Raw genomic sequence first — 56,673 nt, forward strand, 5'->3', positions numbered from 1 at the left:
AATGTAGTAATTACGTGTGATATTCCTTACTCAGATTATGGGGGCTGCCGCCCCCAGACCCCCGCTTCGGCCTGAACGGCCTCGTCCTCAAACGCCGGACGGGCTGGAAGAGGTCCCGTCGGCCGTTCTGTCTCGAACGCCGGACGGGCCGGAAGACGTCCCGTCGGCTGTTCTGTCTCGGACGCCGGACGGGCTGGAAGGCAGCCTCCGTCAGGGGTTCTGCCCCAGCAACCCCCGCAGCTCCTTCGGCAGAAGTGTCGTGCAGGACTGCTTCGCCTCGTTGGTGAGGGCGTCGTTCGTGCAGGTGTAGTAGTCGCTGTAGACCAGCTGGGCCGCGAAGGTCGTGGCGACCAGGGCGATGGCGAGGGAGGCCGTGACCAGGCCGCTCACCGCCGCTGTTGTCTGGGGACGGGAGGGCTGGTCATGGGCGGGGGCGGAGGTGGCGTCGGGGGTGCGGGGCTTGGCGCGCAGGGCGCTCACGCCCCAGTAGACCGCCAGGGCGCCCAGCAGCAGCGCCACGTACGGCCAGCTGAACAGGGCGAAGAAGAAGGCCCACATGCCGCAGAGCAGGGAGTAGCGGGCGCGCCGCTGGACGGGGTCGGTGGGGTCCCAGCGCATTCCGGAACCGGAGGGCGGGCCGCTCGGGCCCTCGGGGCCGGGCGGCGGGCCGCCGGGGCGCTCGCCGAAGCCGCCGGGGGAACGGCCGGGCTGGCGGTCGCTCCACTGGTTGCCCCACGGGGAGCTGTCGTCGCCGTCCGAGCCGTCCTCGCCCTTCGCCGGGCGGCGCGGCTGCCAGGGGCGGTCGGGCGTGCCCTCCGGCGGCGGGGCGAACGGGTTGTCGTCCTGGGGGGAGTGTGCGGAGCCGTCCCGGGCACCCTCGTTCTTCTGGTCCGCGTTCTTCTGGTCCGAAGGCGCGTCGGGCGGTGAGGCCGGGCGCTCACGCAGCAGCGCGGCGCCGCGCTCCTCTCCCTGGGCCGGGAGCGGGGGGAGCGTAAGGAGTCGCAGACTGCGGTCCGACATCAAGAGAGCGTCTTCCCCTTGGTGAACGTGGCTTCGTGAACTTCGGCAACTTCGTGAACTTGGCGAACTCGGTGGATACGGCTGGTTCTGCATGAGCTGTCACCCCGTGAACGCACCGCACGACAAGCACGTTCCCGAACCAGCCCCTCCCAGACGCTACCTTCCGGCCACGCCCCCGTCCCGAGGGGGCCGCCCCGTGTGCCGGTATCGTTGCTGACGGTCGGCCGCTTCGTAGACTTCCCCGTATCCCGGGGCGCAATGCATTCGTACGAATGTACAAGAACAGGTGTACGGGCCGTCCGCTCGAAGAACGCTCCCCCGAGAAAGGGCCCCACCGTGGCCGCCAAGCCCGTGGTCAAGCGCCTCGTCGTGCTGGTCTCCGGATCCGGCACCAATCTGCAGGCGCTTCTCGACGAGATCGCGAGCACCGGAGTAGAGGCCTACGGTGCCGAGATCGTGGCCGTCGGCGCGGACCGGGAGGGCATCGAAGGGCTCGCACGCGCGGAGCGTGCCGGGCTGCCGACCTTCGTCCGCAAGGTCAAGGACTACGAGACGCGTGAGGAGTGGGACGCGGCCCTCGCCGAGGCCGTGTCGGCCCACGAGCCCGACCTCGTCGTCTCCGCCGGGTTCATGAAGATCGTGGGGAAGGAGTTCCTCGCGCGCTTCGGCGGACGGTTCGTGAACACCCACCCCGCACTCCTGCCCAGTTTTCCGGGAGCCCACGGTGTGCGCGACGCGCTCGCGTACGGCGCCAAGGTCACCGGCTGCACCGTCCACTTCGTCGACGACGGCGTCGACACCGGACCGATCATCGCTCAGGGCGTGGTGGAGGTCCGGGACGAGGACGACGAGAGCGCTCTGCACGAGCGCATCAAGGAAGTCGAGCGAAGGCTGCTCGTCGAGGTCGTGGGGCGGATCGCCCGCAACGGCCATCGCATTGAGGGACGAAAGGTAGTTATCCAGTGACCGCCGACAGCACTGTCACGGCCGAGAGCGGCAAGCGGGCCATCCGTCGTGCGCTCGTCAGTGTCTACGACAAGACGGGTCTGGAGGAGCTCGCGCGCGGGCTGCACGAGGCCGGCGTCGAGCTCGTCTCCACCGGCTCCACGGCCGCGAGGATCGCCGCGTCCGGCGTCCCCGTCACCAAGGTCGAGGAGCTCACCGGCTTCCCCGAGTGCCTGGACGGCCGCGTCAAGACCCTGCACCCCAAGGTGCACGCGGGCATCCTCGCCGACCTGCGGCTGGAGAGCCACCGCGAGCAGCTCGCCGAGCTGGGCGTGGAGCCGTTCGACCTGGTCGTCGTCAACCTGTATCCCTTCCGCGAGACCGTCGCCTCCGGCGCGACCCCGGACGAGTGCGTGGAGCAGATCGACATCGGCGGTCCGTCGATGGTGCGCGCCGCCGCCAAGAACCACCCGTCGGTCTCGGTGGTCACCAGCCCGGCCCGGTACGCGGACGTCCTGACGGCCGTCAAGGACGGCGGCTTCGACCTCGCCGCCCGCAAGCGGCTCGCGGCGGAGGCTTTCCGGCACACCGCCGAGTACGACATCGCGGTCGCGAGCTGGTTCGCGAGCGCCTACGCGCCCGTCGACGACTCCCAGTTCCCCGACTTCGTCGCTGCCGCCCTGCAGCGCAAGAGCACCCTCCGCTACGGCGAGAACCCGCACCAGCCCGCCGCGCTCTACGTCGACGGCACCGGTGTCGGTCTCGCGGAGGCCGAGCAGCTGCACGGCAAGGAGATGTCGTACAACAACTACACGGACACGGACACCGCCCGCCGTGCCGCCTACGATCACGACGAGCCGGCCGTGGCGATCATCAAGCACGCCAACCCGTGCGGTATCGCGGTCGGTTCGGACGTGGCGGAGGCGCACCGCAAGGCACACGCGTGTGACCCGCTGTCGGCGTTCGGTGGTGTGATCGCCGTCAACCGTCCGGTGTCGAAGGAGCTGGCGGAGCAGGTCGCCGAGATCTTCACCGAGGTCATCGTCGCGCCGGACTACGAGGACGGCGCCCTCGAGGCCCTCACCAAGAAGAAGAACATCCGGGTGCTCAAGGCCCCGGCCGCGCCCTCCCACCCGGCCGAGGTCAAGCCCATCGACGGCGGCGCCCTCCTCCAGGTGACGGACCGCCTCCAGGCGGACGGCGACGACCCCGCCAACTGGACCCTGGCGACCGGCGAGGCGCTGTCGCCCGCCGAACTCGCCGAGCTGGCCTTCGCCTGGAAGGCCTGCCGCGCCGTGAAGTCCAACGCCATCCTCCTCGCCAAGGACGGCGCCTCGGTCGGCGTCGGCATGGGCCAGGTCAACCGCGTCGACTCCGCGAAGCTGGCGGTCGAGCGGGCCGGCGAGGAGCGGGCCCGCGGCTCCTACGCCGCCTCGGACGCGTTCTTCCCCTTCCCCGACGGCCTGGAGATCCTCACCGAGGCCGGCGTCAAGGCCGTGGTCCAGCCGGGCGGCTCGGTCCGCGACGAGCTCGTTGTCGAGGCCGCGAAGAAGGCGGGCGTGACGATGTACTTCACGGGGACGCGGCACTTCTTCCACTGACCCCCGCACACCCGAGAGGCGGCGCTACGTGGAACTGCGCAGCGCCGCCCAGGTGTTGGGGCCCACCTGGCCGTCGACCTCCAGCCCCTTGTCGCTCTGGAACGTCCGCACCGCCGCGTCGGTGTCCTTGCCGAACTGGCCGTCCACGCCCGAACTGCCGACGCTGTAGCCGCGCTTGGTGAGCATGCACTGCACCTGGACGACGCGTTGGTTCTTGTCACCGAGCTGGGTGAGTTCGGTGCCCGAGTAGTACGTGCACTGGGTGAGCCACGGCGGTTGGGCCGGTGTGGGCGTCGTCTTCGTCGGGGTGGGGCTCGGAGTGCTCTGGCCCGGTGCCTTGGTCGTGGGCGTGGTGGCGGGGCGCGTGGTGTGCGTGCCGCCGACGCCCTGGTCGTCGCCGGTCGCCGTGCCGACCATGGCCGTCGTCCCGCCCTTGGGCGACGGTGAGTTGGATGCCGAGGTGGTGGGCGACGGCGCATCGCCGGAGCCGTCCGCGCCGCTCGCGACCGTCGCCGTGGGGGAAGCGGATCCGGCGGTGGACGCCGTGGAGTCCGGGCGGGTGAGCAGGAAAGCGGTCAGCGCCACGACGGCCACGGCGAGCCCCGCGACCAGGGCGACGTACAACTTCCTGCCGTTCCCGGCCGGTTCGGGAGCCGGTGGCTGCGCCGGAACCGGTATCGGCGGGCCGAAGCCGGGGGCGGGAGAGGGGAACGTCACCCGCACCGTGGGAGTGGGCGCAACGGGTGCGGGCGCCGTCGGCTGCTGTGCGCAGACGCGGAGCAGGGCGTCGTGCGCGTGGCGCCGGGACAGGAGCTGGGAGTTCAGCGGCTCCTGCCATGCCGTCGCAGGGGGATGTGCCGCCGCCCTGTCGACCAGGTCCTGCGGAGTCGGCCGCGCGGCGGGATCCTTGGCGAGGCAGCTCCTCAGGAGCGCGGCGAGTGCCGGGTCGGCCGCCTCCACCTCGCCGATGATCTCGGCGCTGGGCTCCTCGGACGCGACGCGGTGCAGTACGTCCATGCCGGTGCCGTCGCCGAAGGGCGCGTGGCCCGTGATCGCGTGGGCCAGGGTGCTGGCGAACGAGAACACGTCCGAGGCGGTGTCGCAGCGGCCCTCCCTGAGGTACTCCGGCGACATGAAGGCGGGAGTGCCGACCCGGTGCCCGGTGCTGGTGAGCGCGCTCGCGTCGGCCGCCTGCGCGATACCGAAGTCGATGACGTGCACGCCCTGTGCGGTCAGGATGACGTTCGACGGCTTGAAGTCCCGGTGCACGATCCCGGAGTCGGCGAGCGCGGTCAGCGCCCGCCCGAGGCCGTCCACCAGCCGCCATGCCCCGGCCGGCTCCAGTACGCCGCACTCCTTGACGGCGTCCGACAGGTTGAGGCCGGGCAGGTACTCCGTGGCCATCCACAGCAGGTCGGCCTCGGGCTCGAAGCCGGTGCCCCACAACTCCGGTGTGTACGGCGCCCCGATCCGGGCGTGCACGGTGGCCTCCCGGTCGAAGCGCCGCCGGAAGTCGGCGTCCTCGGCGTACTCGGGCCTGATGACCTTCACCGCGGCGAGCCCGGGTTGCCCGTCGGCCAGGCGGGCGAGATACACCTTGCCCATGCCGCCGCTGCCGAGCAGCCCGAGCGGTAGGTAGGGGCCGATGAGCGTCGGATCGGTGGACCTGAGCGCAGTCGCTCCGGTCTGCCGCAGCGCGACTTCGCCGGACGCCGGAGGCTCCGGCGGTCCTGGTCGCTGGTCCGCCATGCCTTCCCCCGAGTCGCGCGGTACCTCAAGTGCCGTTTCCAGGCGCGAGGTTAGCAGGGGTCACACCCGCACCGGCCGTACTCCGGGAAGTACCGCCGGCGCCTCCGGCGTACAGGGCCGCGGTCTCCGGCCCTCCCCCGAGGGGACCGGAGACCGCGGTGGTGTGGGCGTCAGCAGGTGGGGAGGCCCGGGATGGGCTCGTAGTTGCCGCCGCCCGAGATCTTCGTCGCCGGGAACCAGCCCCAGGCGTGGTGCTCGCTGCCGGTGTCGCCCTGGGTGTAGAGCCACCAGTCGTTGCGGGCGCTGCCCACGGGCGGGTTGGGGTAGCTCGGGTCCTTCGTCTGGCAGACGAACCAGTTGTCGCCGGCGTACAGCTCGCCGATCTTGTTGCGGTACCAGATGATGTCGCCGCTCTGGTAGGCGTGGCAGTAGTGGGCGGTGTAGGTGCGACCGTCCGGGTCGGTCTTCGTGCCGGCGTTCCCCCAGCAGCCGGACGCGGCGGACGCGCTCGCGGGTGTCAGGGTGACGGCTCCCGCCGCCAGTACCGCTGCCGCGCCGAACGTGGCCAGGATGCGCTTCATGGTCGGTGTCCCTCCGGTTGTGCCACCCCCGTTGGTGGACACGAACACCGTGCCCCGGGCCGAGCGCGGGGGGTACCTCGGAACTCTGAGGGTCACTTCCTGCCCGGAGGCGCGTACTCCTTGAGGTAGTGGGCGACACGGGCGGCGTAGGCGCGGTTCTTCGGGGGAACGCCGCCCGTGGCGTTCACCTTCTTGTACGACGTCCGGTACGACGCGGCGATCAGCACGCGGCGGTCGCCCTTCAGGGAGGTCTTCAGGCCCTGGTCGATGAAACAGAGGTAGCGGCCCATCGCCGGGATGGACTGGCCGGGGGTGAGCGGTGGGGTGGGGGTCGCGGAGGCCGGGGCGCCGTCGGCGCGGATCCACCAGCGCAGGACGCCCGGGGTCCAGCGGGCGATGCCGTACTCGCCGCCGCCGGGGACGGACGGGTCCGAGAGATTCGGGTCGAAGTCGCTCTCCGACTTCAGCATCGCCGCGATGAGGGCGGGGGTGACCTCGGGCTTGGAGCATGCGTGGGCCGAGTCGACGATCAGGCGGCGGTACCGGGTGGGGATGCCTCTGTCCGTGCGGAGTTCGGCGGCGCCGTAGGTCGCGGACGGGGTCGGGGCGTTCTTGGCATCGTTGCCATCGGGCCCCGCCCAGTGGCTGATGGCGTAGCCCGCAGTCGCCATCGCCGCTGTCGCCAGCGCCGCGCCCACCGCCACCACCGCCCGGCGCCGGCGCGGCGGTCGGGGCGAGCGGCCCGTGCCCGCCGCCTGCTCCACGCGCCGCAGCAGCGCGTCCGTGGCGATGCGGTCGGCGTGCGTACGGGACAGACAGTCGCGGACGATCTCCCGCCAGGCGTCCGGGAGTTCGGGGGACAGGCGCAGTTCGTCGGTGCCGCGGGCGTAGGCGGCGGCCGCGTCGCGGCGGGCCGTCGGGGTGCCGCCGGGGAGGGGGAAGGAGTCGGTCAGGATCAGGTGTGCGAGGACGCCGAAGGCCCAGACGTCCGCCGACGGGCGGATGCGGCGGCCCCGTTCACCGATCTCCGACCACAACAACTCCGGTGGGGTGTAGTCGGGCGTCGAGAACGCCGGCGTGTACGCGTGGGTGCCTTCCAGTTCCGCCGCCATGTTGAAGTCGGCCAGGCGTGCCGAACCGTCCTTCATCAGCAGGACGTTGGCCGGTTTGAGGTCGCCGTGCACCCAGCCCGCGTGATGCAGCTGGGCCAGGCCCTCGCAGATCTGGGCGAGGAGGGTGGGACCGGCGGGTGGGCGGGGGGTCGCGGACAGCAGCGCGTACAGGGAGCGTTCCGCCTTCTCCAGTACGAGGACCGTGGCGCCGTCCAGGGGCGGGTGGGCCGGGTCGTCGACCGTCAGGGTCTCGTACATGCGGATCAGGCGGGGCCGCTTCAGCCGGCGGTGCAACTCGATCTCGCGGTCGATGAGTTCACGCAGATGGGTCAGCTGGCGCGGGGTGCCCGTGCCGGTCGGCAGGAACTTCAGGGCGGCGGTGGGCGGGAGGTCCTCGCCCGGGACGTCGGCGGTGCGGCGGCCCTCGTAGACGCTTCCGAACGCGCCCGTGGCGATCGGTTCCCGCACCTCCCAGACGCCGACCCGGTAGCCCTTGGGCACCTGGACGGCGTACGGCTCGGTCACGGGGCCCTGAGGACGACCAGGTCGTCCTCGCGTACGAGGTCGAAGCGCAGGGCCAGCGACACCAGGGACTCCTTCTTGCCGTTGAGGCGCGGGCCCGGGTCGGCCTCCTCCGGGCCGGGCTTCAGACGCAGCTTGACGGCGAGGTAGTCGATGTTCCACTGCACCGAAGTGCGCGAGGCGGCGGGCCAGTTGGGGCGCAGACGTGCCACGACCTGGTCGACGGTGGGCAGCGGGGCATGCGGTTCGCCGCGCAGGCGCGGTTCGCACAGGGCCGCAAGGACAGCGAAGTAGCGCTTGGTGCGGTCGACCGAGAAGGCGGGGGCCGTGGTGCCACCGGTGAGGCCGGACTCGGCGCTCAGGTAGTCGTGGCGGGGGGCCCAGACCTCGATGGGGAGCAGGTCTCCCGCCGCCGGCAGCACGATCCTGGAGAACTCGAAGGGGACCGGGGCGTCCAGGCGGCCCGGTCCGACCTTGATGTGCTCGCCGGCGCCCTCCGGGTTCTCGACGACGTACGTCTGCTCCCGGCTGAGGTTGCTGAGTATCCAGAACGCGCCCTGCGCCGTGATCTCACCGGCTCTGCGGGACACGCCCTCGTGCGCGATCGCCAGGTCGACGGTGGGCGCGGAGCGTCCGAAGGTGAGGCGTTCGCCGGGGGCGAGGCGGAACCGGGTGCGGTCCCGCTCGTCCTCCGGGCTCGGCGGAGGTACCACGATGATGCTGTACAAGGTGCGTCTCCCCGTGCCTGACAGCTACCCACGTCAGACTAGGGCGACGCACCAGGGCCGTGTCCCCCTCGGACGGGTGAGACACGGCCCTTGGCATTTATTGGCGCGAACTTTTCAGTGGGTGCAGGCCGGTCAGTTCGAGATGACCATCGTGCTCGCGGCCTTGTCGTGCCAGCCCTGCTGGCGGCCCGACTTGTCCCAGAAGGGGGACAGGTAGACCAGGAGCGCGCCGATGCCGCAGAACAGGGCGCCGACCTGGACGATGATCCAGCGGATGAACGCCGAGCCCAGGCCGGGCTTCTGGCCGGTGTCCGCCTTCACCACGCGGATGCCGACGGCCATCTTGCCCAGGGTCGCGCCGACCAGACCGACCATCAGCCACTCGTAGAGGAGGCTGAGCAGCGCCAGGGCGCCGAACACCGCGCCGAACTTGGCCGCGAAGTCCGAGCCCGCGTTGTTGACGCAGGTGGTGTAGTCGGCGGAGTTCGGGTCGCAGTCGTTGATCGAGTTGGCGGCACCCGCGATGCCGGCGAAGGTGAGGACGAAGTAGACCGCGCTGAGTATCAGCCCGTCGATCACGCGGGCGCCGAAGCGGCGGCCCATCGAGGCGATGTTCGGCACCGGGCCGCCGGGGTAGCCGCCGCCCTGCGCGTAGCCGGGCTGCTGGGGGTAACCGGGCTGCTGCGGGTAGCCCGGCTGCTGGGGATAGCCGTATCCCTGCTGCGGCGGGACGCCCTGCGGGGGCTGCTGCGGGTAGCCGTAACCCGGCTGTCCCGGCTGACCGGCGGGCTGCTGCGGGTAGCCGTAGCCCTGCTGAGGATTCTGCGGCGGCTGCTGGCCGTAGGGATTGTTGGGCGAGCCGAAACTCATGGCCGGTATTCCTCCGTTGCACATGCGGGGACGAAGCGGATTGCGCGGAGGAATCACACGATGTGAGCGGTTTGCCCCCCGAACACGAACCGCGATACTGCGCCGTTCATCGTTCTTCACCCCTAAGCGGCTTGTCCAGTGGCAATTCGCATGTGTTGTGCAAGTGCAATGTGGCTGATCATGGACGTGTGCGACGGGTGGTACGGCGCGCGGTACCCGGATTGGAACCGGGGGGTGGTCATCCGCGAGGATGGGGTCATGACCGCCCAGATTCTCGATGGCAAGGCCACCGCAGCCGCGATCAAGTCCGATCTGACCGCCCGCGTGGCGGCGCTGAAGGAGAAGGGCGTCACGCCCGGCCTCGGCACGATCCTGGTCGGGGACGACCCCGGCAGCCAGAAGTACGTCGCCGGCAAGCACCGCGACTGCGCGGAGGTCGGCATCGCCTCCATCCAGCGCGAACTGCCGGACACGGCGACGCAGGAGGAGATCGAGGCGGTCGTACGGGAGCTCAACGAGGACCCGGCGTGCACGGGCTACATCGTCCAACTGCCTCTTCCCAAGGGCATCGACGAGAACCGCATCCTGGAGCTGATGGACCCGGACAAGGACGCGGACGGGCTCCACCCGATGAACCTCGGGCGCCTGGTCCTGAACGAGCCGGCCCCGCTGCCCTGCACCCCGAACGGCGTCCTCACCCTCCTCCGCCGCTACGGCGTCGAGATCAAGGGTGCGGAGGTCGTGGTCGTCGGCCGCGGGGTGACGATCGGCCGCCCGATGCCCCTGCTGCTGACGCGCCGCAGCGAGAACGCGACGGTGACCCAGTGCCACACGGGCACCCGCGACCTGTCGTCCCACCTGAAGAAGGCGGACATCATCGTCGCCGCCGCCGGCTCCGCCCACCTGATCCGGCCCGAGGACGTCAAGCCCGGCGCCGCCGTCCTCGACGTCGGTGTCTCCCGCAGCGCCGAGGGCAAGATCGTGGGCGACGTCCACCCCGGCGTCGCCGAGGTGGCCGGCTGGATCTCCCCGAACCCGGGCGGCGTCGGCCCGATGACCCGCGCCCAGCTGCTCGTCAACGTGGTCGAGGCGGCGGAGCGCAGTGTCGGCTGAGGCGAGGGATTCCGAGCGGACGGCACAGGGCTCCCAGAGGGGGGCCGAGGCCGGGCACGCGGCTGGGACAGCCGGGCGCGACCCACAGAGCCCCGAGCACCAGGCCGAGGCCGCGGGGCGCGGGGCGCAGAATCCCGGGCGCCGGGCCGAGGCTGCGGGGAGTGGGGCGGCGCCGGGTTCCGGGCGTGAGGCCGAGGCCGCCGGACGGGACGCGAAGACCGTCGGCCGTCGGGCGCAGGGCTCCGAGGCCGAGGCCGCCGGGCGCGGGGCGCAGAATGCCGGGTGCCGGGCCGAGGTCGCGGGGAGTGGGGCGGCGCCGGGTTCCGGGCGTGAGGCCGAGGCCGCCGGACGGGACGCGAGGACCGTCGGCCGTCGGGCGCAGGGCTCCGAGGCCGAGGCCGCCGGGCGCGACCCGCAGAACCGCGAGCACCAGGCCGAAGCCGGGCGTGCGGGGAAGGGAGCGGAGCGTGAGGTGCACGGCGTTCAGCGTGAGGCGCAGGTCTCCGGCCGTGAGGTGAACGGCGTCCGGCGCGACAAGGAGCATCCCGAGCGCGAGGCGCAGGCCCCTGGGCGCGATGTGAACGGCGTCCAGCGTGAGGTGGCGGACCCCGGGCACGACGTCAATGGCGTCCGACGTGAGGCGCAGGTCGCCGAGCGTGGCGTGGATGGTGTTCAGCGTGAGGTGGCGGACCCGGGGCGTGACGTGCTCGACCCCGAGGTGCAGGCCGAGCAGACGGTGCGGGATGCGATCAGTGTGCCGGATGCGCGGGGGGTGCCGCGGCGGGCGACTCGGCGGTTTCCGTTGTTCACGCGGGACACCGCGCGTCCGGAGGGCGGCGGCCGGGCCGCGCCCGGGGACGCGCCGGCGCCCGCCCGGCAGTGGCCGATCCTCGCCGTGCTCGCCCTGGTCGCGCTCGGCCTGCTGCTGACCGCGCTGGACGCCTTCCGGATCGGCACCCTGCTGATCGGGGTCGCCCTGGTGGCCGGTGCGGTCATGCGCTGGGTGCTGCCGGACGTCGGCATGCTCGCCGTACGCTCCCGGTTCACGGACATCGTCACGTACGGCGGACTCGGTCTGGCGATTGTGCTGCTGGCGATGATGGTGCAGCCCCATCCCTGGCTGCAGATCCCGTTCCTGAAGGACACGCTGCACTTCACGGTGAGCAGTAGTTAGCGCCCGTACGGAACCTCGCGCGACGACGGTCCGTCCTCTCCCCCGAGCAAGGACGGACCGTCGCCGCAACAACCTTCCTGCACGGTGAAGTGGCTGTTCAACGGCTGTCAGAGCGCTGTGGCACGGAGGTGACCGTTCCGCAACGCGGGAACCATCGGCCGGTCGGCATCGTCACCAGATCGGACCGGGCGAACGCTGGAGGTGTGCGATGGGCGGCTGGCAGCCGCTGCCGGACGATCTGCCGTCGGAGGTGCGGCACTTCGTGGAGCAGCTGCGGCTCCTCAAGGACCGGACGGGGCTCAGCCTCGTCGCGCTCGGCGCCCGCACCGCGTACAGCAAGTCCTCCTGGCACCGCTATCTCAACGCCACCCAGCCCCCGCCCCGGCAGGCCGTCGCCGCCCTGTGCCGCATCGCCGGAGTCGACGGCCCGGAGGCCGAACGCTTCGCGGTGCGCTGGGAGCTGGCCGTCCAGGCCTGGCCCCGCCCGGCCAGACCGGCGGGGAGCGGGGAGGGCGGGGAGGGGGAGTACGAGGACGATCCGACCCTGCCCTGGTGGGACACCCCGGAAGAGAAGAGCGACGACCGCCGGCCGGGCGGACGGCTGCTGCTCTATGCCGTACTGCTGCTCCTGCTGATGCTCCTGATCACGGTCGTCGCCGCCGTCGTGCTCGGGTGAGGTGCCCTTGGGTGGGGTGGATACGTCCGTGACGGGTGGGGTTGTCCATGTGTGTCTCCCGTGGTGATGTATCGACAAGTTAGCGAACTTGACACGGGGTTGTTCGATCTCGGGGTTAGCGTGAGCGGGTCCGACCGGGGCGGTGGGGAGGGGGCTCTCGGTGGGACACTGGATGCACCCGTGCGCCCCCACCCCGGGAACTGAGATCCTGAATGGGCGCATCCCAGTGGGTAGCCAGAAGGGGCTCGGCTCGGGGCTCCACGCTCTGCGCACGGGAGAGCAAACAGCACCAACCGGGGGGAAGAGGGGGAAGCAATGCCTCGTTGGAGGGCCTTGCCGGACGAACTCGATCCGCAGATCAGGGAGTTCGCGAGCCAGCTGCGGCGGCTCGTGGACCGCAGCGGTCTGAGCATCGCGTCGGTGGCCGACCGCACGGGCTACAGCAAGACGTCCTGGGAGCGGTATCTGAACGGCCGGCTGCTCGCGCCCAAGGGTGCGATCGTCGCGCTGGCCGAGGTCACGGGAACCAGCCCGATCCATCTGACGACCATGTGGGAGCTGGCCGAACGGGCCTGGAGCCGTTCGGAGATGCGCCACGACATGACCATGGAGGCCATCCGGATCTCCCAGGCGCGGGCCGCGCTCGGGGAGTTCGGGGCGGCCCCCGCCGGTGCCAACGCCAAGGCGGCCAAGACGGCCCGCAAGTCCGGCAGCGCGACGGTGACGCCGGGGATCGCGGGACCTGCGGGAGTGGCGCCGACGGTGCCGGCCCAGCCGACCTCGTCGGGCGGCAGAGAAGCGCCGGACGTACTGCAGTCGCCGGGCACCCGGGAGCCGGAGAGTCCGCCGAAGGGCTCCGGTTCCTCGGGGAGCTCGTCCGGCGCCAACTCCTGGGGGCTGGTCGGCTATCAGGGGCCTTCGCGCGACGGGCGTCCGCCCGTGGTCGGGACTCCGGCACCAGGAGGAGCGCAGCCGTCGGGGCCCGCGTCCGAGGGTCCCGGCTGGACCCCGCAGACGCCGAGCCCGTACGGCGAACCCCCGCAGGGTCCCCGGCCGCCGGACAAGGCCGGCAACGGCAGGCGGCGGCTGACCATGTTCCTCGCGGGCGTCGTCGGCGTACTCGTCGTCATAGCGGCCGTGTTCTTCCTGACCGACAACGGCGGCAAGAAGAACGCGGACGCGAAGGCCTCACCCTCGCCCTCGGTCAGCTCCGTCGCCCTCCCTGCCGGTGTGAAGTGCACGGGCGCCACCTGCACCGGCAAGGACGCGGAGGCCATGGGCTGCACCAAGGACACCGCGTCCGTGACCACCGCCAAGACCGCCGTCGTCGGCACGGTCACCGTCGAGGTCCGCTACAGCAAGATCTGCGGTGCCGCGTGGGGCCGTGTCACCGCGGCGGCTCAGGGTGACGCCGTACAGGTCACCGCCGGCAAGGCCAAGGAGAACGACAGCATCACCCAGGCCGGCGACACCATCGCCTACACGCCGATGGTCGCCGTCAAGGACGCGGGCGAGGCGAAGGCCTGCGCGACGCTGGCGACCGGTGTGAAGGGCTGCACCCAGTAAGGGGAGAAGGGGGCGGCCGCCCGTCCGGGAGAGGTGGAACGAGGCGGCCGCCATGGGGGGTACCGACTGTGCCGGACTCCCGTGGGGGTACGGTTCGCGTGCCCGAGATGGGGGCGGCTAATCCTGCCGCCCCGCATTTCTTCCGCACCGCTTCATTCTGTGGGGTGGGCCACACGGACCCGGCGGTCCGAGATCCCGGATGCGCGATAGCCTGACCGGTGGATCTCTCTTGATACCAAGAGATCGATCATTTGTACGTCCCACCCGGACGACACCACCGCCAGCTGTCCTACGGAGAACGCCATGACCCGCACTCCCGTGAACGTCACCGTCACCGGCGCGGCCGGCCAGATCGGTTACGCCCTCCTCTTCCGCATCGCCTCCGGCCAGCTGCTCGGCGCGGACGTGCCGGTCAAGCTGCGCCTCCTGGAGATCACCCCGGCGCTCAAGGCCGCCGAGGGCACGGCGATGGAGCTCGACGACTGCGCCTTCCCGCTCCTGCAGGGCATCGACATCACGGACGACCCGAACGTCGCCTTCGACGGCACCAACGTCGCCCTCCTCGTGGGCGCCCGCCCCCGCACCAAGGGCATGGAGCGCGGCGACCTGCTCTCCGCCAACGGCGGCATCTTCAAGCCCCAGGGCAAGGCCATCAACGACAACGCCGCGGACGACATCAAGGTCCTCGTCGTCGGCAACCCGGCCAACACCAACGCGCTCATCGCGCAGGCCGCCGCGCCGGACGTACCGGCCGAGCGCTTCACCGCGATGACCCGCCTGGACCACAACCGCGCGCTGACCCAGCTCGCGAAGAAGACGGGCACCACGGTCGCCGACATCAAGCGCCTGACCATCTGGGGCAACCACTCCGCCACCCAGTACCCCGACATCTTCCACGCCACGGTCGCCGGCAAGAACGCCGCCGAGACCGTGAACGACGAGAAGTGGCTGGCCGAGGACTTCATCCCGACCGTCGCCAAGCGCGGCGCCGCGATCATCGAGGCCCGTGGCGCGTCCTCCGCCGCCTCCGCCGCGAACGCCGCCATCGACCACGTGTACACGTGGGTCAACGGCACGGCGGACGGCGACTGGACCTCCATGGGCATCCCGTCGGACGGTTCCTACGGCGTCCCGGAGGGCCTGATCTCCTCCTTCCCGGTCACCACCAAGGACGGCGTCTACGAGATCGTCCAGGGCCTGGACATCAACGAGTTCTCCCGCGCCCGCATCGACGCGTCGGTGAAGGAGCTGGAGGAGGAGCGCGAGGCGGTCCGTTCCCTGGGCCTCATCTGACGCTTCCAGGTTTCGTCACGAGCCTGCACGGGCCCTGTTCCGGTTTCCGCCGGAACGGGGCCCGCGCCCGTTTTCGCCGCTACCGTCGGAAGCGATGCCCACCAGGGGTGATTTCGGGGGGTTCGCGATGAGCGGATGGGACGAGTACGACGCGGCTCCGGGCTCCGACCCGGACCGCGAACCGAGCGAGGAGAGAGGCCGGGCCGCGTGGTCCGACGGAGGCGGCGGTACGACACCGCCGTGGGCGTCGGCTCAGACGCAGACGGGTGGAGGCGGGCCGGGGGTGTGGCCGCCGGCCGACGTCGGCGGCGGTACGCCATCCGCTCCGGCCGGCGGAAGCACACCCCCGCCCTGGGCCTCGGCGCCGACGCAGACCGGCGGCACGCTGCCCCCGGCGTGGGTGCCGCCCCCGCCGGGTTCGGGACACGCTCCCGCGCCGGGTCCCGTGCCCTCCGGTTACCCGTTCCCGCCCGGCCCCGCGTACACCCCGCACGCCACACCGCCGTACACCACCCCGGCCTACGCGCCGCCGGCCCCACGGCGCCGAGTCGGCCGGCTGCTCGCCGCGGCCGCGCTCACCGTCGTGGTCGGTGTGGGCGCCGGTGCCGGGACCTGGTACCTCGTCCGGGACCACGGCGCGGGAACCGGAGCCGGTCCCGTGACCAGTGCCGGCAGTGTCGCCGTCTCCGCTTCGACGGCGCCGAGTTCGCCCGCGTCGAGCACCCCGTCGGACACGGCCACCGCGACCCCGTCGGCCTCGCTCCTCAACTCCCCCTCGGCCGGCTACCGCCGCACCGCGGACCCCATCGGCTACTCGATCGACGTCCCGCAGGGCTGGTCCCGCCGCGAGGAGCAGGGCAAGCTCGCGCCGGTCGTCTACTACGACGCCCCCTCGGACGGCCGCCAGCTGCAGATCTTCGAGGTCACCGAGTCCACGCCGTACGACTCCCTGACCCTCGCCGAGACCGACCCCGGCTACGGCTTCGCCCAGCAGCCCGGCTTCCAGGTCGTCGAGCGGGACCACGGCGACACCTGGGCCGAGCTGTCGTACCGCTACGACGACATGAAGAAGGGCACCCGGCAGGTCATCGACCACCGCTTCGAGGCCGCCGACGGCACGCTCTACGCGATCCGCTCCAGCGGACCCGCGAGCCTCGACCCCGAGCAGGTGCGGGCGCCGCTGCGGATGGCGGTGCGGTACTTCTGCCCGACGGGCACCGAGTGCACATGAGGTCTGTCCGGGCTATTCGAGCCCCTTCTTGCCGGGCGCCCAGAAGGGTTTCGTCAGCACCGACCGACGGTCCCAGCCGAACTCGCCGACCAGCACCTGCCGTACCCGCTGTACGGTACGGGCCTCTCCGGCGACGTAGGCGATCCCACCGGGGGCGGGAGCCAGCTTCCGTACGGCGTCGGGGAGTGAACCTCCGCCCCTGGTCGCCCAGTTGAGGTGATCGGTGTGGGGCAGCGGCAGTCGGTCCGCCGCCGTCTCCGTCTCCACGCAGCCGGAGATCCCCGCCCCCTGAGGCAGCGCCGCCAGCATCGCCCCGAAGGCGACCGATGCCGTCTCCTCGCCCACGAAGACGTGGTGGGACGCCTCGGGGCGGAGCGTGAACGACCCCTCCGGCCTGCCCAGTCGGACCCGCTCGCCCACCCCGACCTCGCGCCCCCAGCGGGCCCCCGGTCCCGCCCCGGCGTGGTCCAGCACGCACAACTCGACGGCGCCGGAGGGGTCGTAGCGCCAGACGGAGTACGTGCGACGGGTCAGCCCGCCGCCGACCAGGACCCGCACCTGCTGTCCGGGCCGGACGGAGAGTCCGGCGAGCTGGTCGCCCTCGACGCGCAGGCGGCGCATCCGGGCGGTGATCGGTTCGGCCTCGGTGAGCGTGCCCTGGAGCATCAGCAGGTCGAGGACCGGGTTCAGGAGGGCGGGCACGGGGGCTCCTCAACTTGACGGTAGGGGAGGGAAGTTGAGCCTCAGGGGCGGGATGAACGCGATAGTACGTGTTCCTGGGAGCTTGCGATAGTGCGCGAGGGGACGGCTGACCTGCAGGTCGGCGTCCTGGACGCATCGGCCGCGCTGGGGCTGGTGACGTCTGATGTGCCGCTTCAACTCCCGCCGTTGCGGGTCGTGTACAGCCCCGCGCCCCTTCAGGGCGTTGCAGGCAAGCTCTTCTCGAACCAGTGGCTGGCGTATATGTGGTCCACGTACGGCGGGATTTCCTTGTAGCCGGAGGCTCGGTACATCGCCTGGGCCGCGGTGAGGGTGGCGTGGGTGTCCAGGCGTACGACCGCGAGGCCGCGTTCTACGGCCTCGGTCTCCAGGGCCGTGAGGATGCGGCGGGCCAGGCCCAGGCGGCGGGCCTCCGGGTGTACCCAGACGTGCTTGATCTCGCCCACGGCCGGCGCCAGTGTGCGCAGTGCTCCGCAGCCGACGGCGTGGCCCTCCTCGTAGGCGACGAAGAACGCGCCCGCCCGTCCGGACACCTCCTCCGGGCCGACCAGGTCGGACGGGTCGAAGCCCTCGGGGAAGCGGGCGTCGATGTCGGTGGCGTAGGCGTCCAGGCAGGCGCGGGCGTCCGGGGAGGCGCCGTCGACCAGGGTGACGGTGATGGCGGCGAGGCGGAGCAGACGCTGGGAGGTGGCCATCGCGTCGATGAGCCGGCCACGCTGGTCCCGGGTGAGGGTGTCCAGGAGGCCGGCCGCGAGGGCGTTGGCCCGGCGGTTCTGCTCCTTGACCTCGACGCGGCCCGCGGCCGTGGGCTCGATCATGCGCAGCCGGCTGTCGTCCGGGTGGACGCTGAGTCGGACCATGCCCTGGGCCTGCAGCGCCTTGGCCATCCGGCTCAGATACCCCGCGTCCAGACCGAGCCGGCTCCTGAGCTCCCGCAGCGAGACCCCGCCCGGGCTCTCGGCGATCTCGAACAGCAGCCGGGCTTCGCCGAGGGGGCGGTCCTGGCCGAGGTAGTGGTCGTCCAGAGCGCCGATACGGCGCGTGAAGTAGCGGTTGAAGCGGCGGAGGGCGGCGACGTGCTCCGCCGACACCGGGTCCGTCCCCGTCCGCTCTGCGTGCGTCATTCTTTGACTTTAGTCAAAGGTTCCGTACGGGTCCACCGCTGGTCCATCACTCGGCATTCCGCTTTCGCTTTCGCCAACTCACCGGCCCCTCTATGCTGATGGTTTGTCAACTGGATGTCTGACAACGCTTTTCACACGCATCGGGGGATTCGCGTGAGCACCGCATACGTGCCACAGCAACCACAGCCGACGACGCCCGCAGGGGCCCCGCCGGCCCCGCCCACTCCACCGCACGCCAGCGAGGCGAGCCGGCTGCTGTGCGCGGGCACCTACCTGGATTCCGGTTACCGCGAGCGCGTCATCGAGGAGCTGCACCTCAACGAGCAGCGGATCGTGGCGCCCTCGCTCGGCTTCGACGCCGCCCGCGTCCTGGCCCACGCCCTGCGCGCCCGACGCCTGGAACTGCTCTGGGCCGGGGCGATCATCGGCCTGTGGGTCGTCGGCACGGCCCTGAGCGCAGGCCTGCTGCTCTTCTTCCTGTGGCCGAGTGTGCTTCTCGCTCTCGCGCCGTGGATCAGGGGGCGCGGGGAACAGCCGCCGCTGTACCGCCGTATCGCCGCGTTCTTCGTTCGCTGGTGGGGCCGGGTGTTCTTCGCGCTGGTGCTGGTGCTCGTCGTCCTCGCCGCGTTCGGCGGCGGCTCGGACGACGGCACCTCCTACGGTTCGTACGGTTCGTACGGCTCCGACTACGGCCACTCGGACTCGCCGAGCTTCACCGATGTGTTCTCGCCCAGCAGCATCGCCGACGTGATCAGGCCATGGCAGGCCTGGCTCACGCTCGGCGTCCTCGCGCTGCTCGGCTGGTGCGTGTACGCCCAGCGCAACCAGTTCAGCCGGGCGCTGGCCGCCGAGCTCTCCCCGCAACGGTTCCCGGACGCCGCGAGCGACCCGGCGGAGCAGGCCGAGAACGCACGCTTCCAGCGGCTCAAGCAGCGCATCCGGCTGGAGCAGCACGCGCCGCTGATCATGTACAACGAGGCGGACCCGTTCTGCGGGGCCGGGGCGGCGTACAACACCTGGGTGCTGGCGGTGGAGCTGAGGCCGGACGAGCCGGCGAAGCAGCGGCCGATCAGCAACCGCACGGTGCTGGAGAAGATCCGCCCGCTGCTGGAACAGCTCCGGGTGCCCGCCGAGTACGCGGGCCCGGGCGTGCGCGACCGGCTGCGCTGGCTGGAGATCGACGAGTGCGTGTTCCTGCCGGCCGAGGGGCTGCTCACCCGGGACCAGGCGCCCTACACCCCGCAGGCCTTCGAGGACCATCGCTCCCGGGCGGTGGAGGAGGGGGCCGAGAAGCGTCGGCACTTCCTGCGCATCCGGGTCGGCGGCTGGGAGGAGGAGCTCGTCGTCACGGTCTTCGTGCGCATCCACACGCAGGGCCGGATGCTGATGCTGGAGATCGCGCCGCATGTGCTGACGCCGGTGCGGGCGGACTTCAAGGACGCCGACCGTACGGCGCACCGGTTCCGGCACAACAACGCGCTCGGCAAGGCGGCGGGGGCGCTGGTGCTGGTGCCGGGGTCGGCGGGCCGGTCGCTGGCCCAGCTGGGCCGGGGTGTCGTGTACGTCTGGCGGCTGCTGACCGGCGGGTACGCGGGCGCGCTGCCGGACGGACCGTCCTTGTCCGTGCGGGAGTTGGGCTCGATGCCGAGGGGCTCGCAGTTCCAGGAGATGGACGTGGTGCGCTACTTGAGGAGCGTGCAGGACCGGGTGGCGAACGGCGTACGGGCCGCGCTCGCCGAATGCGGCTACGAGACCGGTGAGTTCGTGCAGAAGGTCGTGAACATCAGCAACGGCGACGTGAACATCAACCGGATCGACGGCAACGCCACCGTCGCGTTCGGCAACGCCGCGTCCGCCTCCTCCACCCATGTCTCGGGCGGCGCGGCGCCGCAGAAGGGAGCCGACAGCAATGGCCAGTGAGGAACCGAGGGTCAACATCGGCAACATCTCGGGCAACAGCACGGTCGCCTTCGGCAGCCAGGCCCATGCCGAGAGCCATCACGTCCACCAGGGCGAGGGCACGCCCCCGCCGCTGGACGAGGCCATGGAGCAACTGCTGTCGGCGGTACGGGAGTTGCGGGCCGACCTGGACCAACGGGTGCGCGCCAGCGACCAGACGGCCGCCCTGGACGAGGCGCTGGCCCAGACGGAGGAGGAGATCACCACCACGGGCCAGGCGGGACCGACGCGCCGGGAACGTCTGCGGGAGCTGCTGTCGGACTCGCAGGCGCTGGTGACGTTTCTGGCTTCGGCGGGTGCGTTGGCCGGGTTGTTGGGGATGTGAGAGGGGCGCGATGAGCGGGGGACAGAGGTACTGGAACGAGGACACCCAGCGCTGGGAGGACGGCACGGAGAGCCGCCCGGCGGTTCAGCCGACGTTGCCGGAGGCGGGGCCTCTCGATGCCGAGGGGGAGGGCGGGACGGCGTCGGGTTCTGGCGTGGTGGACGGGGCCGCACCGGGCTCCAGTACGGTCCCTGCCTCGGGCGCCGGTGCTGCCGCGCTCCCGGACACCGGTCCCGCCTCCCCTCCGTCCGCCGGTTCCGTCCCCCCGCCGCCCACCCTCCCGGCAACCCCGCCTGCTGTGGGTGACTGGCCGGGGGCCGGTTCCGAGAGTGCCTGGCATGGGCCGGGGGCCGGGGGCACCGTGGTGGACGGCGGTGCTGGTGGTGGAAGTGTGCCGTCCCCCACCCCTGCGCCCGAGGACCCCGGCGCACCGACCTGGCCCCCCTCCACCCCCGCACCCCCCACCACCTGGCCCACCCCCGAGTGGTCCAGCGGTGCGTCCTGGCCGCCTGTCGATCTCACCTCCACCCCCGCGCCCCCCGCCGGGCCCAACCGTCGGCTCGTCTGGTCCGTGGTCGTCGGGGCGGCCGTGGTCGGGGTGGCCGTGAGTCTCGTGCTGACATTGGTGGTCGGGAAGAGCGGAGACGACGGCAAGCGACCCGTTGCCGCGGGGTCCTCCGCCAGTGCCTCGGCCCCGCGGCCGAGCGACACCTCGTCGCCCCACGTCGAAGACACGTCCGTACCCTCGCCCAGCGCCTCCACGCCGCCCGACGGATACGAGCTGCGCAACGACAAGGAAGGGTTCCGGATAGCGGTACCCGTGGGCTGGACGCGCTCCACCCGGTCGTCGTCGTACGGGATGGACATCGTCAACTACCGGAGTGCCGACCGCGAGCATCGGCTGCAGATCTACCAAGTGCAGGAGGACTCCCCCGACGCCTCCTTCGAGCTCTACCTCTCCGACGAGACCCCCAAGCCCGCCGGCTTCCAGAAGCTCGACCTGCAGAACCTGGACGACGGCCGGTTCACCGGCTCCCGGCTGGAGTACCTGGTGGACACCATCAGCGGCGAGCCCGACGTCGGCACCTGGCACGTCTACGACGAGCGCTTCGTCGCCGCGGACGGCAAGATCTACGCCATCGCCTCCTACGGCCCCGAATCCGACGGCAGCGAGGACGAACTCGGTTACCTCACCACGGCGTTGGACTGGTTCTGCCCGCCGAACACCACCTGCGACGCCGACGCGGGCATCGACTGAGGCGGCTCAGGTGTTCTGCAGCTCCTGCTGCAGCTTCCCGATGTCCACCGACTCGCTCGCCGACGGCGTCTTGGACGGTACCGGCTTTCCGTAGTCCGCGAAGGCCAGCGTCATGTCGGTGCCGCCGCCCTTCTGTGTCGCCCGGACCAGCCGGTGCGGCGCCTTCGAAGTGACGAACAGGATCGACTGCCTGCCGTCCTGCGTGCCCTTCAGCGGAACGACCTTCGTGCCGTCGACCGTCGTCTCCGCGCCCTTCTTCAGCGCGTTCTCGTGGGCCGACGACCCGGTGTCGACCTGCTTCTGGAAGGCGCCGAGGTCACAGGTGTCGGCCAGACCCTTGAGCAGCGCGTCCTTCGTCGAGCCGTGGATATAGCGGTTCTTGAACAGCTCGGCCACCGCAGCGCCCTGACTCCCGGGCACCTGCGCCTTCCAGAACGCGGTGTCCGGCTTCATCCACACCTGCTCGCCGCGCTTGATCAGCTCGACCGAGCCGCCCTTCGCGGCCATCCGCATGGTCCCCGCGCAGTTCCCGTCCCGGTCCAGGGCCAGGTCCATGAAGACCGGCTGCGTCCTGCTCGCGGTCGTGGCGGCACCGCGGTCCGTCAGCTTCAGCCGGACGGACCTGGCGTCGAGGAGGTTCTTCTTCGCCTCCTGTGCCAGTTGCTGCGCGGAGGGACCGCCACCGTCGTCCGCCACGGCGAGCGCGGGAACGAGAACGGGCGACAGGGTCAGGCCCACGCACGCGACCGCGCAGACAAGTCCCCTCGGACACACCGCTCGGTCGGCCATGGCGGTCACCTCCACGATCCGCGTCTCCGTGCTCCGCGTCACCCCCAGCGTAGATTTCGCACCATTTGCCCGCATGTTCAGTGACACAGCGCACTTTCCACCTCGGATTGCGCATGCAATCAGGGGCCGGGGGGCATGCGCTCACGGTCCTCGTGGGTGACACCCGTGTCACTCAGAGGTGTGAAACAGGAACGGAAGGCAACACGGATCATGTCGGACAGAGCAGAAGCCGCCCTGGGGCTCGACGCGCAGGCGACCATCCACGTGTCCGGAGAGTGGCGAGAGGCCCTCTCCGGAGCCACGCGCGAGATCCTCGACCCCGCCGACGGCCAGGCCTTCGCTCTGGTCGCGGAGGGTGACGAGAAGGACACGGACCTGGCGGTCGCCGCCGCCCGCCACGCCTTCGACCACGGTGACTGGCCACGCACCCCCGTCGCCGAGCGCGCCGCCGTACTGCGCCGCGTCGCCGATCTCCTCGTACGCGACCGCGAACGCCTCGGCCGGCTGGAGAGCCGCGACGCCGGCAAGACCGTGGAGGAGGGCCGGATCGACATCGACTGTGTCGCCGACGCCTTCCGCTATTTCGCCGACCTGGTGGCGGGGGAGGCGCCGGGGCGGGTCGTCGACGCGGGCTCGACCGACATCCACAGCGTCGTCGTACATGAGCCGGTGGGTGTGTGCGCACTCATCACTCCCTGGAACTACCCCCTCCTCCAGGCCAGTTGGAAGATCGCCCCCGCCCTCGCGGCCGGCGACACCTTCGTGGTCAAGCCCAGCGAGATCACCCCGCTCACCACCGTCGCCCTCATCGACCTGCTCACCGAGGCCGGCCTCCCCGCAGGTGTCGCCGGCGTCGTCACCGGCCCCGGCCACTCGGTCGGCGCCCGGCTCGCCGAGCACCCGGACGTGGACCTGGTCTCCTTCACCGGCGGCCTGGTCAGCGGCATCAAGGTCGCCCAGTCCGCCGCCCCCACCGTCAAGAAGGTCGCCCTCGAACTCGGCGGCAAGAACCCCAATGTCGTCTTCGCCGACTCCTGCGCCACGGACGAGGGCTTCGACACCGCCGTCGACCAGGCCCTCAACGCGGCCTTCATCCACAGCGGCCAGGTCTGCTCGGCCGGCGCCCGGCTCATCGTCGAGGAGTCGCTGCGCGAGCGCTTCGTCGCCGAACTCGCCCGCCGGGCAGGCAGGATCCGCCTCGGCCGCGGCACCGAGGACGGCGTCGAGTGCGGCCCGCTCGTCTCCGAGCAGCAGCGCGCCAAGGTCGAGAACCACGTCGCCTCGGCCCTCGCGGACGGCGCGGTGCTGCGGACCGGTGGCAAGCGCCCCGAGCCGGCGCCGGAACGCCCCGCCGGCGGCTACTTCTACGAGCCGACCGTCCTCGACCAGTGCCACCGCGAGATGCGGGTCGTACGGGAGGAGGTCTTCGGGCCGGTCCTCACCGTCGAGACCTTCCGCACCGAGGACGAGGCCGTGGCGCTGGCCAACGACACCGAGTACGGCCTCGCCGGCGCCGTCTGGACCGCCGACGCCGGACGCGCCCGCCGGGTCGCCGGCCGGCTGCGCCACGGCACCGTCTGGATCAACGACTTCCACCCCTACCTCCCCCAGGCGGAGTGGGGCGGCTTCGGCAAGAGCGGAGTGGGCCGCGAGCTCGGCCCCGCCGGACTCGCCGAGTACCGCGAGACCAAGCACGTGTACCAGAACCTGGCGCCGAAGCCGGTGCGCTGGTTCGCGGGTTGACGCCGGTGACTCGCTGATCCCGGCGATCCCAGCTGACCTGGGGGCGCGGGCCTGCGCCGACATGCGGCTCCGCCGCGTGGGCGCGACCAGCCACAACGGACCCGCACCCGAAAGACCACACCCCAACCGGAGTTACTCCCCATGCCCGAGAACCCCCACGTCTACGACTACGTCGTCATCGGCGGCGGCACGGCCGGCTCCGTCATAGCCTCCCGCCTCACCGAGAACCCCGACACCACCGTCGCCGTCATCGAGGGCGGCCCCAGCGACGTCGGCCGTGAGGACGTGCTGACCCTGCGCCGCTGGATGGGCCTGCTCGGCGGTGAACTCGACTACGACTACCCGACCACCGAACAGCCCCGCGGCAACTCCCACATACGGCACAGCCGCGCCCGTGTCCTCGGCGGCTGTTCCTCCCACAACACGCTCATCGCCTTCAAACCGCTGCCCTCCGACTGGGACGAGTGGGAGGAGGCCGGCGCCAAGGGCTGGGGCGCGGTCCCCATGGAGGCGTACTTCGCCCGGCTGAGGAACAACATCGTGCCGGTCGACGAGAAGGACCGGAACGCCATCGCCCGCGACTTCGTCGACGCGGCGCGGAAGGCGACGGACGTCCCCCGGATCGAGGGCTTCAACAAGAAGCCCTTCAACGAAGGCGCCGGCTTCTTCGACCTCGCCTACCACCCCGAGAACAACAAGCGCTCCTCCGCGTCGGTGGCGTATCTCCACCCGGTGATGGACGACCGCCCCAACCTGACGATCCTGCTGGAGACCTGGGCGTACAGGCTGGAGCTGAACGGCACCCGCGCCGAGGGGGTGCACGTCCGCACGAAGGACGGCGCGGAGATCCTCGTACGGGCCCGCCGCGAGCTCGTCCTGTGCGCGGGCGCCGTCGACTCCCCGCGTCTGCTCCTGCACTCCGGCATCGGACCGGCCAAGGACCTCGAAGCCCTGGGCATCCCGGTCGCGCACGACCTGCCCGGCGTCGGCGAGAACCTCCTGGACCACCCCGAGTCGGTGATCGTCTGGGAGACGAACGGCCCCATCCCCGAGAACTCCGCGATGGACAGTGACGCGGGCCTGTTCGTCCGCCGCGACCCCGAACACGCGGGCCCGGACCTGATGTTCCACTTCTACCAGGTCCCGTTCACGGACAACCCGGAGCGACTGGGCTACGAGCGGCCTGCGTACGGCGTCTCGATGACCCCCAACATCCCCAAGCCGAAGAGCCGCGGCCGGCTCTACCTCACCAGCGCCGACCCGTCCGTCAAACCGGCCCTCGACTTCCGCTACTTCACCGACGAGGACGACTACGACGGCCGCACCCTCGTCGACGGCATCCGTATCGCCCGCGAGATCGCGCGGACCGAACCGCTGGCCAGCTGGCTGAAGCGCGAGGTGTGCCCGGGGCCGCACGTCACCGGCGACGAGGAACTGAGCGAGTACGCCCGCAAGGTCGCGCACACCGTGTACCACCCTGCGGGCACCTGCCGCATGGGCGCGGCGGACGACGAACTGGCGGTCGTGGACCCGGAGTTGAAGGTCCGCGGCCTGGACGGCATCCGTGTCGCGGACGCCTCCGTCTTCCCGACGATGACCGCCGTCAACCCGATGATCGGGGTGCTGATGGTCGGCGAGAAGGCGGTCGAACTGATCGGAGGTGGTGCGTGATGAGTACGACCCCGCAGAACCCGGTGTTCTCCGTCGACGGCCTGTGGAAGGTCTTCGGCCCGAAGGCGGACCGGATCCCGGCCGACCCCGAACTGACCGCCCTCGAACCCGCCGAACTCCGGTCCCGCACCGGCTGCACGGCCGCCGTCCGTGACGTCTCCTTCGACGTGCGCAAGGGCGAGGTCTTCGTGGTGATGGGCCTGTCCGGCTCCGGCAAGTCCACGCTGGTCCGCTGCCTGACCCGGCTGATCGAGCCGACGGCCGGCACCATCGCCATCGACGGCGAGGACGTCCGCGCCATGGACCGGTCCCGGCTGCGCGAACTGCGCCGCCACCGCGCCGCGATGGTCTTCCAGCACTTCGGCCTCCTCCCGCACCGCACGGTCCTCGACAACGTGGCGTACGGCCTGGAGATCCAGGGCGTGGGCAAGGCGGAGCGGCGGAAGCGGGCGGCGGAGGTCGTCGCCAAGGTCGGCCTGGAGGGCATGGAACAGCGCCGTCCCGCCCAGCTGTCCGGGGGCCAGCGTCAACGCGTCGGCCTGGCGAGGGCGTTGGCGGTCGACCCCGAAGTCCTGCTGTTCGACGAGCCGTTCAGCGCCCTCGACCCCCTCATCCGCCGGGACATGCAGGAGGAGGTCATCCGCCTGCACCGCGAGGAGGGCCGCACAATGGTCTTCATCACCCATGACCTGAGCGAGGCCCTGAGACTGGGCGACCGCATCGCGCTGATGCGCGACGGCCGGGTGGTCCAGCTGGGCACCCCGGAGGAGATCGTGGGCTCTCCGGCCGACGACTACGTCCGGGAGTTCGTACGGGACGTGCCGCGCGAGCAGGTGATGACGGTACGGACCGCCATGCGGGCCGGGGAGTGCGGCGGGCCGGGACATCCCGGTGCGCTGGCTCCGGACGAGGTCGTGGCCGACGCGATCAAGGTCGTCGCCCACAGCGGCAAGGCGGCCTGTGTCGTGGACGACGGACGCTGTCTCGGCGTCGTGGACCACGAAAGGCTCATTGGCGTCGTCGCCGGAACGGAGCCGCGGAAGGAGGCCGTCTGATGGCAACGGTCACCGCATCCGCTCCCCGCATCCTCCCCAGCGGCCTCCTGAAACACCGGGCGGTCCAGAAGCTCCTGCTCATCGCCCTGGCCGCCGCGGTCCTCGTCCCCCTCGCCAACGCCCGGTGGGCCAGCGGCAGTTGGCCCGAGGCCCTCACCGTCGACCTCTCCAAGCCGCTGACCAGCGCCAGCGACTGGATCATCGACAACCGCGACACCCACCCCCTGTTCCTCTACGGCTTCGGCTACGTCAGCAACGCGGTCGTCATCTCCGTACGCGCCGTCTACCTGGTCCTGCTCGCCGCGGGCTGGGCCGGCGTCACGGCCATCGGCGCCCTCGTCGCCTGGCGGACGGCCGGCGTCAGGCTCGCCCTCGGCACCGGGGCCGCCTTCCTGGCCTGCGGGCTGCTCGGCATGTGGGTGCCGACCATGCAGACGCTGGCCGTGATGGTCGTGGCCGTTCTCGCGTCGGTGATCGTAGGCGCACTCCTGGGCCTCGCCGCCGGTCTCTCCGACCGCCTCGACCGGGCCCTCCGCCCGGTCCTGGACACCATGCAGGTGCTGCCCGCCTTCGCCTACCTCCTCCCGGTCGTCCTGGTCTTCGGCATCGGCGTCCCCGCGGCCGTCCTCGCCACCGTCGTCTACGCCGCCCCGCCGATGGCCCGCCTCACCTCCCTCGGCCTGCGCGGCGCGGACAAGGAGGTCCTGGAGGCCGTCGACTCCCTCGGCGCCACCGCTCCCCAGCGCCTGCTGACCGCCCGTCTCCCGCTGGCCCGCAAGGAACTCCTCCTCGGCCTCAACCAGACGATCATGATGGCCCTGTCGATGGCGGTCATCGCGTCGGTCATCGGCGCCGCCGGTCTCGGTGACCGCGTCTATCAGGCCCTCGCCTCGGTCGACGTGGGCGCGGCCCTCGCGGCCGGCATCCCGATCGTGCTGCTGGCCGTCGTCCTCGACCGGGTCACCGGCGCGGCGGGCGAACACGCCGGCGAGGAGCGCGGGAACACCCGACGCCTCTGGCTCTACGCGGCCGTCGCCGCCGTGGTCGCGGCCGTCGCCGGACGTGTCGCCGGCCGCCTCGACTGGCCTGGCGCCTGGACCCTGAATATCGCCGACCCGGTCAACCGCTCCGTCGACTGGATGACCGCGCACCTCTACTCCGGCGTCCCGGTCGTCGGCGGCACCGCCGACTGGGCCGGCCACTTCACCACCTGGGTCCTCGACCCCGTCCGTGGCGGCCTCCAGTGGCTGCCCTGGTGGTCGGTCCTGCTCCTGGTCGCCACCCTGGCCTGGCTGATCGGCACCTGGCGCACCGCCCTCACCGCCGTCCTCGCCATGGCGGGGATCGGTGTGCTGGGCGTGTGGAAGCCCTCTCTCGACACGCTCTCCCAGGTCCTCGCCGCCGTGGCCGTCACCCTCGTCCTGGGCTTCGCGACCGGCATCGCGGCCGCCCGCAGCGACCGGTTCGAGCGTCTGCTCCGGCCCGTCCTGGACGTCTTCCAGACGATGCCGCAGTTCGTGTATCTGATCCCGGTGGTGGCCCTCTTCGGTGTCGGCCGCGCGCCGGCCGTGGCGGCGGCCGTCGTCTATGCGCTGCCGGCCGTCGTACGGATCACCACACAGGGTCTGCGCCAGGTCGACCCGGCCGCCCTGGAGTCGGCGCGCTCGCTCGGCGCGACCCCCGTGCAGCAGCTCCGGCAGGTCCAACTCCCGCTCGCCCGGCCCGCGTTGCTGCTGGCCGTCAACCAGGGCGTGGTCCTCGTCCTCGCCGTCGTCATCATCGGCGGTCTGGTCGGTGGGGGTGCGCTCGGTTACGACGTGGTCTTCGGGCTGGCGCAGGGTGACCTGGCGACGGGGCTGGTGGCCGGTGGGGCGATCGTGTGCCTGGGGTTGATGTTGGACCGGGTGACGCAGCCGACGGAACGCCGTGCTCAGGACGCGAAGGGTGGTATGTGACATGATACTGAGCAGTAGGACAACTCTGATCGTTTCCTCAGTATCCGCCCTCTCCCTCCTCACCGGCTGCGGCGCCGCCGACATGACCAAGCAGGCCTCGCCCTTCGCCAACGCGGGGGGCGCCAAGAGCGTGACCCTCTCCGTCCAGTCCTGGGTCGGTGCGCAGGCGAACGTCGCCGTCGCCCAGTACCTCCTTGAGCACAAGCTCGGCTACCGGGTCGACACCGTCCAGGTCGACGAGGTGCCCGCCTGGGACGCGCTCAGCCAGGGCCGGGTCGACGCGATCCTGGAGGACTGGGGCCACCCCGACCAGGAGAAGCGGTACGTCGACGACAAGAAGACGATCGCGCGGGGCGGCGGGCTGGGGGTCACCGGGCACATCGGCTGGTACGTGCCGACGTACCTGGTCAAGCAGCACCCCGACATCACCGACTGGAAGAACCTCAACAAGTACGCGTCGCTGTTCCGCACCGCGGAGAGCGGCGGCAAGGGCCAGTTGATGGACGGTTCACCGTCCTATGTCACCAACGACAAGGCGCTGGTGAGCAACCTGAAACTGAACTACCAGGTGGTCTTCGCCGGTTCCGAGGCCGCGCAGATCACGCAGATGAAGCAGTTCGCCAAGGAGAAGAAGCCCTTCCTGACGTACTGGTACGCCCCGCAGTGGCTGTTCAAGAAGGTCCCGATGACCGAGGTGAAGCTGCCGCCGTACAAGGAGGGCTGCGACGCCGACGCGGCGAAGGTCGCCTGTGCCTACCCGCACACCCCGCTGCAGAAGTACCTCAACGCGGACTTCGCGAACAAGGGCGGCAAGGCGGCGGCCTTCCTCAAGAAGTTCAGGTGGACGACCGAGGACCAGAACGAGGTCTCCCTGCTGATCGCCGACCAGAAGCTCAAGCCCGAGCAGGCGGCGAAGAAGTGGGTGGACAGCCACACCTCCACCTGGAAGGCGTGGCTGTTGTGATCACAGCCGCTGCATCAGATGCTCGGTCATGCCCTGCAGGGCCAGCGACGCCCAGCGCAGCAGCCCCGGCCCGAACGTGACGCGGGTGGCCCCGAGTTCACCGAGTTCGGTGGGCCCCGGGCCACCGCCGTCCAGCTTGCCGTACACGTTGATCGGTCCCTGGACACCGGACCGCAGCAGCGGGAGTACGTCCGTCGGGGCGCCGATCGGATAGATGCAGTCGGCGCCCGCGGCGACGTACAACGCGGCCCGCTCAATGGCACGTTCGGGGTTGCCGTCGCCGTACTCGAAGATGTCGACGCGGGCGTTGACGAAGAGGGAGTCCCCGGCCGCGTGGCGCACCTCGGCCAGCCACTCGGCGTGCCGGTGCGGGTCCTTGAGGACGCCCCCGCTGGAGTCCTCCAGGTTGCAGCCCACGGCCCCCGTCTCCAGGAGCCGCTCCACCAGCTCCTTCGGCGCCAGCCCGTACCCGCCCTCGAGGTCGGCCGACACGGGCACGTCCACGGCCCGGGAGATGCGCGCCACCGCAGCGAACATCTCGTCGGCCGGCACGGACCCGTCCTCGTACCCGAGCGAGGCCGCGATCCCCGCGCTGGGCGTCGCGAGCGCCGGGAACCCGGCCTTCACGAACACCCCGGCGCTGACCGCGTCCCAGGGCCCGGGGAGGACGAGCGGGTCACCGGGCGCACGGCGTCGGTGCAGGGAGCGGAAGACGTCGACCTTGCTCACGGTGTGTACCCCCCAGGCGGGATCCGGCGGCTGACCATCACCCGGTTCCAGTTGTTGATGGCGACCAGCAGACCGATGAGATGGGCCAGTTGGCGGTCGTCAAAGTGCTCGGCGGCCTCGGCGTACACCTCATCGGGCACAAAGCCTCCCCCAGACTTCGTCCGGGAGGTACCCCCGGTCAACACGGTCACCGCCTCCGTCAGCGCGAGCGCCGCCCGCTCCCGCGCGTCGAAGACCTCGTCGCCCGCCTCCTCCCAGGCGGCCAGCAGGTCCAGCTGTGTCTCGCTCACTCCGTGCTTGCGGGCGATCGTGAGGTGCATGTCCAGGCAGAAGGCGCAGTGGTTGAGCTGCGAGGCCCGGATGACGACCAGCTCGGCGAGGGCGGGGTCGCCCAGGCCCCGCTTCGCTGCGGCGCTCAGCGCGGACATGGCCTGCCCCACCGCGCGGTCGAGCACCTGCGTACGGGCCGTCACGAGAAATCGCCCGCCTGGTAGTGACCCGGCACCGCGCGCGTGGTCACTCCGAAGCGGTTCCACGCGTTGATCACCGCGATGGTGGCGATCAGCTGGGCCAGCTCGGCCTCCTCGAAGTGCTCGGCGGCCTTCTCGTACACCTCGTCGGGGACGAAACCGTCGGTCAGGACGGTGACGGCCTCCGTCAGCTCGATCGCGGCGAGCTCCTTCTCCGTGTAGAAGTGCTGCGACTCCTCCCACGCGTGCAGCTGCACGATCCGCTGGACGCTCTCGCCCGCCGCGAGCGCGTCCTTGGTGTGCATGTCGAGGCAGAACGCGCAGTGGTTGAGCGCGGAGGCGCGCAGCCGAACCAGCTCCACCAGCCGCGGATCGAGGCCCTGCCTGGCGGCCGTGTCGAGGCGGACCATCGCCTTGTAGACCTCGGGGGCGTGCTTGGCCCAGCGCATCCGGGCGGGCCGCTCGGCGGCGTACTCGGTGGTTGTGTCTGTGGTCATGCCTTCGACCCTAGGAGCCGGGCAGCCCAGGGGTATGGTCCATTTCCATGGCGAAATCCTGGGCCACTTTTGGCGTCGACCTGCACCTGGAACCGACCGGACCGGGCGTCCGCCGGGGCCTCACCGACGCCCTGCGCGAGGCCGCCCGCACCGGCCGCCTGGCCCCCGGCACCCGCCTGCCCTCCTCCCGCGCCCTCGCCGCCGACCTGGGCATCGCCCGCAACACGGTCGCCGACGCATACGCCGACCTGGTGGCCGAGGGCTGGCTCACGGCGCGGCAGGGCTCGGGCACGAGCGTCGCGATGCGGGTACCTCCCACGCCCTCAAGGCAGTGGGGGAGTGCCGTCGCACCGCCGACCGCCACCGCGCCGAACCCCCGTGTCCCCGGCCGCCCCGCCCACAACCTGATCCCCGGCACCCCCGACCTCGCCGCCTTCCCGCGCGCCCAGTGGCTCAAGGCCGCCCGCCGCGCCCTCGCCACCGCACCGAACGAGGCCTTCGACTACGGCGACCCCCGCGGCCGCGTCGAACTGCGCACCGCCCTCGCCGGCTACCTCGCCCGCGCCCGTGGCGTACGCGCCGACCCGAACCGCATCCTGATCTGCTCCGGCATCTCGCACGGCCTGCGCATTCTCGCGGCGGTGCTGCGGGCGCGCGGCGCGAGCACGGTCGCCGTGGAGTCGTACGGCCTCTACGTCCACTGGGACCTGCTGGCGGACGCCGGTCTGCGCACCGTCCCGCTGCCGTTCGACGAACGCGGCACGGATCCAGGCGAGTTGGCGGACCAGTCGGCCGTTCTGCTGACCCCCGCCCACCAGTTCCCGATGGGCGGTGTGCTGCACCGCGACCGCCGGGCGGCCGTCGTCGACTGGGCGCGCCGCACCGGCGGACTGGTCGTCGAGGACGACTACGACGGCGAGTTCCGCTACGACCGCCAGCCGGTCGGCGCCCTGCAGGGCCTCGACCCGGACCACGTCGTCCACATGGGCACGGCCAGCAAGTCCCTCGCCCCCGGCCTGCGCCTGGCCTGGCTGGTGCTGCCGCCGGGGCTCCTCGGGGAGGCGCTGCGGGCGAAGGGCCGCGTCGACTCCTGCGGGGCCCTGGACCAGCTGACCCTCGCCGAGTTCATCGGCTCCGGCGCCTACGACCGCCACGTACGCGCCGCCCGACTGCGCTACCGGCGCCGCCGCGACGCCCTCGTCGCCGAACTCGCCCACCGGGCCCCGCACATCCGCGCCACCGGCATCGCGGCCGGCCTGCACATCGTGCTGCGCCTTCCGCCGGGCACCGAGCAGGCGACCCTGCGGGCGGCGGCCTGGCAGGACCTCGCGGTGCACGGACTGCGCCTCTACCGGCATCCGCGGGCCACGGCCCGGCCGCTGGACGCGCTGGTCGTGGGGTACGGGACTCCGCCGGACCACGCCTGGTCGGGTGCGCTGGACGCGCTGTGCGCCGCGTTGCCGGAAGGGACGGACTCGTAATCGCGCCGTTTTCTTTTCAGGAATACGGCTGCGCGGATAGAGTCACCTCATGAGCGATTCCATATCCCGTGTGGCCCTGAAGAAAATCACCCCCGATGTGTCGAAGGCGATGGGTTCCCTGCACGCCGCCGCTGTTTCCGCGGCGCAGGACGCCAAGGTGGAACCGGAACTCCTGGAACTGATCAGGATCCGCGCCTCACAGATCAACGGCTGCGCGTTCTGCCTCGACATGCACACCAAGGACGCCCGCGCGGCCGACGAGACCGAGCAGCGGATCTACGCCCTGAACGCCTGGCGCGAGACCCCCTTCTTCACCGAACGCGAGCGCGCCGCACTGGCGTTGACCGAGGCCGTGACCCTCGTGGCCGACGACCGCGTACCGGACGCGGTCTACGCCGAGGCCGCCGAGGTCTTCGACGAGGCCCAGATCGCGGCCCTGATCTGGGCGGCCACCGTCATCAACGCGTACAACCGGATCGCCATCGCGACCCGGATGACGCCGGGCGCTTATCAGCCGGCGAAGAGGTAAAGAAAGAAGCAGAGGAAGAAGCAGAGAAGGAAGCAGGGAAAGAAGTAATGCGGAATGCGGGCATCGGTGACACCGATGCCCGTGGTTCTTTTTCCCCGGGATTATTCCGGCAGCGGCTCCATGATTTCGTCCTGCCATTTCCGCCATTCCGGCGCGCGGAGTGCCGGTGCCGCCCGCAGCGACCCTTCCGCCTCACCCGTCCCGCCGGCCCAGCCCGTCACCGGCCGGATGCCGTGCAGCGCGTTCACCAGCCACACCTCGAGGCCGTCCAGCTCGGCGACCGTCCGCTCGCGGTGGGCGACGCGAATGCCCTCGCGGCGGGCCCGTTCCTGGATGAGGGCGACGGTCACTCCGGGCAGGACGGGCAGCCGGGGCGGGGGCAGGCACAGGGTGTCGTCCTCCCACCACAGCACGCTCGCGGTGGCCGCCTCCAGCACGACGCCGGTGGGCGCCACGAGCACCACCTCCTCGGCCCCCTCGCCGGACGCCCGCCGGCGAACCCGGGCCAGCGTGTCGAGGTCCGGTCCCTTGCGACGAGGTACGGTCCGCGGATCGGACTGACCCGCGGCCCAGACCCGTACGCCCGTTCCGAGCGGTGGCGCAACCCGCAGCAGTAGCCGCAACTCCCTTGCGCCGACGCCGAGTTCGACCCGCGGAAACCACGCGCCCGTACGTGGCAGCGCGTCCGTCATGTCCCGCCAGAACTCCAGCAGCCGACGCAACGGCGGCCCGTCGCACTCCCCGCACGCCCGCAGAAACCGCTCCCGATGCCGCTCGAACCCGCGCACTCTCCCCTCTCGCACCAGCCAGGAGTCCGCGACGAGCAGCCGCCCACCCGGCTCCTCGGCCGGGGTCAGCCCGCCGGCGGGTGTCCACGCCAACAGGCCTTCCGTGACGACAGGTTGAGCCACAGCCGTACCTCCAGAACTCTCAGTACTTACGGCCCGCCACCGCCGGCGCCCCGCCCCGAGGCCCGTACGGCGCGTGCTCCAGCCACGCCCCGCACCACGGCAGCACCGGCGCGAGCGCAGCCGCCGCGCGTTGCCGGGCCCGCACGATCCGGCGTCGAGGGCGCAGATGGTCGAGCGCGGTGCCGGCGGCGGCGCTGTTGAACAGGGCGGCCGCCCGCCGTACGTCGGCGAAGCCGGCGACTGCCTCCGCCGTCCCCGCGGCCACGGCTTCCGCGGCCGCCGCCGCGTCCGCGATCCCGCTGTTCATGCCCCGCGCCCCGAACGGCGGGAACAGATGTGCCGCCTCGCCCACCAGCAGCACCCGGCCCTGGGGATCGGCGAACTTGGCCGCGACCATCCGCAGAAAACGGTACGTCGACACCCACAACAGCCGTTCCGTGTACGCGTCCCCGACGACCGCCGGCAGCCACCGCCGTACGGCCTCCCGCGTCCCGAAGTCCTCCTGCGCGTCGTCGTCCCGGCACTGCAGGTCGATCTGGAACCCCCCGGTGAACGGCACCCGCATCACACTGCGCCGCCCGACGCCCGGATGCTCGTAGTGGAAGACGCGCTCCGACGACGGCTCGGTGTCCGGGAGTTCGGCCACGTCGACGACCACATGGAACCCCTCACCCCGCTCGCCCTCCATGGCGATGCCCAGCCCCCGCCGTACGGCGGACCGCGCCCCGTCGGCGGCGACGACGTACCCGGCGCTCCACTCCCGCCCGTCCGCACAGGCCAGTTCGACGCCCGCCTCCGTCGTCCGTACGCCCGTCACCCGCGCCTCCCATTCGAACTCCACCCCGGCCCGCTCGCAGGCGGCCCGCAGGAACCGCTCGGTGTCGACCTGGCGCAGGCTGGTGAAAGGGGGCGGACCGGACGGGGGCGGGAAGGTGCGGGAGTACACCTCACGGCCGCGGTAGAGGGTGCGTTTCGTCTGCCAGGTCCGTCCGTACGAGGTGATCTCCTCGGCCAGCCCCGGCTGCATGCCCTCCAGCAGGGCGAGGGTCTCCCGGTGGACGAACAGGGCCCGACTGCCCGGCCGTACCCGGTCCTTCGCCTCCGCCTCCAGCAGCACGACCGGCAGCCCGTGGGCCCGCAGCGCAAGCGCCGCCGACAGCCCCACGGGCCCGGCGCCCACCACCATGACCGGTCTCACGCGCGTGCGCCCTGGGCCAGCAGCCGGGTGATCTCCACCCGTTTCACCTTCCAGGTCGCCGTCATCGGCAGTTCCTCGAACCGCCACTGCCTCGGCTCGGCCATCGCCGGCAGGTCGGCGGTAGCCTCCCGCCACCGCTCCGGATCGAGGGGTTCTTCGCCGCGCACGCACACCACCGGCACCGGCTCCCGGTCCGCCCCCGGCACGATGACGACCTCCCGCAGCTCCTCCAGCCGGTCCATGAGAGCGTCCTCCACCTCGAGGTTGCTGTGCACGGAGTCGATCTGGTCGATCTCGCGGTCGATCAGATACAGGGCGCCCAGCCGGCTGCGGTAGCCCATGTCACCCATCTCCCACCAGCCGTCGGTGAGTTGACGGTCGTAGCGGTCCTGCATACCCAGGTAGGTGAGGATGCGGCCCCGGGTGCGCGCCTCGATCCGGCCGGGTGTTCCGGGTGCGGTGGGCCGGCCGTCGGTGCCGGTGACCCGTATGCGCGTGAACCCGGGTATCCCGATCCCGACCCGCCGTCCGTCCGCCCGCGCCGCACTGCGCCGAGTGAACCACTGGAAGGCGACCGGCCCCGTCTCGCTCTGCCCGTACAGCTGGATCAGCCACGGCGTACGCCGCTTCGAGGCGTCCAGCAGCCGTCGTACCGTCCGCGGATGGATCGCGTCGAACGTCGACCCGTACGACCGCACCCGCGAGAGCGGCGCGCCCGGCGCCTCGGCCAACTCCTCCCACAGCACGAAGGTGTTCGGGTGGGTCTCGACGATGCCGGGCCGGTGGCGCACGAGGAGCGGCCCCACCGTGGCCGGGTCCGGATCGGTGATCAGCACGAGCGGGCTGCCGAAGTGCAGCAGGACGCCGAGGAGATGGTAGAAGCGCGAGTGCACGAACGACATGTGCAGTGCCGCCGTCTCTCCGCGTGTGGGCCAGCCCATCGCCTTCTGCGGTACGAGCCGGTTCCACATGGTGTTCGCGCAGTGCACGGCGAGCTTGGGGACGCCGGTGGTGCCCGAACTGTGGGTGATCAGGGCCGGTTCGCGGGGGTGCAGCCGTACGGCCGCCGGGCGCTCGGCACCGGCGTACATCTCCAGGGAGTCGGCCCCGGACGCCTCGTCCACCGACAGCACGCGCCGCACGCGCAGCCCGACCCCCTTCAGCGGTCCCTCCAGCTTGGCCCGGTCGGTCACCAGCCACGGCTGCTTGAGCCGCTCGACCAGCTGTCCGACCACCTCACCGGCGAGACCGGGCGAGAGCAGCACCGGCACCGCCCCTATGCGGGAGATCGCGCAGGTCAGCAGCACGATGTCGACGTTGTCCGTCTTGTGGACGACCACCTGCTCCGAGGGCCGTACCCCCGCGTCCCACAGCCGTCCGGACAGCTCCTCGACGACGTCCGCCAGGGCCGAGTAGGTGAGGTCGACGCCGAGGGCCGGGTGGGTGTCCAGCGGGCGGTCCAGGGTGACGAAGACGGCTCCGTGGCGGTCGGCGGCGCGCCGGAACATCGGGCCGAGGTAGAACCCCCGGTCGGCGAACGGGGGTTGCTGCTCTCGCATGTGGCCGTTCCTTTCAATGGGGTTCACCAGGTCGGTGGGGTTCACCAGGCGCCCTGGCGGACCAGGTGGCGGCGGAGCTTGCCGGTGGGGGTGCGGGGGAGGGAGGGGACGAGGCTGACGCTGCGGGGGACCTTGAAGGCGGCCAGCCGGTCGCGGGCCAGTCGGAGCAGGTCGTCCTGGAGACTGCCGTTCGGGTTCGGGGCGACCGGTACGACGAAGGCGCGCAGCCGGCTCGCCCCGGTCCCGTCGGCGACGGCGGCCACCGCGACTTCCTTGACCGCCGGGTGGCCGCGCAGAACGGCCTCCACCTCCAGCGGGGAGACGGTGATGCCGCCGACCATCTCCATGTCGTCGGCGCGGCCCAGGTGCCGGTAGGTGCCGTCGTGTTCGCGGCGCGCCCGGTCGTGGGTGGCGAGCCAGCCGCCGACCAGGGTGCGGTCGGTCTCCTCGGGCCGGTTGAGATAGCCGGGCGTCAACGTCGGCCCGCGGACCCAGAGTTCGCCCTCCTCGCCGTCCGGCACGGGGCGGCCCGCGCGGTCGCGCAGCTCCACCTCGAAGCCGGGGACGGGGCGGCCGACCGTGCCGGGGTGATTGTGGTCGAAGCTGTTGGCGCAGAACGCGTGACCGGCCTCGGTGGAGCCGATCTGCTCCAGCACCGGCGCCCCGAGCAGCTCGGTGATCTGTCGCCCGAGCCCGTCGGGCATCCCCTCACCGGCCGACACCGCGGCCCGCACCGAGCCGAAGCAGGCCTCGTGGCCGCTGCCCCGGTCCGCCACCAGCGCCGCGTACGCCGACGGCACGGAGTACAGCAGCGTCACCCGGTGCCGGGCCACCAGCTCGTCGACGGCGGCCGGGGTGGGCCGCCGGTCCACCAGCACGGCGGACGAACCGGAGAACAGCGGGAAGACGAAGGCGTTGCCGAAGCCGTAGGCGAAGTACAGCTTCGACACGGAGAGGGTCACGTCGTCCTGCGTGATCCGCAGCAGCCGGCGGCCGATGAGGTCGTGGTACGCCTTCGGGTCGCCGTGTGTGTGCAGCACGCCCTTGGGACGGCCCGTGGTGCCGGACGTGTACTGCACGTACAGCGGGCTGTGCGCGTCGACCGGGTGGGCGGGGGCCGGCCCGGCGGTGGCGGTGAGCGCGAGCAGCTGGTCGGCGCCGAGCCGGGGGCGGTCCGCGAACCGGTCCTCGAGCCCCGGGCCCGTCACACACAGCACGGCCCCGGTGTCCGCCGCCATGAACGCCTGGTCGGCCGCCGGGAGTTCGGGGTTGACCAGCACGGCCACGGCACCGAGCCGGGCGGTGGCGAGGAACGCCGTCACCCAGGCGATCCCGTCGGGCATCGCCAGCACCACCCGGTCACCGGGCCGCACCCCGTGACCGGCCAGCACGGTGGACGCCCTGGCCGCGAGCGCGTGCACCTCGCCGTGGGTCCAGGCACGGTGACCCTGATGGAAGGCGGCCCGGTGGGCCCAGCCGCGCCGCTCGGCGAGATCGGCGAGCTGGGCGGCGAGATTGCCGGGGGCCTCGGTGTCGACCGGGGCCGGCACCGTCTGCGGAGTCGTCATCGCACCGACTCCTCGGCGACCGTGTGCTCATGCCGGGCATCGGCGCGGGCCGTCGTGAACTCCCGCTGCTCCCGTATGCGGTCCGCGGTGTACAGATGCAGGGCACGCATCTGCGCCGCGGTCTTCAGCAGCATCTCGTCGTACTCGGCGACCGGATCGGAGTCGAGCACGATCGCACCTCCGGCGCCCAGTTGCATCAGCCCATCGGCGATGACAGCGGTCCGTATGACGATGTTGAGATCCGCACCCCCGCTGCACCCCAGGTAGCCGAGCGCCCCGGAGTACACCCCACGCGCCTCGGTCTCCAGCGAGTCGATGATCTCCAGCGTCCGCAGCTTCGGCGCCCCGGTCATCGAACCGCCGGGAAAACAGGCCCGTACACAGTCCACCGCGTCCGTACCGTCCCTGAGCCGTCCCTCGACGGTGGAGACGAGCTGATGCACGGTCGCGTACGTCTCCGTCGCCATCAGCCGCGTCACCCGCACCGAGCCCGTACGGCACACCCGCCCCAGGTCGTTGCGGAGCAGGTCGACGATCATCAGGTTCTCGGCCCGTGTCTTGCCGTCCGCCGCCAGCGCGTCCCTCAGCCGGGCGTCCTCCTCCGGCCCGTCACCGCGCGGCGCGGTCCCCTTGATCGGCCTGGCCTCGGCCACCCCGTCCCGGGTGATCCGCAGGAACCGCTCGGGGGAGGAGCCGGCCACATCGACGTCCCCGAACCTCAGGAAGGCCGCGTACGGGGCCGGGTTGACCCGGCGCAGCACCCGGTAGAAGTCGAACGCATCGGGCGGAGCGGGTAAGCGGGCCGCGTTGGTGAGACAGATCTCGTAGCTCGTCCCGGCCCTCAACTCCCGCTGACAGGCCTCGATGTCGGCGAGATACCTGGCCCGGTCCCGTACCAGCCACGGCTCGGCGGCGCCGAGGTCGGGCTCCGCGGTGGCGGGCAACGGCGGCCTTTCGGGGTCCGCGGAGACGAAGGTCAGCTGGCCCACCGCGCTCTCCAGCCAGTCCTCGGCCTCCCGAGCGCCCTGTGGGGTGTCCTCCGCGAGACAGACCGCGTAGGTGAACCCCCTCAGATGATCCACCGCGATCAACCGGTCCGCGAACAGCCAGCACGCGTCCGGCACTTCGGACGCATGCCGGTTCGGGGAACCGCAGTCGGCCTTCACCTCGTAGCCGAAGTAGCCGACATAGCCCCCGGTGAAGTCGAACGGCAACCCGCCCGCATCCACCCTCCGGCTCGTCAACTGCCTTCTCAGATAGTCGAAGACGCTCGCCGCGACCTTCCGCGTCGGTCGCCCGGCCCGCTCGACCTCGCACCGCCCGCTCTCGACGTCGTAGCGCACGTACTCCGCGAGCGGCCCGCTGTCGTCACCGAAGAACGAGAACCGCGACCGCCCCTCCTCGACCAGCGCGCTGTCCAGCCAGAACGACCGCCGCGACGCCCCGTACATCCGGGTGAACGCGGCCTCCGCGTCGACCGCGCCGGCGATCCGACGGGAGTGCAGGCGGTAGGCGGGGGCGGCCCGTCGAGGACGCGGGATGGCCGCGGCGGGGGCGGGGATCGCGGCCGCGGCCGGGGTGACGGCGGTGTTCTTCGTACGCAGTCTGCGGGCCCGTTCCGCCGTGAGATTGCGGAAGTTGACGAGCATCCGGTGCCCGTACTCGGTGAGCACCGACTCCGGATGGAACTGCACACCCCACAGCGGCCGGCTGCGGTGCCTGATCCCCATCAGCACCCCGTCCTCGGCCCAGGCGGTCGCCTCCAGCGTCTCCGGGAGCGGCTCGTGCACCGCCAGCGAGTGGTAACGCACGGCGGTGAAGTCCTGCGGCAGCCCCTGGAACAGGTCCCGTCCGTCGTGCCGGACCGTGGACAGATGCCCGTGCCGGGGCTGCGGTGCGGGCGCCACCACGCCCTGCTCCCCGAGCGCGATGCCCTGGTGCCCCAGGCAGACGCCGAGCACGGGGATGGCCGACTCGGCGAGCACGACGGCACTGAGCCCGAAATCACGGGCCTCGGCCGGATGCCCGGGCCCCGGCGACACCACGACATTGTCGAATTGCGTGAGGTATTCCACAAGATCGGGAATTCCGGCGTGGATGTCGGTGGCGTCGTTCAGGACCACAACCGGTTCCTCGCCGTTGACCTCGGCGATCAGCTGGAACAGGTTGTAGGTGTACGAGTCGTAATTGTCGATGAGCAGGGTCTTCACCCGCCCACCTCCCTTGGTTCGTTGCGGGCCTATGCGGTCCGTCTTTTGTGCCGTCCGCGAAGTGCCTGGAGCGGCGGATACAGCCATTTCTTGAAGAAACGCTGAAGCCGGGGCATCAGAATCCAGGTGACGAGAGCCGTGACACACAGGCACAACAGCAGTGTGCGGACGAGCGGATTCAGTCCGCCGAGATAGGGAATGACGATCAGATTGAACAGGAGGACCGGCGGAAAAACCGCGCTCATGTTGATGAACCACAGTTTCCATTTCGGCGGCGGCGCGGGTGCCTTCGGTGTGGTGGTCTGGGAGTCGAACCACACCTTGGAACCCCGCACGCTCCTGCGCTCCGTCTGCCGGGCGAAGCCCGCCGTCCGGACGTCCCACTGCGCCCGTTCGGTCGAGTCCTCCCAGGCCCGGGCCGTCCCCTCGCTGGCGAAGCGATAGACGACATGCCACTCCGCCTCTCGGTCGACAAGGACGCCACCCCCCATGAAGCCCGGCTGCTGCGCGCTCGCGCCCAGCATCGCCCACCCCCACGAGTGGAAGTCGGACTCGCGGCCCGGGGTCACGTGATAGGCCACGGTGACGGTGACGGGATTACTGGTCACGGTGTCCAGTACGCGAGAACTCCACACCACGTTCAAATCTTCAACGACGTTTTTTCAACTGTCCGGATCGTAACTTTTATCGGCCTTTCGGTCATCTTGGTGCACTCTGCGGAGCTCTACTCTGGGTAACTTTTCCTTAATTCGGGGAAGCGCTTGCCGGGTGGGTCATAAAAGCTGCACGATCGCTTTCCCCGAACCTCCCCGGATTTTCCGGACCGAAGGAGAAACATGTCCAGGTACGACTGGGATATGAACCATGAGGGAATAGACCGGGCCCGTTCCGTGATCGAGCCCGCACGGAAAGAAGTCACCGCCCATCCCATTTACCAGCGGATAAACAGCCGTGCGGACCTGGCGACGTTCATGGAGCACCACGTCTTCGCCGTGTGGGACTTCATGTCCCTGCTGAAGTCGCTGCAACGGGACCTCACCTGCGTCGACGTCCCCTGGGTCCCCCGCGGCACGGAGGTGAGCCGGCGTCTCATCAACGACATCGTCCTGGTCGAGGAGAGCGACGAACTGAACGGCGGCTTCACCAGCCACTTCGAGCTCTACCGCGCCGCCATGGCCGAGGCCGGCGCCGACACGACCCGCCTCGACACGTTCCTCGCCCTCCTCACCGAGGGCCACGGCGTCCCGGCGGCCCTGCGAGGCGCCCAAGTCCCGCTCCCCGCCTCCGAGTTCGTCCGCACGACCTTCGCCATCATCGAGGACCGGCCCCTGCACTGTCGGGCCGCCGCCTTCGCCTTCTCCCGCGAGGACCTGATCCCCGACATGTTCGACCAGGTCATCAACAAGGAGGGCACCGAACGCTTTCCCCTCTTCCGCGACTACCTCGCCCGCCACATCGAGGTCGACGGCGAGGAGCACACCCCCATGGCCCTCCAGATGGTGGCCGACCTCTGCGGCACGGACGATGCCCGCTGGGAACAGGCCGTCGAGACGGCGACGCTCGCCCTGGAGGCCAGGTCGCGGCTGTGGGACGGGATCACGGAGGCGATGGGGTAGCGGCTGGGGGGTTCGGAGCGGAGGGGTGAGGAGACCGACGGCTCGGGGCGCCCGGCCGTCATGCCTCCTCCGCCGGCGCCTCCCCGAACCGTGCCAGCGCCAACGCCCCCGCCACCGCCACCGCGAACCCCAGCACCGCCAGCCAGGTCAGGCCCTCCCGTGTGCGGTCCCCGAGCCACACCACCCCCACCGCCGCCGGCCCGATCGTCTCGCCGATCACCATGCCCGCGGTCGCCGTGGTGACCGAGCCGCGCTGCAGTGCCGACGTCAGCAGCAGGAAGGCGGCACCTCCACCGAGGAGCAGGGCATACGTCGCCGGATTGGTGAGCAGATGCGACGGTGCGAGCGAGTCGATCAGCCGTACCGACACCTCCACCACCCCGAACCCGCATCCGGCCCCCAGCCCGAGCGCCAGCGCCCGCCCCCGCCCGGACCACCGCCCGCCGACCAGCCCGAGCAACAGCACCGCGACGGCCACCGCGAGCATCGCCCACTTCAACGCCGCCGACCCGGCACGGTCACCCTCGGCCCCGGACGCCAGCCCCAGCATCGCGAGCCCGGCGCACACGACCCCCACCGCACCCCACTCCACCCCGCTCAGCCGCGCATGCAGCAGCCGTGCCGCGACCACCCCCGTCACCGCCAGACTGGAGGCGAGAGCCGCCGCCACCGCGTAGATGGGAATCGACCGCAGGGCCACGATCTGCAACACGAAGCCCAGCCCGTCCAAGGCGAGCCCGGCCATGTACCGCCACTGCCGCAGCGCCCGCAGCAGCAGCGCCGCCTCCCCGCCGCCCCCCGCGGTCGCCGCCCGCGCGGCAACCGCCTGCAACACGGTCGCCGTACCGAAGCAGACCGCCGCACCGAGAGCGCACACCATCCCAAAGATCACAAAGTGACTGTAGGGGAGAGGCCCGACCGGAGGGGGGCCGCGAGCTGCGCTCTTACCTCTCTTTAGGCTGTCGCCCGGACAACGCGGGACAGCCACACCAAACGGGGAGACACGAACAGGGCGGACGCACGCCGCCAACTTCGCTCGGGCACGGTCGTACTCGGGGAATGGTCCTGTGACGCACGGAGGCTAAACGCCCAGCACACCCCGCAGTTGGACCAGCCCCCAGTCCAGATCCTCCTTCTCGACGACGAGGGGCGGCGCGATGCGGATCGTCGGGCCGTGCGTGTCCTTCACCAGCACCCCGCGGTCCATCAGCTTCTCGGACACCGCCCGTCCCGTGCCGTGCCGCGGATGGATGTCGACGCCCGCCCACAGCCCGCGCCCCCGCACCGCCGTCACTCGCCCCGTCCCGGCCAACGCCCCCAACTCCCGGTGCAGATGTGCCCCCAGCTCCGCCGCCCGCGCCTGGAACTCGCCCGTCCGCAACATCGCGATCACCTCCAGTGCCACCGCGCAGGCCAAAGGATTCCCGCCGAACGTCGACCCGTGCTCCCCGGGCCGGAACACCCCGAGCACCGCGGCACTCGACACCACCGCCGACACCGGCACGATCCCGCCGCCCAGCGCCTTGCCGAGCACATACACATCGGGCACCACGCCCTCGTGCTCGCACGCGAAGGTCCTTCCTGTCCGCCCCAGCCCCGACTGGATCTCGTCCACGACGAACAGCACGTCCCGCTCCCGCGTCAGCTCCCGCACCGCCGGCAGATAACCGGCCGGCGGCACCAGCACCCCCGCCTCGCCCTGGATCGGCTCCAGCAGCACGGCCACCGTGTTCTCCGTGACCGCCGAACGCATCGCCGTCAGATCCCCGTACGGCACGATCTCGAAGCCCGGCGTGTACGGCCCGAAGTCCGCGCGCGCCTCCGAGTCCGTGGAGAAGCTGATCAGTGTCGTCGTACGGCCGTGGAAGTTGTTCCCGGCGACCACGATCTTCGCCATCTCCGCGGGCACGCCCTTGACCTTGTACCCCCACTTCCGGACCGTCTTCACCGCGGTCTCCACCGCCTCCGCTCCCGTGTTCATCGGCAGCACCATCTCCATCCCGCACAGCTCGGCGAGCTCGGAGCAGAACGCCGCGAACCGGTCGTGGTGAAACGCCCGCGACGTCAGCGTCACCCGCTCCAGCTGCGCCTTCGCCGCCGCCACCAGCCGTCGGTTGCGGTGGCCGAAGTTGAGCGCCGAGTAACCGGCCAGCAGGTCCAGATACCGCCTCCCCTCCACGTCCGTCATCCAGGCCCCGTCGGCGGTGGCGACGACCACGGGCAGCGGGTGATAGGTGTGCGCACTGTGCACGTCGGCGGCGGCGATCAGGTTCTCCGTAGCGGTCACGGCGCCTCCCGGGGTGAGGATCCCCCTGTTCCTATCGTCGCTCGCATGGTGGACGGAGGACCTGCGCCGTCGGGCATGCCCGGTAGGCTGACCGGCGGGCCGTGACTGGCGCGCTGGGATGGGACCGACCATCGGGGAGCGGCCCGAGCAGGACAGTGCCGTGCGCCTGGGCCGTACCGTGAACGCTGAACGCCAACGTCCGGAGGTCCCTCATGTCAGCCGAGTCCCTCTCCACCGAGTCCACCGCCTTCCGCGCCGCCCTCGATGTGATCCGCGCCGTCGAACCGCGCGTGGCCGACGCCATCGGCCAGGAGGTCGCCGACCAGCGCGAGATGCTCAAGCTGATCGCCTCGGAGAACTACGCCTCGCCGGCCACCCTCCTCGCGATGGGCAACTGGTTCAGCGACAAGTACGCCGAGGGCACCATCGGCCGCCGCTTCTACGCCGGCTGTCGCAACGTCGACACCGTCGAGTCCCTCGCCGCCGAGCACGCCAAGGAACTCTTCGGCGCCCGCCACGCCTACGTCCAGCCGCACTCCGGCATCGACGCCAACCTCGTCGCGTTCTGGTCCGTCCTCGCCGACCGCGTCGAGGTGCCCTTCCTGGAGAAGGCCGGCGTCCGCCAGGTCAACGACCTCACCGACGCCGACTGGGCCGAGCTCCGTCAGGCCTTCGGCAACCAGCGCATGCTCGGCATGTCCCTGGACGCCGGCGGCCACCTCACCCACGGCTTCCGCCCGAACATCTCCGGCAAGATGTTCGACCAGCGCTCCTACGGCACCGACCCGGCGACCGGTCTGATCGACTACGAGGCGCTGCGTGTCTCCGCCCGCGAGTTCAAGCCGCTGATCATCGTCGCCGGCTACTCCGCCTACCCCCGCCTCGTGAACTTCCGCATCATGCGCGAGATCGCCGACGAGGTCGGGGCGACCCTGATGGTGGACATGGCGCACTTCGCCGGCCTGGTCGCGGGCAAGGTACTGACCGGCGACTTCGACCCGGTGCCGCACGCCCAGATCGTCACCACCACCACCCACAAGTCGCTGCGCGGCCCGCGCGGCGGCATGGTCCTGTGCGACGACTCCCTCAAGGATCAGGTCGACCGCGGCTGCCCGATGGTCCTCGGCGGTCCGCTCCCGCACGTCATGGCCGCCAAGGCCGTCGCCCTGGCCGAGGCACGTCAGCCCTCCTTCCAGGACTACGCCCAGCGCATCGTGGACAACTCCCGGGCGCTGGCGGAGGGCCTGATGCGCCGGGGCGCGACCCTGGTCACCGGCGGCACGGACAACCACCTCAACCTGATCGACGTCGCCTCCTCCTACGGCCTCACCGGCCGCCAGGCCGAGGCCGCGCTCCTCGAGTCCGGCATCGTCACCAACCGCAACGCCATCCCCGCCGACCCGAACGGCGCCTGGTACACCTCCGGCATCCGCATCGGCACCCCCGCCCTGACCACGCGCGGTCTGGGCACGGCGGAGATGGACGAGGTGGCGGGCCTGATCGACCGCGTCCTGACCACCGCCGAGCCGGGCACCACCAAGTCGGGCGCCCCCTCCAAGGCCCAGCACATCCTCGACCCGAAGATCGCGGACGAGATCTCCCGCCGCGCGACCGACCTGGTGGCCGGCTTCCCGCTGTACCCGGAGATCGACCTCGGCTGACGCCGACGCGCAAGACAAACGGCCACTGTTGAGTTGTCAAAGACCGGTGACTCCTGAAGATCGATGCCTTGCGAAGACCGGCGACTTCGAGAGGACCCGTGAGCTTCTGGCTCAGAGGTCGATGAGTTCCTGGCGTGGCTCCTCCCGCGGCGGTCCGGCACCTTGCCGGGCCGCCGCGCGGCGTATCAGGAAGGTGCCCCCGGCCCCGGCCGCGAGCCCCACCGCCAGCCCGGGAAGCGCCCACCAGACACTGCCCCGGTCATGGCCGGCCTCGCCGACGGTGACCTTCTGTGCGGTGGTCTCGCCCAGCCCGCTCAGCACCTTCTCCTTCTCCAGCTGCACGAACACCGAGCGCGGTGCCCGATGCCAGCGGATGTCGTCGTCCTGGACGTCCGGTGCGGGATCGCTCCGTATCCAGGGCGTGCCGTCGACCGCCACGAACAGTTGGTCCTGCCGCTCGGCGGCCACGTCACCACCTGGCGCCCGGTTCGTCCGCGGCCAGCCTCCGACTCCCGTCAGCCCCCAGATCACGGTGAGGTCCACGGGCGGACGGCGACCCTCGGTCCAGGCCTCCGGCACCCGCTCCGTCCCCGTGTACATGGGCTGCAGCAGCTGCCGCAGATGGGCGAAGGTCGGCTGGCCGGACCGCAACACTTCGGTCCGCCCCGTGCCACCGGCGACGATCATCGCCACGTCCGGGACATCCCGGCGCTGGGCCTGCACCGCCGCCGCTGCCCCATCCCCGCCGGCCGAAGCCGACGACGCGCCCCACACCATCAGCCCGAGCGTCGCCGTCAACGCCCCCGACAGTGCGCGCAGTTCACGAGCCCTGCCCCTTCCACCACGCATCGCGTCCCCCACCGGTCGGTCCCGTGCGGCCCTCCCGCGAGCCGCGTGTCACTTCTGGTACACCGCCCGAGCCGCCGGGGTTCCCACCCTCAGCGGACTATGTCGAGGACTTCCCGGACGGCTTCTCGAGCGAGTTCGCGATCCCCACGGCCCTGTCCTTCGACGTGATCCCCTCCAGCCGCAGCGTCACGTCCTTCTGACCGGTCCGGTGGGTCCACAGCAGCGTCGGCCCGGCGGTCCGCTCCTTCCGCGTGAAGCGGTTCCCGTCCGCGTCGACCAGCCAGAAACCCAGCAGATGCGGACGCGGGAACCACAGCGCATAGTCCTGCACACCGTCGGCCGACGGACCCCCACCCAGCGCGATCCACTCCGGCTGTTCGCGCAGGGTCTTGGCGAACGCGGGGTCGAGCCGCTCAGGGAACTCGTCCAGCCGGACCGTCTGCCCGCTCTCGCGCCAGCACAGGCTGACCAGGAACCGGCCGCGCGGCTCGTCCGTCACCGCCACCGTGTCCGGGACGCCGAGCCCGTCCGGCACCAGCGGCTCGAACCCGGCCCGGTGCCCGGCCTGGCCGAGCGACACCGACCTGCCGCAGCCGGGCACCACGGCGCCGGGCGAGGGCACCGCCGACGGGTCGTACCGCACCTCGACCCCGCCGAAGTCGAACCAGTCCAGGACCGCCGCCCGCACCGGAGGCGTGAGCGCGAGCACCGTCATCAGCCCGCACAGCGTCACGGTCAGCGAACGCCATCGCAACCGCGCCCAGCGCCGCGCCGCGTACAGCCGCTCACGCGGGCCCCGGGGCTCGGTCACCGGCACCGCGAGGTGCTCGGCGAGTATCTGTCCCAGCACCCGCTCGACCATGGTCTCGGAGCCGAGGGATTCGCCGGCGCCGTCGACCGCGGGTGCGTCCAGCGACCGGCCGAGTGCGCGCAGCTCCTCGGGAAGCCGGGAAGCGCCGCCTTCCTGCGTCCGCCCACGGGCACGCCCCTGCGGACCCGACCCCGGGCCCGCCCCGGGACCCCGGTCACCGCCACGCCCGCGCGGCCCCCGGCCACCGGTGCCGCCCGGACGTCGGCCGCCCTCACCGCCGTGCGCGTCCCGTCCCTCACTCACCCCCATCACCCCCTTCCCGAGGCTCGAAATCCGGCAGCAGCCGGCCCATCTTGCGCAGCGCGCGATTCAGTCGGGACTTGACCGTGCCACGCGGCCAGCCCAGGGCCTGGGCCGTCTCCGACTCGTCCATCTCCAGCAGAAAGCGGTACGTGACGACCAGGCGGTGCTCCTCGCTCAGCTTCTCCAGGGCGGACAGCAGCGCCGCCCGGCGCTCCGTCTCCAGCGTCGCCACCGCCGGGTCCGCCGATTCCGGTATCAGCGGCTCCGCCTCCGCGAACGCCGCCTCCCGGCCGGCGAGCGTGCGCTGCCGCGCCGCCGTCCGCACTGTGTTCCTCGTCTCATTGGCGACGATCGACAGCAGCCACGGCTTGAAGGCCGCGCCGTCCCGGAACCTGCCCAGCGCGCAGTAAGCCTTCACGAAGGCCTGCTGCACCACGTCCTCCGCGTCCGCACCCGCCCCGAGCGCCGCGGCCGCCCTGAGCGCGATGCCCGTATGGGCCCGCACCAGCTCCGCGTACGCCTCCGGATCTCCGGCGCGCACGCGAGCGATCACCGCGGCCTCATCGACGATGCGGCCCCCCTCCCGCGTTCTCACACTCTTGTTACACCGCGGAAGACGGATCGGTTCCCATCTGTTTCCGACCGGTTCCGGATCGGGCCCCGACACCTGAGAGAATGGTGAACATGGCCTCTGATCGACCCCGCGTGCTCTCCGGAATCCAGCCCACCGCAGGCTCGTTCCACCTCGGCAACTACCTCGGCGCCGTCCGCCAGTGGGTGGCCCTGCAGGAGAGCCACGACGCGTTCTACATGGTCGTCGACCTGCACGCGATCACGATCCCGCAGGACCCGGCCGAGCTGCGGGCCAACACCCGGCTCGCCGCCGCCCAGCTCCTCGCGGCCGGCCTCGACCCCGAGCGCTGCACGCTGTTCGTCCAGAGCCACGTCCCCGAGCACGCCCAGCTCGCCTGGGTCATGAACTGCCTCACCGGCTTCGGCGAGGCGAGCCGTATGACCCAGTTCAAGGACAAGTCCGCCAAGCAGGGCGCCGACCGCGCGTCCGTCGGCCTGTTCACGTACCCGATCCTCCAGGTCGCCGACATCCTGCTGTACCAGGCCCACGAGGTCCCGGTCGGCGAGGACCAGCGTCAGCACGTCGAGCTGACCCGCGACCTCGCCACGCGCTTCAACGGCCGTTACGGCGACACCTTCACGATCCCGAAGCCGTACATCCTCAAGGAGACGGCGAAGATCTACGACCTGCAGGACCCGTCGATCAAGATGAGCAAGTCGGCATCCACGCCGAAGGGCCTCATCAACCTCCTCGACGATCCCAGGGCCACCGCGAAGAAGGTCAAGAGCGCGGTCACCGACACCGACACCGTCATCCGCTACGACGCCGAGAACAAGCCGGGCGTCAGCAACCTGCTCACCATCTACTCGACCCTCACCGGCAAGTCGGTCGCCGAGCTGGAGCAGGAGTACGAGGGCAAGATGTACGGCGCCCTCAAGACGGACCTCGCCGAGGTCATGGTCGAGTTCGTGACGCCCTTCAGGGAGCGCACCCAGCAGTACCTGGACGACTCGGAGACGCTGGACTCGATCCTGGCCAAGGGTGCGGAGAAGGCGCGCGCCGTCGCCGCCGAGACCCTCTCCCAGGCGTACGACAAGGTCGGCTTCCTGCCCGCCAAGCACTGACGTACACCACCGAAGACGTACCACCGGCAGAGCGCTGCACATCACTACGGTTGCGCCTGCCCGCAACACAGCCGTGGCCGTACAGTCGATAGCCGACGGCTGACAGACAACCCGTCACGACGACAGGAGACGACGTGGGGACCGTAACGATCGGCGTGTCGATCGCGGTCCCGGAGCCACACGGCAGCCAGCTCCAGCAGCTGCGCGCGGGCTTCGGCGACGCCGCGGCTCACGGCATCCCCACGCACGTCACGCTGCTGCCGCCGACCGAGGTCGACAGCGCCGACCTGCCGGCAGTCGAGGCGCATCTGACCGAGGTCGCCGCGGCCGGCCGGCCGTTCCCGATGCGGCTCGCGGGCACCGGCACCTTCCGGCCCCTGTCGCCCGTCGTGTACGTCAGGATCGCCGAGGGCGCCGAGGCCTGCACCTGGTTGCAGAAGCAGGTCCGCGACGCCTCCGGCCCCGTGCCCCGCGAACTGGCGTTCCCGTACCACCCCCATGTCACCGTCGCGCACGGCATCGACGAGGAGTCGATGGACCGCGCCTTCGAGGAGCTCGCCGACTACGAGGCCGACTGGCCGTGCACCGGATTCGCCCTGTACGAGCAGGGCGCGGACGGCGTCTGGCGCAAGCTGCGGGAGTTCACCTTCGGAGGCACCGTGGTGCCGCCGCAGCTCGGTCACGTCGAGCGGGGAACGATCACCAGCCGGTAGGGGCGGCCCGCGACGCCGAGCCGACCCCTAGGCCCGGGCCCACGACCGGCACCTACATACCGTCTAGATCGGCAGCCGTCGGAACACCGCGCGCGGGACGTGTCGCAGCGCCGACATCACCACGCGCAGCGTGCCCGGCACCCACACCGTCTCCGAGCGCCGCCTGAGGCCGAGTTCGATCGCCGTCGCGACCGCCTCCGGGGTCGTCGCGAGCGGTGCCTCGGGAAGCCCGGCGGTCATCTTCGTCCGCACGAACCCGGGGCGTACGACCATGACATGCGCGCCCGTGCCGTGCAGCGCGTCGCCCAGGCCCTGCGCGAACGCGTCCAGGCCCGCCTTGCTGGAGCCGTAGATGAAGTTGGCGCGGCGGGCCCTTTCACCGGCGACGGAGGACAGCACCACCAGCGAACCGTGCCCCTGCGCCTGCAGCGCGCGTGCGCTCACCAGAGCCGCCGACACCGCGCCGGTGTAGTTGGTCTGCGCGACCCGCACCGCGGCGGCCGGGTCGCGCTCGTCGTGCGCCTGGTCGCCGAGGACCCCGAAGGCGAGCAGCACCAGGTCGATGTCGCCCTCCGCGAAGACCTTGCCGAGCACCGCCTCGTGGGAGTCGGGGTCGAGCGCGTCGAAGGCGAGGGTGTGCACGTCGGCGCCGACCGAACGCAGTTGCTCGGCAGCCGTCTCCAGGGCGGGCGAAGGGCGTCCGGCGAGCCACACCACGCGCGTGCGGCGCGCGATCAGACGGCGCGCGGTGGCGAGCGCGATCTCGGACGTACCACCGAGGACGAGCAGGGACTGGGGGAGACCGAAAGCGTCCTTCACTACAGCAACTCCTAGAGGGCGAGACGGCGGGACAGGTCCGACACGAACACCCCGCACGGGTCGGTCTCCGCGCGCAGGGCGCGGAAGTCGTCGAGGCGCGGGTACATCGCGGCGAGGAGTTCGGGGCGCAGCCGGGCGTCCTTGGCGAGGTAGACGCGTCCGCCGACCGCGGCGACCTCCTCGTCGAGCTGGTCCAGGAAGGCCCCGAGGCCGGGCAGCGAGGCGGGGATGTCCAGGGCGAGCGTCCAGCCGGGCAGCGGGAAGGAGAGCCAGCCCGGGTCGGCCTCCCCGAAGCGCTTGAGGACGGCCAGGAAGGACGGGCAGCGGTGCTCGGAGATGCGCCGCACGATCCGCCGCAGGGCGTCCTCCCGGCCGTACCCGACGACGAACTGGTACTGCACGAAGCCGCCCCGGCCGTAGACGCGGTTCCAGTGTGGGACGCCGTCCAGGGGGTGGAAGAAGGCGGAGATCTTCTGCAGTTCGCCGGCACGCGCGTGCGGTGCCTTCCGGTACCAGAGCTCGTTGAAGAGACCCACGGACGCACGACTGAGCAGGCCTTCCGGAAGGAACGCGGGCGCGGGTGGCAACTGCGGGGTCCGGAAGTCCAACGGCCTTCTGCGCGCGCGTGCCGGCAGCGCGTCCAGGGGCGCGTGGTCGCCACGGGTCAGCACCGCACGCCCCGTCGCCGCGCCGCGCGCCAGCAGGTCGATCCAGGCGACCGAGTAGCGGTGGCGGTGGTCGGTGGCGGTCAGACGGGCCATCAGGTCGTCGAGGTCCGTCGCGCGCTCCGTGTCGACCGACATCAGGGAGGTCTCGACCGGCAGCAGCCGGACGGTGGCGGTGAGGATCACGCCGGTCAGGCCCATGCCGCCGGCGGTCGCGTCGAACAGGGGCGTGCCGCGGCCCACCGTGCGGATCTCGCCGTCGGCGGTGAGGAGTTCGAGGGAGAGGACATGCCGGGAGAAGGAGCCGGAGACGTGGTGGTTCTTGCCGTGGATGTCCGCGCCGATCGCACCGCCGACGGTCACCTGGCGTGTGCCGGGTGTCACCGGCACGAACCAGCCGAGGGGCAGCAGCACTTCCATCAGTCGGTGCAGGGAGACGCCCGCGTCGCACAGGACGGTGCCGCCGTCGGCGTCGATCGCGTGGATCCGGTCGAGGCCGGTCATGTCGAGCACGAACCCACCGGCGTTCTGCGCCGCGTCCCCGTACGCCCGCCCCAGGCCCCTGGGGATGCCTCCACGGTCCCCGCAACCCCGGACGGCGGCCGATGCCTCCTCGTACGTCCGGGGACGTACGAGACGGGCCGCCGTGGGCGCGGTGCGGCCCCATCCGGTGATGGTGGTGGTGACGGGGGCGGCGCTGGGAGGCATGTCGGCGACCGTATCGCCCTTATGTGAGCGATTGTTTTTGAAACATGACCTCCCTCCCCGAAATGGGTGATTAATGGGATGTCGCTCAATATTGTCTTAGTTCCATCGGTGTTGGCGTGAACAGTGAGTCCACATGGACCACCTGGACCACCGAATCCTTTCTGCTTTTCGCACATACGGCACCGACCCGCGCGTCGCCGGTGCCGCGCGCGCCCTCTCGCGGGCCGGTGAGCACGGTGTGCTGTGGCTCGCGGCGGGCCTCGGCGGGGCCGCCGTGAACGGCGCGCGACGCGGCGCCTGGTTGCGCGCAACGGCGCTCACCGCAGGCGCGCACGCTGCCAGCATGGTCGTGAAAAGGGTGGTGCGGCGCCCGCGCCCGGCGCACGCCGAACCCCTCGTGCGCACCGTCGGCCGCCACTCCTTCCCCAGCTCCCACGCGACCTCCGCCGCGGCTGCCGCCGTCGCCTACGGCGCGCTCGGCGCGTACGCGATCCCGCCCCTCGCCGCCGCGATGTGCCTCTCGCGCCTGGTCGTCGGCGTGCACTATCCGTCGGACGTGGCGGCGGGCGCGGCCCTGGGGGCGCTCACGGCCCGTATGGGGTCGCGCTGGATGAGAGGGGGCGCGCATGACTGAGGCAGCGCCTCTCTCGGGCGGCGTGCGCAGGCAGGACACGGCGCTTCTCGGGCAGCGCACGCCCCACCGGACCACCGCACCACCACCCCCTCAGCGCGCCCCCGGCGCCCTCCTCGTCGGCCTGCTCAGAACCGCACGCCCCAAGCAGTGGATCAAGAACCTGCTGGTCGTCGCCGCCCCCGCGGCGGCCGGTGAGCTCTTCACCCGGCACGCGGCCCTCCGACTCGCCGTCGTCTTCGGCCTGTTCACCGCCTGCGCCGCCGCCGTCTACCTGATCAACGACGCCCGGGACGCCGAGGCCGACCGCGCCCACCCCACCAAGCGGCGCCGCCCGGTCGCCGCGGGCCAGGTCCCGGTGCCGGTCGCGTACGCCGTCGGGGGCGTCCTCGGTGTGCTCGCGCCGTCTCTCGCGGCCTGGCTGGTCTCGCCGGTCGTCGCCGCGCTGCTGACCACGTACCTCGGCATGCAACTGGCGTACTGCGTCAGCCTCAAGCACGTGCTGGTCGTGGACCTCGTGGTCGTCACGACCGGGTTCCTGATGCGGGCGACGGTCGGCGGGCTCGCGCTCGGCATCCCGCTGTCGCGCTGGTTCCTGATCACGACCGGTTTCGGGGCGCTGTTCATGGTGTCGGCCAAGCGCTACTCCGAAGCCGTGCAGATGGCCGGAGAACCGGGCGGCGCCACGCGCGTGTTGCTCACCGAGTACACCACCGGCTACCTGCGCTTCGTATGGCAACTGGCGGCCGGCGTCGCCGTGCTCGGCTACTGCCTGTGGGCGCTGGAGGAAGGCGGTGTGCCGCACACGAGCGTGCTGCCCTGGCGCCAGCTGTCCATGATCGCCTTCATCCTCGGCATCCTGAGGTACGCCGTCTTCGCCGACCGGGGCACCGCGGGCGAACCCGAGGACGTCGTCCTGCGCGACCGTGCCCTCGCCGTCATCGGCCTGGTCTGGCTCGCGATGTACGGGCTGGCGGTCGCGAATTGGTAGGCGATCGGCATGAGGCCATCGGCTTCGCCACCCTCGCCCTCCTCGCCTGCACCGCCGACCTGGCCCTCCTCACCTGCCTGCGCGGCCCCGCCGGCACGCGCGTGTGAAGGGCCTGCGCCCTTCCGCCGTCTTCTGCGCGGTACCCCTTCCCCGCCGGCCTCGGGTCCCACCTCCCCACATGCGGACACCGCATCCGGCGCGGGAATCGGCATGGCGCTCGCCACTGTGCTGCGCTTTTGGGGTACTCGCACATGGGTCTTCCGCACCGAGGGCAAGGTCGGATCATGGACTGGCTGAAGAAGCTCCCCGTCGTCGGGCCGCTGGTGGCCCGGCTGATGGCCACGCACGCGTGGCGGTCGTTCGAGCGTCTGGACCGCGTGAAGTGGGCCCGGCTGGCGGCCGCGATGACGTTCACGAGTTTCGTCGCGCTGTTTCCGCTGCTCACCGTGGCCGCCGCGATCGCCGCGGCGACGCTCAGCAAGCAGCAGCAGACGCACCTGCAGGACAAGATCGCCGAGCAGGTGCCCGGCATCTCCGACCAGCTGAACATCGACAGTCTGGTCCAGAACGCCGGCACCATCGGCCTCATCGCCGGCGCCGCGCTGCTGTTCACCGGCATCGGCTGGGCCGGCTCGACGCGCGAGTGCCTCAGAGCGGTGTGGGAGCTGCCCGACGCGGAGGAGAACTTCCTCCTGCGCAAGGCCAAGGACCTCGGCATCCTGGTCGGCCTCGGCGGCGCCGTCCTCGTCACCCTCGCCGCCTCCACCGTGGCCTCCGCGATGGTCGGCTGGATCACCCAGCAGATCGGCATCGAGAAGGGCGGCTGGGGCGGCATCCTGCTCTACGTCGTCGCGTTCGCCGTCGCCGTGTTCGCCGACTTCCTGCTGCTCCTGTACGTCCTCACCCTGCTGCCCGGCGTCGAACCGCAGCGCCGCCGCCTGGTCGTCGCCGCGCTGACCGGCGCGGTCGGCTTCGAGCTGCTGAAGGCGCTGCTCAGCGGCTATATGCAGGGCGTGGCCGCGAAGAGCATGTACGGCGCCTTCGGTGTCCCCGTGGCCCTGCTGCTGTGGATCAACTTCACCTCGAAGCTGGTCCTGTTCTGCGCCGCGTGGACGGCGACGCAGAGCGAGGAGCAGGAGGAACGCGAGGAGGAGCGCGAGGAGCGGGAGGGAGTCGTCCGCAAGGTCAGGGACGAGGGCGGCGACGTACCAGATCAGGCAGCGGCCAGCGGCGGTTGACCAGGAACGCGGCGGCCGCGAGCAGCACCAGCACCCCGCCCGTGATCGCGAGAGCGACCCCCATGCCGCCGGAGCGATCCTCGGTCGTGTCGCTCGCGAGCGGCGTGGCGGACGTGTCGCCGGCCCCGCCCGCCTGGCCCGACGGGTTGGCACCCGGCTGGGCGCTCGCCTGGGCGGCGTTCTTGGGCGGCACCAGCTCACCCACCGCCCGCGCCTTCCCGGCCGCCTTGAAACCCCAGTCGAAGAGCTTCGCGGTCTCCTTGTAGACCTCGTTGTGCTCGTCCTTCTCCGGGTGCATGACGGTCACCAGCAGCACCCGGCCGCCCTGCTCGGCGACCCCCGTGAAGGTCGCGCCCGCGTTCGTGGTGTTGCCGTTCTTGACGCCCGCGATGCCCCGGTAGACGGAGACGTCGGAGTCGCCGGCCAGCAGCCGGTTGGTGTTCTGGATCTCGAAGGAATCGCGGGTCGTCTTGCCCTTCTTCTTCTTCTTCGTCTCGCCCGGGAACTCGGCGCGGACCGTCGAGCAGTACTCGCGGAAGTCCTTCTTCTGCAGCCCGGAGCGGGCGAACAGGGTCAGGTCGTACGCGGAGGAGACCTGATGGGGGGCGTCGTAGCCGTCGGGGGTGACCACGTGCGTGTCGAGGGCCTGGAGCTCCTCGGCGTGCTCGTTCATCTCCTTGACGGTGTTGTCGACGCCGTCGTTCATCGCCGACAGCACGTGCACCGCGTCGTTGCCGGAGCGCAGGAAGACGCCGAGCCACAGGTCGTGGACCGTGTAGGTCTCGCC

51 protein-coding genes and 1 riboswitch (1 of these 52 only partly in view) are annotated in these 56,673 nt (G+C 71.3%); of the genes, 25 read left to right on the top strand and 26 right to left on the bottom strand.

Going from position 1 to position 56,673, the window contains the following annotated elements; genetic code table 11:
- Window positions 1-210: 210 nt before the first annotated feature.
- Entirely contained in the window at window positions 211-1,020 is an 810-nt protein-coding gene (locus ACWC09_RS24430; RefSeq protein WP_450852703.1) for a hypothetical protein, read from the bottom strand.
- Between the two features lie 336 nt (window positions 1,021-1,356).
- Here ACWC09_RS24430 and purN point away from each other — a divergent pair, with 336 nt between their 5' ends.
- Both purN and purH read left to right on the top strand, forming a co-directional pair.
- On the top strand, window positions 1,357-1,986 hold the full coding sequence (gene purN / locus ACWC09_RS24435) for a phosphoribosylglycinamide formyltransferase (RefSeq protein WP_450852704.1): 630 nt from the start codon (window positions 1,357-1,359) through the stop codon (window positions 1,984-1,986).
- Window positions 1,983-3,566 carry a bifunctional phosphoribosylaminoimidazolecarboxamide formyltransferase/IMP cyclohydrolase gene (gene purH / locus ACWC09_RS24440; RefSeq protein ID WP_450852705.1) on the top strand — a complete coding sequence of 528 codons (1,584 nt, stop codon included), beginning with the start codon at window positions 1,983-1,985 and terminating at the stop codon, window positions 3,564-3,566. The genes purN and purH overlap by 4 nt, the downstream gene beginning before the upstream one ends.
- A 24-nt stretch (window positions 3,567-3,590) precedes the next feature.
- On the opposite strand, the gene ACWC09_RS24445 is transcribed toward purH, so the two are convergent.
- The 5 genes from ACWC09_RS24445 to ACWC09_RS24465 form a co-directional block, all read right to left on the bottom strand.
- Complete coding sequence (locus ACWC09_RS24445; protein ID WP_450852706.1) at window positions 3,591-5,315, bottom strand: protein kinase domain-containing protein; 1,725 nt, start codon at window positions 5,313-5,315, stop codon at window positions 3,591-3,593.
- 170 nt (window positions 5,316-5,485) lie between these two features.
- Complete coding sequence (locus ACWC09_RS24450) at window positions 5,486-5,896, bottom strand: hypothetical protein (RefSeq protein ID WP_450852707.1); 411 nt, start codon at window positions 5,894-5,896, stop codon at window positions 5,486-5,488.
- A 92-nt stretch (window positions 5,897-5,988) separates the two neighbouring features.
- Window positions 5,989-7,533, bottom strand: coding sequence for a protein kinase domain-containing protein (locus ACWC09_RS24455; RefSeq protein ID WP_450852708.1), 1,545 nt, complete (start codon window positions 7,531-7,533; stop codon window positions 5,989-5,991).
- Window positions 7,530-8,258, bottom strand: a complete 729-nt coding sequence (locus ACWC09_RS24460; protein ID WP_450852709.1) for an FHA domain-containing protein — start codon at window positions 8,256-8,258, stop codon at window positions 7,530-7,532. Before ACWC09_RS24460 ends, ACWC09_RS24455 begins: the two co-directional genes overlap by 4 nt.
- A 132-nt stretch (window positions 8,259-8,390) precedes the next feature.
- Window positions 8,391-9,128: an RDD family protein gene (locus ACWC09_RS24465; RefSeq protein WP_450852710.1), complete on the bottom strand. Its 738-nt coding sequence runs from the start codon at window positions 9,126-9,128 to the stop codon at window positions 8,391-8,393.
- Between the two features lie 258 nt (window positions 9,129-9,386).
- On the opposite strand from ACWC09_RS24465, the gene ACWC09_RS24470 reads away from it, so the two are divergent.
- The 6 genes from ACWC09_RS24470 (at window position 9,387) to ACWC09_RS24495 (ending at window position 16,181) form a co-directional block, all read left to right on the top strand.
- On the top strand, window positions 9,387-10,241 hold the full coding sequence (locus ACWC09_RS24470; RefSeq protein WP_450852711.1) for a bifunctional methylenetetrahydrofolate dehydrogenase/methenyltetrahydrofolate cyclohydrolase: 855 nt from the start codon (window positions 9,387-9,389) through the stop codon (window positions 10,239-10,241).
- Window positions 10,242-10,959: 718 nt separating this feature from the next.
- Window positions 10,960-11,415, top strand: a complete 456-nt coding sequence (locus tag ACWC09_RS24475) for a DUF3017 domain-containing protein (protein ID WP_450852784.1) — start codon at window positions 10,960-10,962, stop codon at window positions 11,413-11,415.
- Window positions 11,416-11,623: 208 nt separating this feature from the next.
- Entirely contained in the window at window positions 11,624-12,091 is a 468-nt protein-coding gene (locus ACWC09_RS24480; protein WP_450852712.1) for a helix-turn-helix domain-containing protein, read from the top strand.
- 315 nt (window positions 12,092-12,406) lie between these two features.
- Window positions 12,407-13,657, top strand: coding sequence for a DUF2690 domain-containing protein (locus ACWC09_RS24485; protein WP_450852713.1), 1,251 nt, complete (start codon window positions 12,407-12,409; stop codon window positions 13,655-13,657).
- 303 nt (window positions 13,658-13,960) lie between these two features.
- Window positions 13,961-14,950, top strand: coding sequence for a malate dehydrogenase (locus ACWC09_RS24490; protein WP_450852714.1), 990 nt, complete (start codon window positions 13,961-13,963; stop codon window positions 14,948-14,950).
- 94 nt (window positions 14,951-15,044) lie between these two features.
- Window positions 15,045-16,181: a hypothetical protein gene (locus tag ACWC09_RS24495; RefSeq protein WP_450852715.1), complete on the top strand. Its 1,137-nt coding sequence runs from the start codon at window positions 15,045-15,047 to the stop codon at window positions 16,179-16,181.
- 12 nt (window positions 16,182-16,193) lie between these two features.
- Here ACWC09_RS24495 and ACWC09_RS24500 read toward each other — a convergent pair whose 3' ends face one another.
- A complete protein-coding gene (locus tag ACWC09_RS24500; protein WP_450852716.1) occupies window positions 16,194-16,883 on the bottom strand; it encodes a siderophore-interacting protein in 690 nt (229 codons plus the stop codon).
- 215 nt (window positions 16,884-17,098) lie between these two features.
- Window positions 17,099-18,025: a GNAT family N-acetyltransferase gene (locus ACWC09_RS24505; protein ID WP_450852717.1), complete on the bottom strand. Its 927-nt coding sequence runs from the start codon at window positions 18,023-18,025 to the stop codon at window positions 17,099-17,101.
- Between the two features lie 153 nt (window positions 18,026-18,178).
- Here ACWC09_RS24505 and ACWC09_RS24510 point away from each other — a divergent pair, with 153 nt between their 5' ends.
- The 3 genes from ACWC09_RS24510 (at window position 18,179) to ACWC09_RS24520 (ending at window position 21,567) form a co-directional block, all read left to right on the top strand.
- Entirely contained in the window at window positions 18,179-19,945 is a 1,767-nt protein-coding gene (locus ACWC09_RS24510) for a hypothetical protein (RefSeq protein ID WP_450852718.1), read from the top strand.
- Window positions 19,935-20,309 carry a hypothetical protein gene (locus ACWC09_RS24515; RefSeq protein WP_450852719.1) on the top strand — a complete coding sequence of 125 codons (375 nt, stop codon included), beginning with the start codon at window positions 19,935-19,937 and terminating at the stop codon, window positions 20,307-20,309. The genes ACWC09_RS24510 and ACWC09_RS24515 overlap by 11 nt, the downstream gene beginning before the upstream one ends.
- Window positions 20,310-20,700: 391 nt before the next feature.
- Complete coding sequence (locus tag ACWC09_RS24520) at window positions 20,701-21,567, top strand: hypothetical protein (RefSeq protein ID WP_450852720.1); 867 nt, start codon at window positions 20,701-20,703, stop codon at window positions 21,565-21,567.
- A gap of 6 nt (window positions 21,568-21,573) precedes the next feature.
- Here the strand turns inward: ACWC09_RS24520 and ACWC09_RS24525 are convergent, their stop codons facing one another.
- Window positions 21,574-22,398, bottom strand: coding sequence for a hypothetical protein (locus ACWC09_RS24525; protein WP_450852721.1), 825 nt, complete (start codon window positions 22,396-22,398; stop codon window positions 21,574-21,576).
- A gap of 168 nt (window positions 22,399-22,566) precedes the next feature.
- On the opposite strand from ACWC09_RS24525, the gene ACWC09_RS24530 reads away from it, so the two are divergent.
- The 5 genes from ACWC09_RS24530 to ACWC09_RS24550 all read left to right on the top strand — a co-directional run bounded on the left by ACWC09_RS24530 (window position 22,567) and on the right by ACWC09_RS24550 (window position 29,744).
- Window positions 22,567-24,099, top strand: a complete 1,533-nt coding sequence (locus tag ACWC09_RS24530) for an aldehyde dehydrogenase family protein (RefSeq protein WP_450852722.1) — start codon at window positions 22,567-22,569, stop codon at window positions 24,097-24,099.
- 141 nt (window positions 24,100-24,240) lie between these two features.
- On the top strand, window positions 24,241-25,770 hold the full coding sequence (locus ACWC09_RS24535; RefSeq protein WP_450852723.1) for a GMC family oxidoreductase: 1,530 nt from the start codon (window positions 24,241-24,243) through the stop codon (window positions 25,768-25,770).
- Complete coding sequence (locus ACWC09_RS24540; RefSeq protein ID WP_450852724.1) at window positions 25,770-26,825, top strand: quaternary amine ABC transporter ATP-binding protein; 1,056 nt, start codon at window positions 25,770-25,772, stop codon at window positions 26,823-26,825. The genes ACWC09_RS24535 and ACWC09_RS24540 overlap by 1 nt, the downstream gene beginning before the upstream one ends.
- On the top strand, window positions 26,825-28,780 hold the full coding sequence (locus ACWC09_RS24545; protein ID WP_450852725.1) for an ABC transporter permease: 1,956 nt from the start codon (window positions 26,825-26,827) through the stop codon (window positions 28,778-28,780). Before ACWC09_RS24540 ends, ACWC09_RS24545 begins: the two co-directional genes overlap by 1 nt.
- A 1-nt stretch (window position 28,781) precedes the next feature.
- Complete coding sequence (locus tag ACWC09_RS24550) at window positions 28,782-29,744, top strand: ABC transporter substrate-binding protein (protein WP_450852726.1); 963 nt, start codon at window positions 28,782-28,784, stop codon at window positions 29,742-29,744.
- Here the strand turns inward: ACWC09_RS24550 and ACWC09_RS24555 are convergent, their stop codons facing one another.
- From ACWC09_RS24555 to ACWC09_RS24565, 3 genes are read right to left on the bottom strand one after another with little or no spacing between them, the layout of a single operon-like run.
- Window positions 29,745-30,473: an isocitrate lyase/PEP mutase family protein gene (locus tag ACWC09_RS24555; protein ID WP_450852727.1), complete on the bottom strand. Its 729-nt coding sequence runs from the start codon at window positions 30,471-30,473 to the stop codon at window positions 29,745-29,747.
- Window positions 30,470-30,946, bottom strand: coding sequence for a carboxymuconolactone decarboxylase family protein (locus ACWC09_RS24560; RefSeq protein WP_450852728.1), 477 nt, complete (start codon window positions 30,944-30,946; stop codon window positions 30,470-30,472). Before ACWC09_RS24560 ends, ACWC09_RS24555 begins: the two co-directional genes overlap by 4 nt.
- Window positions 30,943-31,440 (bottom strand): carboxymuconolactone decarboxylase family protein, encoded by a 498-nt coding sequence (locus ACWC09_RS24565; RefSeq protein WP_450852729.1) that lies wholly within the window; start codon window positions 31,438-31,440, stop codon window positions 30,943-30,945. The genes ACWC09_RS24560 and ACWC09_RS24565 overlap by 4 nt, the downstream gene beginning before the upstream one ends.
- 47 nt (window positions 31,441-31,487) lie before the next feature.
- Here ACWC09_RS24565 and pdxR point away from each other — a divergent pair, with 47 nt between their 5' ends.
- Both pdxR and ACWC09_RS24575 read left to right on the top strand, forming a co-directional pair.
- Window positions 31,488-32,921 carry a MocR-like pyridoxine biosynthesis transcription factor PdxR gene (pdxR, locus tag ACWC09_RS24570; RefSeq protein ID WP_450852730.1) on the top strand — a complete coding sequence of 478 codons (1,434 nt, stop codon included), beginning with the start codon at window positions 31,488-31,490 and terminating at the stop codon, window positions 32,919-32,921.
- Window positions 32,922-32,970: 49 nt separating this feature from the next.
- Window positions 32,971-33,450, top strand: coding sequence for a carboxymuconolactone decarboxylase family protein (locus ACWC09_RS24575; protein ID WP_450852731.1), 480 nt, complete (start codon window positions 32,971-32,973; stop codon window positions 33,448-33,450).
- 101 nt (window positions 33,451-33,551) lie between these two features.
- On the opposite strand, the gene ACWC09_RS24580 is transcribed toward ACWC09_RS24575, so the two are convergent.
- From ACWC09_RS24580 to ACWC09_RS24605, 6 genes are read right to left on the bottom strand one after another with little or no spacing between them, the layout of a single operon-like run.
- On the bottom strand, window positions 33,552-34,361 hold the full coding sequence (locus tag ACWC09_RS24580; RefSeq protein ID WP_450852732.1) for an aminotransferase class IV: 810 nt from the start codon (window positions 34,359-34,361) through the stop codon (window positions 33,552-33,554).
- Between the two features lie 19 nt (window positions 34,362-34,380).
- Window positions 34,381-35,547, bottom strand: a complete 1,167-nt coding sequence (locus ACWC09_RS24585; RefSeq protein WP_450852785.1) for an FAD-dependent monooxygenase — start codon at window positions 35,545-35,547, stop codon at window positions 34,381-34,383.
- Between the two features lie 8 nt (window positions 35,548-35,555).
- Complete coding sequence (locus tag ACWC09_RS24590; RefSeq protein WP_450852733.1) at window positions 35,556-37,118, bottom strand: class I adenylate-forming enzyme family protein; 1,563 nt, start codon at window positions 37,116-37,118, stop codon at window positions 35,556-35,558.
- A gap of 41 nt (window positions 37,119-37,159) precedes the next feature.
- Window positions 37,160-38,686, bottom strand: coding sequence for a benzoate-CoA ligase family protein (locus ACWC09_RS24595; protein ID WP_450852734.1), 1,527 nt, complete (start codon window positions 38,684-38,686; stop codon window positions 37,160-37,162).
- Window positions 38,683-40,896: an aminodeoxychorismate synthase component I gene (pabB, locus tag ACWC09_RS24600; RefSeq protein ID WP_450852735.1), complete on the bottom strand. Its 2,214-nt coding sequence runs from the start codon at window positions 40,894-40,896 to the stop codon at window positions 38,683-38,685. Before pabB ends, ACWC09_RS24595 begins: the two co-directional genes overlap by 4 nt.
- Window positions 40,897-40,925: 29 nt before the next feature.
- Window positions 40,926-41,504: a hypothetical protein gene (locus ACWC09_RS24605; protein ID WP_450852736.1), complete on the bottom strand. Its 579-nt coding sequence runs from the start codon at window positions 41,502-41,504 to the stop codon at window positions 40,926-40,928.
- Between the two features lie 228 nt (window positions 41,505-41,732).
- Between ACWC09_RS24605 and ACWC09_RS24610 the strand changes: the two genes are divergently transcribed.
- Window positions 41,733-42,512 (top strand): DUF3050 domain-containing protein, encoded by a 780-nt coding sequence (locus ACWC09_RS24610; protein ID WP_450852737.1) that lies wholly within the window; start codon window positions 41,733-41,735, stop codon window positions 42,510-42,512.
- A 58-nt stretch (window positions 42,513-42,570) separates the two neighbouring features.
- Here the strand turns inward: ACWC09_RS24610 and ACWC09_RS24615 are convergent, their stop codons facing one another.
- Window positions 42,571-43,392, bottom strand: coding sequence for a DMT family transporter (locus tag ACWC09_RS24615; RefSeq protein ID WP_450852786.1), 822 nt, complete (start codon window positions 43,390-43,392; stop codon window positions 42,571-42,573).
- Window positions 43,393-43,593: 201 nt separating this feature from the next.
- A complete protein-coding gene (gene rocD, locus ACWC09_RS24620; RefSeq protein ID WP_450852738.1) occupies window positions 43,594-44,799 on the bottom strand; it encodes an ornithine--oxo-acid transaminase in 1,206 nt (401 codons plus the stop codon).
- Between the two features lie 91 nt (window positions 44,800-44,890).
- Window positions 44,891-44,978: riboswitch (ZMP/ZTP riboswitch) on the top strand.
- Between the two features lie 33 nt (window positions 44,979-45,011).
- On the opposite strand from rocD, the gene ACWC09_RS24625 reads away from it, so the two are divergent.
- Window positions 45,012-46,460, top strand: a complete 1,449-nt coding sequence (locus ACWC09_RS24625; protein WP_450852739.1) for a glycine hydroxymethyltransferase — start codon at window positions 45,012-45,014, stop codon at window positions 46,458-46,460.
- 111 nt (window positions 46,461-46,571) lie between these two features.
- Here ACWC09_RS24625 and ACWC09_RS24630 read toward each other — a convergent pair whose 3' ends face one another.
- The 3 genes from ACWC09_RS24630 to ACWC09_RS24640 all read right to left on the bottom strand — a co-directional run bounded on the left by ACWC09_RS24630 (window position 46,572) and on the right by ACWC09_RS24640 (window position 48,976).
- The gene (locus ACWC09_RS24630) at window positions 46,572-47,309 is read right to left on the bottom strand and encodes a hypothetical protein (protein ID WP_450852740.1); all 738 of its coding nucleotides are present in this window, start codon (window positions 47,307-47,309) and stop codon (window positions 46,572-46,574) included.
- A 97-nt stretch (window positions 47,310-47,406) separates the two neighbouring features.
- The gene (locus ACWC09_RS24635; protein WP_450852741.1) at window positions 47,407-48,429 is read right to left on the bottom strand and encodes a hypothetical protein; all 1,023 of its coding nucleotides are present in this window, start codon (window positions 48,427-48,429) and stop codon (window positions 47,407-47,409) included.
- Window positions 48,416-48,976 carry an RNA polymerase sigma factor gene (locus ACWC09_RS24640; RefSeq protein ID WP_450852742.1) on the bottom strand — a complete coding sequence of 187 codons (561 nt, stop codon included), beginning with the start codon at window positions 48,974-48,976 and terminating at the stop codon, window positions 48,416-48,418. The genes ACWC09_RS24635 and ACWC09_RS24640 overlap by 14 nt, the downstream gene beginning before the upstream one ends.
- 131 nt (window positions 48,977-49,107) lie before the next feature.
- Between ACWC09_RS24640 and trpS the strand changes: the two genes are divergently transcribed.
- Both trpS and ACWC09_RS24650 read left to right on the top strand, forming a co-directional pair.
- Window positions 49,108-50,121: a tryptophan--tRNA ligase gene (gene trpS, locus ACWC09_RS24645; protein WP_450852743.1), complete on the top strand. Its 1,014-nt coding sequence runs from the start codon at window positions 49,108-49,110 to the stop codon at window positions 50,119-50,121.
- A 134-nt stretch (window positions 50,122-50,255) separates the two neighbouring features.
- Window positions 50,256-50,834 carry a 2'-5' RNA ligase family protein gene (locus ACWC09_RS24650; RefSeq protein WP_450852744.1) on the top strand — a complete coding sequence of 193 codons (579 nt, stop codon included), beginning with the start codon at window positions 50,256-50,258 and terminating at the stop codon, window positions 50,832-50,834.
- Window positions 50,835-50,897: 63 nt separating this feature from the next.
- Here ACWC09_RS24650 and ACWC09_RS24655 read toward each other — a convergent pair whose 3' ends face one another.
- Window positions 50,898-51,653 (bottom strand): decaprenylphospho-beta-D-erythro-pentofuranosid-2-ulose 2-reductase, encoded by a 756-nt coding sequence (locus ACWC09_RS24655; RefSeq protein ID WP_450852745.1) that lies wholly within the window; start codon window positions 51,651-51,653, stop codon window positions 50,898-50,900.
- Window positions 51,654-51,664: 11 nt separating this feature from the next.
- Window positions 51,665-53,026 (bottom strand): FAD-binding protein, encoded by a 1,362-nt coding sequence (locus tag ACWC09_RS24660; protein WP_450852746.1) that lies wholly within the window; start codon window positions 53,024-53,026, stop codon window positions 51,665-51,667.
- A gap of 133 nt (window positions 53,027-53,159) precedes the next feature.
- On the opposite strand from ACWC09_RS24660, the gene ACWC09_RS24665 reads away from it, so the two are divergent.
- From ACWC09_RS24665 to ACWC09_RS24675, 3 genes are all read left to right on the top strand, one after another.
- A complete protein-coding gene (locus ACWC09_RS24665) occupies window positions 53,160-53,660 on the top strand; it encodes a phosphatase PAP2 family protein (protein ID WP_450852747.1) in 501 nt (166 codons plus the stop codon).
- A complete protein-coding gene (locus ACWC09_RS24670; RefSeq protein WP_450852748.1) occupies window positions 53,653-54,648 on the top strand; it encodes a decaprenyl-phosphate phosphoribosyltransferase in 996 nt (331 codons plus the stop codon). The genes ACWC09_RS24665 and ACWC09_RS24670 overlap by 8 nt, the downstream gene beginning before the upstream one ends.
- 284 nt (window positions 54,649-54,932) lie before the next feature.
- Window positions 54,933-55,886 carry a YihY/virulence factor BrkB family protein gene (locus ACWC09_RS24675; RefSeq protein WP_450852749.1) on the top strand — a complete coding sequence of 318 codons (954 nt, stop codon included), beginning with the start codon at window positions 54,933-54,935 and terminating at the stop codon, window positions 55,884-55,886.
- Here ACWC09_RS24675 and ACWC09_RS24680 read toward each other — a convergent pair.
- A protein-coding gene (locus ACWC09_RS24680; RefSeq protein ID WP_450852750.1) for a D-alanyl-D-alanine carboxypeptidase family protein crosses the window boundary here: on the bottom strand, window positions 55,834-56,673 show its 3' portion. The gene runs 435 nt beyond the window's last position; only the last 840 of its 1,275 coding nucleotides appear in the window; its start codon lies off the right edge, out of view; it ends in the stop codon at window positions 55,834-55,836. The genes ACWC09_RS24675 and ACWC09_RS24680 overlap by 53 nt on opposite strands.

It is taken from the genome of Streptomyces sp. NPDC001617, from assembly GCF_053596855.1.

Bases quoted from the DNA above. Each gene is read 5' to 3' on its own strand.
- ACWC09_RS24430 (WP_450852703.1), bottom strand. From the start codon at position 1,020: ATGTCGGACCGCAGTCTGCGACTCCTTACGCTCCCCCCGCTCCCGGCC.
- ACWC09_RS24445 (WP_450852706.1), bottom strand. From the start codon at position 5,315: ATGGCGGACCAGCGACCAGGACCGCCGGAGCCTCCGGCGTCCGGCGAA.
- ACWC09_RS24450 (WP_450852707.1), bottom strand. From the start codon at position 5,896: ATGAAGCGCATCCTGGCCACGTTCGGCGCGGCAGCGGTACTGGCGGCG.
- ACWC09_RS24465 (WP_450852710.1), bottom strand. From the start codon at position 9,128: ATGAGTTTCGGCTCGCCCAACAATCCCTACGGCCAGCAGCCGCCGCAG.
- ACWC09_RS24470 (WP_450852711.1), top strand. From the start codon at position 9,387: ATGACCGCCCAGATTCTCGATGGCAAGGCCACCGCAGCCGCGATCAAG.
- ACWC09_RS24480 (WP_450852712.1), top strand. From the start codon at position 11,624: ATGGGCGGCTGGCAGCCGCTGCCGGACGATCTGCCGTCGGAGGTGCGG.
- ACWC09_RS24485 (WP_450852713.1), top strand. From the start codon at position 12,407: ATGCCTCGTTGGAGGGCCTTGCCGGACGAACTCGATCCGCAGATCAGG.
- ACWC09_RS24490 (WP_450852714.1), top strand. From the start codon at position 13,961: ATGACCCGCACTCCCGTGAACGTCACCGTCACCGGCGCGGCCGGCCAG.
- ACWC09_RS24495 (WP_450852715.1), top strand. From the start codon at position 15,045: ATGCCCACCAGGGGTGATTTCGGGGGGTTCGCGATGAGCGGATGGGAC.
- ACWC09_RS24505 (WP_450852717.1), bottom strand. From the start codon at position 18,025: ATGACGCACGCAGAGCGGACGGGGACGGACCCGGTGTCGGCGGAGCAC.
- ACWC09_RS24515 (WP_450852719.1), top strand. From the start codon at position 19,935: ATGGCCAGTGAGGAACCGAGGGTCAACATCGGCAACATCTCGGGCAAC.
- ACWC09_RS24530 (WP_450852722.1), top strand. From the start codon at position 22,567: ATGTCGGACAGAGCAGAAGCCGCCCTGGGGCTCGACGCGCAGGCGACC.
- ACWC09_RS24535 (WP_450852723.1), top strand. From the start codon at position 24,241: ATGCCCGAGAACCCCCACGTCTACGACTACGTCGTCATCGGCGGCGGC.
- ACWC09_RS24540 (WP_450852724.1), top strand. From the start codon at position 25,770: ATGAGTACGACCCCGCAGAACCCGGTGTTCTCCGTCGACGGCCTGTGG.
- ACWC09_RS24545 (WP_450852725.1), top strand. From the start codon at position 26,825: ATGGCAACGGTCACCGCATCCGCTCCCCGCATCCTCCCCAGCGGCCTC.
- ACWC09_RS24550 (WP_450852726.1), top strand. From the start codon at position 28,782: ATGATACTGAGCAGTAGGACAACTCTGATCGTTTCCTCAGTATCCGCC.
- ACWC09_RS24565 (WP_450852729.1), bottom strand. From the start codon at position 31,440: ATGACCACAGACACAACCACCGAGTACGCCGCCGAGCGGCCCGCCCGG.
- pdxR (WP_450852730.1), top strand. From the start codon at position 31,488: ATGGCGAAATCCTGGGCCACTTTTGGCGTCGACCTGCACCTGGAACCG.
- ACWC09_RS24575 (WP_450852731.1), top strand. From the start codon at position 32,971: ATGAGCGATTCCATATCCCGTGTGGCCCTGAAGAAAATCACCCCCGAT.
- ACWC09_RS24585 (WP_450852785.1), bottom strand. From the start codon at position 35,547: ATGGTGGTGGGCGCCGGGCCCGTGGGGCTGTCGGCGGCGCTTGCGCTG.
- ACWC09_RS24590 (WP_450852733.1), bottom strand. From the start codon at position 37,118: ATGCGAGAGCAGCAACCCCCGTTCGCCGACCGGGGGTTCTACCTCGGC.
- ACWC09_RS24595 (WP_450852734.1), bottom strand. From the start codon at position 38,686: ATGACGACTCCGCAGACGGTGCCGGCCCCGGTCGACACCGAGGCCCCC.
- ACWC09_RS24610 (WP_450852737.1), top strand. From the start codon at position 41,733: ATGTCCAGGTACGACTGGGATATGAACCATGAGGGAATAGACCGGGCC.
- ACWC09_RS24615 (WP_450852786.1), bottom strand. From the start codon at position 43,392: ATGGTGTGCGCTCTCGGTGCGGCGGTCTGCTTCGGTACGGCGACCGTG.
- ACWC09_RS24625 (WP_450852739.1), top strand. From the start codon at position 45,012: ATGTCAGCCGAGTCCCTCTCCACCGAGTCCACCGCCTTCCGCGCCGCC.
- ACWC09_RS24630 (WP_450852740.1), bottom strand. From the start codon at position 47,309: ATGCGTGGTGGAAGGGGCAGGGCTCGTGAACTGCGCGCACTGTCGGGG.
- ACWC09_RS24635 (WP_450852741.1), bottom strand. From the start codon at position 48,429: ATGGGGGTGAGTGAGGGACGGGACGCGCACGGCGGTGAGGGCGGCCGA.
- trpS (WP_450852743.1), top strand. From the start codon at position 49,108: ATGGCCTCTGATCGACCCCGCGTGCTCTCCGGAATCCAGCCCACCGCA.
- ACWC09_RS24660 (WP_450852746.1), bottom strand. From the start codon at position 53,026: ATGCCTCCCAGCGCCGCCCCCGTCACCACCACCATCACCGGATGGGGC.
- ACWC09_RS24665 (WP_450852747.1), top strand. From the start codon at position 53,160: ATGGACCACCTGGACCACCGAATCCTTTCTGCTTTTCGCACATACGGC.
- ACWC09_RS24670 (WP_450852748.1), top strand. From the start codon at position 53,653: ATGACTGAGGCAGCGCCTCTCTCGGGCGGCGTGCGCAGGCAGGACACG.
- ACWC09_RS24675 (WP_450852749.1), top strand. From the start codon at position 54,933: ATGGACTGGCTGAAGAAGCTCCCCGTCGTCGGGCCGCTGGTGGCCCGG.